The 47113-nt window shown below is 44.2% G+C and carries 40 protein-coding genes; 8 read left to right on the forward strand and 32 right to left on the reverse strand.

Annotated features, from left to right (window positions below; all coding sequences use genetic code 11):
• Nucleotides 1–77: 77 nt before the first annotated feature.
• Nucleotides 78–1142, reverse strand: coding sequence for a DNA polymerase IV (gene dinB, locus SSIN_RS09725; RefSeq protein ID WP_037618503.1), 1065 nt, complete (start codon nucleotides 1140–1142; stop codon nucleotides 78–80).
• A gap of 18 nt (nucleotides 1143–1160) precedes the next feature.
• A complete protein-coding gene (locus SSIN_RS09730; RefSeq protein WP_037618505.1) occupies nucleotides 1161–1820 on the reverse strand; it encodes a hypothetical protein in 660 nt (219 codons plus the stop codon).
• Between the two features lie 227 nt (nucleotides 1821–2047).
• On the opposite strand from SSIN_RS09730, the gene pflB reads away from it, so the two are divergent.
• The 5 genes from pflB to SSIN_RS09755 all read left to right on the forward strand — a co-directional run bounded on the left by pflB (nucleotide 2048) and on the right by SSIN_RS09755 (nucleotide 8460).
• A complete protein-coding gene (pflB, locus tag SSIN_RS09735; RefSeq protein WP_037618507.1) occupies nucleotides 2048–4363 on the forward strand; it encodes a formate C-acetyltransferase in 2316 nt (771 codons plus the stop codon).
• Nucleotides 4364–4500: 137 nt separating this feature from the next.
• A complete protein-coding gene (locus SSIN_RS09740; protein WP_156956328.1) occupies nucleotides 4501–5259 on the forward strand; it encodes a threonine/serine exporter family protein in 759 nt (252 codons plus the stop codon).
• A 4-nt stretch (nucleotides 5260–5263) separates the two neighbouring features.
• The gene (locus SSIN_RS09745) at nucleotides 5264–5719 is read left to right on the forward strand and encodes a threonine/serine exporter family protein (RefSeq protein WP_037618510.1); all 456 of its coding nucleotides are present in this window, start codon (nucleotides 5264–5266) and stop codon (nucleotides 5717–5719) included.
• 282 nt (nucleotides 5720–6001) lie between these two features.
• On the forward strand, nucleotides 6002–7180 hold the full coding sequence (locus SSIN_RS09750; RefSeq protein ID WP_037618512.1) for a hydroxymethylglutaryl-CoA synthase: 1179 nt from the start codon (nucleotides 6002–6004) through the stop codon (nucleotides 7178–7180).
• Complete coding sequence (locus SSIN_RS09755) at nucleotides 7177–8460, forward strand: hydroxymethylglutaryl-CoA reductase, degradative (protein WP_037618514.1); 1284 nt, start codon at nucleotides 7177–7179, stop codon at nucleotides 8458–8460. The genes SSIN_RS09750 and SSIN_RS09755 overlap by 4 nt, the downstream gene beginning before the upstream one ends.
• Nucleotides 8461–8517: 57 nt before the next feature.
• Here the strand turns inward: SSIN_RS09755 and fni are convergent, their stop codons facing one another.
• The 7 genes from fni to gla all read right to left on the reverse strand — a co-directional run bounded on the left by fni (nucleotide 8518) and on the right by gla (nucleotide 15209).
• Entirely contained in the window at nucleotides 8518–9537 is a 1020-nt protein-coding gene (fni, locus tag SSIN_RS09760) for a type 2 isopentenyl-diphosphate Delta-isomerase (RefSeq protein WP_037618516.1), read from the reverse strand.
• Nucleotides 9521–10540, reverse strand: a complete 1020-nt coding sequence (locus tag SSIN_RS09765; RefSeq protein ID WP_037618518.1) for a phosphomevalonate kinase — start codon at nucleotides 10538–10540, stop codon at nucleotides 9521–9523. Before SSIN_RS09765 ends, fni begins: the two co-directional genes overlap by 17 nt.
• Nucleotides 10530–11477, reverse strand: coding sequence for a diphosphomevalonate decarboxylase (gene mvaD / locus SSIN_RS09770; RefSeq protein WP_037618521.1), 948 nt, complete (start codon nucleotides 11475–11477; stop codon nucleotides 10530–10532). The genes SSIN_RS09765 and mvaD overlap by 11 nt, the downstream gene beginning before the upstream one ends.
• Nucleotides 11459–12337, reverse strand: coding sequence for a mevalonate kinase (gene mvk, locus SSIN_RS09775; protein ID WP_037618523.1), 879 nt, complete (start codon nucleotides 12335–12337; stop codon nucleotides 11459–11461). The genes mvaD and mvk overlap by 19 nt, the downstream gene beginning before the upstream one ends.
• A gap of 122 nt (nucleotides 12338–12459) precedes the next feature.
• Entirely contained in the window at nucleotides 12460–13395 is a 936-nt protein-coding gene (locus tag SSIN_RS09780; RefSeq protein WP_037618526.1) for a serine hydrolase domain-containing protein, read from the reverse strand.
• Entirely contained in the window at nucleotides 13392–14126 is a 735-nt protein-coding gene (locus SSIN_RS09785) for a CppA N-terminal domain-containing protein (RefSeq protein WP_037618529.1), read from the reverse strand. The genes SSIN_RS09780 and SSIN_RS09785 overlap by 4 nt, the downstream gene beginning before the upstream one ends.
• 213 nt (nucleotides 14127–14339) lie before the next feature.
• Nucleotides 14340–15209 (reverse strand): aquaglyceroporin Gla, encoded by an 870-nt coding sequence (gene gla / locus SSIN_RS09790; protein WP_037618531.1) that lies wholly within the window; start codon nucleotides 15207–15209, stop codon nucleotides 14340–14342.
• A gap of 103 nt (nucleotides 15210–15312) precedes the next feature.
• On the opposite strand from gla, the gene SSIN_RS09795 reads away from it, so the two are divergent.
• Complete coding sequence (locus SSIN_RS09795) at nucleotides 15313–17598, forward strand: Xaa-Pro dipeptidyl-peptidase (protein WP_037618533.1); 2286 nt, start codon at nucleotides 15313–15315, stop codon at nucleotides 17596–17598.
• 34 nt (nucleotides 17599–17632) lie between these two features.
• Nucleotides 17633–17932, forward strand: coding sequence for a YbaB/EbfC family nucleoid-associated protein (locus tag SSIN_RS09800; protein ID WP_037618536.1), 300 nt, complete (start codon nucleotides 17633–17635; stop codon nucleotides 17930–17932).
• 138 nt (nucleotides 17933–18070) lie between these two features.
• Here SSIN_RS09800 and SSIN_RS09805 read toward each other — a convergent pair whose 3' ends face one another.
• The 4 genes from SSIN_RS09805 to SSIN_RS09820 all read right to left on the reverse strand — a co-directional run bounded on the left by SSIN_RS09805 (nucleotide 18071) and on the right by SSIN_RS09820 (nucleotide 22529).
• Entirely contained in the window at nucleotides 18071–19825 is a 1755-nt protein-coding gene (locus tag SSIN_RS09805) for a glycerophosphoryl diester phosphodiesterase membrane domain-containing protein (protein WP_037618540.1), read from the reverse strand.
• A 206-nt stretch (nucleotides 19826–20031) separates the two neighbouring features.
• The gene (locus SSIN_RS09810; RefSeq protein ID WP_037618543.1) at nucleotides 20032–20526 is read right to left on the reverse strand and encodes a DUF536 domain-containing protein; all 495 of its coding nucleotides are present in this window, start codon (nucleotides 20524–20526) and stop codon (nucleotides 20032–20034) included.
• Nucleotides 20527–20639: 113 nt separating this feature from the next.
• The gene (locus SSIN_RS09815; RefSeq protein ID WP_037618545.1) at nucleotides 20640–21368 is read right to left on the reverse strand and encodes a pseudouridine synthase; all 729 of its coding nucleotides are present in this window, start codon (nucleotides 21366–21368) and stop codon (nucleotides 20640–20642) included.
• Between the two features lie 9 nt (nucleotides 21369–21377).
• Nucleotides 21378–22529: an MFS transporter gene (locus SSIN_RS09820; RefSeq protein WP_037618548.1), complete on the reverse strand. Its 1152-nt coding sequence runs from the start codon at nucleotides 22527–22529 to the stop codon at nucleotides 21378–21380.
• Nucleotides 22530–22725: 196 nt separating this feature from the next.
• Here SSIN_RS09820 and def point away from each other — a divergent pair, with 196 nt between their 5' ends.
• Nucleotides 22726–23358 carry a peptide deformylase gene (gene def / locus SSIN_RS09825; RefSeq protein ID WP_037618550.1) on the forward strand — a complete coding sequence of 211 codons (633 nt, stop codon included), beginning with the start codon at nucleotides 22726–22728 and terminating at the stop codon, nucleotides 23356–23358.
• Nucleotides 23359–23426: 68 nt separating this feature from the next.
• Here the strand turns inward: def and SSIN_RS09830 are convergent, their stop codons facing one another.
• From SSIN_RS09830 to SSIN_RS09915, 19 genes are all read right to left on the reverse strand, one after another.
• Nucleotides 23427–23657, reverse strand: a complete 231-nt coding sequence (locus SSIN_RS09830) for a GlsB/YeaQ/YmgE family stress response membrane protein (RefSeq protein WP_037618552.1) — start codon at nucleotides 23655–23657, stop codon at nucleotides 23427–23429.
• Nucleotides 23658–23750: 93 nt separating this feature from the next.
• The gene (locus SSIN_RS09835; RefSeq protein ID WP_037618554.1) at nucleotides 23751–24992 is read right to left on the reverse strand and encodes an aminopeptidase; all 1242 of its coding nucleotides are present in this window, start codon (nucleotides 24990–24992) and stop codon (nucleotides 23751–23753) included.
• 21 nt (nucleotides 24993–25013) lie between these two features.
• Complete coding sequence (locus tag SSIN_RS10765; protein WP_037618556.1) at nucleotides 25014–25166, reverse strand: hypothetical protein; 153 nt, start codon at nucleotides 25164–25166, stop codon at nucleotides 25014–25016.
• Nucleotides 25167–25185: 19 nt separating this feature from the next.
• Complete coding sequence (locus SSIN_RS09845) at nucleotides 25186–29574, reverse strand: PolC-type DNA polymerase III (protein ID WP_037618557.1); 4389 nt, start codon at nucleotides 29572–29574, stop codon at nucleotides 25186–25188.
• 117 nt (nucleotides 29575–29691) lie between these two features.
• Nucleotides 29692–30072: a PH domain-containing protein gene (locus SSIN_RS09850; RefSeq protein WP_037618588.1), complete on the reverse strand. Its 381-nt coding sequence runs from the start codon at nucleotides 30070–30072 to the stop codon at nucleotides 29692–29694.
• Between the two features lie 90 nt (nucleotides 30073–30162).
• Nucleotides 30163–32013 (reverse strand): proline--tRNA ligase, encoded by a 1851-nt coding sequence (locus SSIN_RS09855; protein ID WP_037618559.1) that lies wholly within the window; start codon nucleotides 32011–32013, stop codon nucleotides 30163–30165.
• 45 nt (nucleotides 32014–32058) lie between these two features.
• On the reverse strand, nucleotides 32059–33315 hold the full coding sequence (gene rseP, locus SSIN_RS09860) for an RIP metalloprotease RseP (protein ID WP_037618561.1): 1257 nt from the start codon (nucleotides 33313–33315) through the stop codon (nucleotides 32059–32061).
• A gap of 349 nt (nucleotides 33316–33664) precedes the next feature.
• Nucleotides 33665–34468: a phosphatidate cytidylyltransferase gene (locus tag SSIN_RS09865; protein WP_037618563.1), complete on the reverse strand. Its 804-nt coding sequence runs from the start codon at nucleotides 34466–34468 to the stop codon at nucleotides 33665–33667.
• A 14-nt stretch (nucleotides 34469–34482) separates the two neighbouring features.
• Nucleotides 34483–35232: an undecaprenyl pyrophosphate synthase gene (locus SSIN_RS09870; RefSeq protein ID WP_037618565.1), complete on the reverse strand. Its 750-nt coding sequence runs from the start codon at nucleotides 35230–35232 to the stop codon at nucleotides 34483–34485.
• Between the two features lie 219 nt (nucleotides 35233–35451).
• Nucleotides 35452–35787 carry a preprotein translocase subunit YajC gene (gene yajC, locus SSIN_RS09875; protein ID WP_037618567.1) on the reverse strand — a complete coding sequence of 112 codons (336 nt, stop codon included), beginning with the start codon at nucleotides 35785–35787 and terminating at the stop codon, nucleotides 35452–35454.
• A gap of 119 nt (nucleotides 35788–35906) precedes the next feature.
• Entirely contained in the window at nucleotides 35907–37883 is a 1977-nt protein-coding gene (tkt, locus tag SSIN_RS09880; RefSeq protein ID WP_037618569.1) for a transketolase, read from the reverse strand.
• Between the two features lie 131 nt (nucleotides 37884–38014).
• Nucleotides 38015–38140 carry a hypothetical protein gene (locus tag SSIN_RS11050; protein ID WP_280513280.1) on the reverse strand — a complete coding sequence of 42 codons (126 nt, stop codon included), beginning with the start codon at nucleotides 38138–38140 and terminating at the stop codon, nucleotides 38015–38017.
• 278 nt (nucleotides 38141–38418) lie between these two features.
• Nucleotides 38419–38664, reverse strand: a complete 246-nt coding sequence (locus SSIN_RS09885; protein WP_037618571.1) for a hypothetical protein — start codon at nucleotides 38662–38664, stop codon at nucleotides 38419–38421.
• A 141-nt stretch (nucleotides 38665–38805) separates the two neighbouring features.
• Complete coding sequence (locus tag SSIN_RS09890) at nucleotides 38806–40935, reverse strand: AAA family ATPase (protein ID WP_037618574.1); 2130 nt, start codon at nucleotides 40933–40935, stop codon at nucleotides 38806–38808.
• A gap of 527 nt (nucleotides 40936–41462) precedes the next feature.
• Nucleotides 41463–43274, reverse strand: a complete 1812-nt coding sequence (gene glmS, locus SSIN_RS09895; protein WP_037618577.1) for a glutamine--fructose-6-phosphate transaminase (isomerizing) — start codon at nucleotides 43272–43274, stop codon at nucleotides 41463–41465.
• A 322-nt stretch (nucleotides 43275–43596) separates the two neighbouring features.
• Complete coding sequence (locus SSIN_RS09900; protein ID WP_037618580.1) at nucleotides 43597–44286, reverse strand: VIT1/CCC1 transporter family protein; 690 nt, start codon at nucleotides 44284–44286, stop codon at nucleotides 43597–43599.
• Nucleotides 44287–44455: 169 nt separating this feature from the next.
• Nucleotides 44456–45079, reverse strand: coding sequence for a TetR/AcrR family transcriptional regulator (locus tag SSIN_RS09905; protein ID WP_002929075.1), 624 nt, complete (start codon nucleotides 45077–45079; stop codon nucleotides 44456–44458).
• A 44-nt stretch (nucleotides 45080–45123) separates the two neighbouring features.
• The gene (locus SSIN_RS09910; RefSeq protein ID WP_037618584.1) at nucleotides 45124–46206 is read right to left on the reverse strand and encodes an ABC transporter permease; all 1083 of its coding nucleotides are present in this window, start codon (nucleotides 46204–46206) and stop codon (nucleotides 45124–45126) included.
• 1 nt (nucleotide 46207) lies between these two features.
• Nucleotides 46208–46924 (reverse strand): ABC transporter ATP-binding protein, encoded by a 717-nt coding sequence (locus SSIN_RS09915; RefSeq protein WP_037618586.1) that lies wholly within the window; start codon nucleotides 46922–46924, stop codon nucleotides 46208–46210.
• Nucleotides 46925–47113: the final 189 nt, after the last annotated feature.

Genomic DNA, 47113 nt, shown 5'->3' on the forward strand with positions numbered 1-47113 from the left:
CTCAACCACTGCGTCTTGCTCGTCAATCCAAAGACAATTGAGAGGCTAGGACTTTTGTCCCAGACTCTTTTACATTTTTATCCAAAGCCTATCACTGTCAGCCCTAGCAGACGGACCCCTCGTGGTTGTTCCTCCAAACTATCATAAATTTCATGGGCGACCCGCTCAATCAATTCCGCTTCTCTAGTCTGTTGATCCAAGGTCCGCCTTTTGGTTAGAGTTGAAAAATCAGCGTAGCGGATTTTGAGGACAACCGTCTTACCGGCTTTCTGGTGCTTATCTAAGCTGAGAGCTACCTTAGCCGCCAGGCGAGTCAGCTCTTTTTTAATATCCTCTTCGCTATAGAGCAGCTTGGCATAGGTTCGTTCCTTGCCAATGGACTTGCGAATACGATTGGTTTTGACAGGAGAATTGCTAATCCCCCGTGCCTTTCGATAAAGGTCAAAGCCAAAACGCCCGAATTTATCAATCAAGGTCATTTCCGGTATCTTGAGTAGATCCGCTCCAGTATAGACGCCCATCTCATGCAGTTTCTCGACACTCTTCTTGCCAACTCCGTGAAACTTGGCAATGTCCATGGGGGCTAAAAACGCCTCTGCCTCCTCGGGCAGGATGACGGTCAGACCATGCGGTTTTTGGTAATCACTGGCAATTTTGGCCAGAAATTTATTGTAAGAAACGCCTGCTGAAGCGGTTAGCTGCAGTTCATTCCAGATATCATGCTGGATCAGCCTAGCAATCTTGACCGCAGATTTGATACCCAGCTTATTTTCCGTCACATCTAGATAAGCCTCATCAATGGACATCGGTTCGACTAGGTCAGTATAGCGCTTAAAAATTTCGCGAATCTGTAAACCAACAGCCTGGTATTTTTCATAATTCCCCGAGATGAAAATCCCCTGCGGACACCGCTCATAAGCTTCCTTGGAGCTCATAGCCGAATGAACCCCAAACTTTCTGGCTTCATAATTACAGGTCGAAACTACGCCACGCCCACCTGTCTGACGAGGATCGCTACCTATAATCACTGGCTTACCCTTAAGCTTGGGATTATCCCGCTCTTCCACCGAAGCAAAAAAAGCATCCATATCAATATGGATGATCTTTCTCGATGTGTCATTGATAAGCGGAAAAATTAACATACCGTCTCCTAGAATCTTTTAAAGCATAAATAAGCAAGTCACAATGACGAGAGTCTTCTTGTAATCTTTATTCACTAGGAGATAAACACTGCCGAATAGAAAACCAGCCAAACAAGTTAATACTCCTGTTAAGACACTTCCCTTTGACAAGATATGCATCAAGCCCCATGTCAAACCTAAGAGAATACCGCCATAGGGAATTTTATCATTTTTAAACCAAGTCTCAAAAGCTTTTTGTCCGAAAACCAATACCAGAGAAATCAAGAAACTTTCAGCAGCATAGTAGATATATTGAAATAGAAATTTCAACCAACCCAAATGCTGAAATTCAAGCAAAATTTTGAAGCCCTTCCAATCCCAGTATTGGACAAGTGTAATAAGGATAAAACTCAAGACAACCGCCAACCATTGCCAAACAGATACAGTTTTTTTCTCCGTTTTCAAAAGGTCAAAGCCAGTTTGTTTTTTAGCTAGAGCAATAATAGCGAATCCTAAACCTAACCAGCCCAGACTAGTTACTATCCAGTGAGCAATCATCTGAAACTTTGTAGCGTGATAAATTGAAATCCCCAAAAATCCTTCCACTGTCACCAGTAATAATTCAAATAAAAAGGCAGCAATAGTATACAAGGCTAACCACAGAAAATCAAAACCCATAATATTTTTACTTTTTTCCATGATAAGCCCTCCCTTAACTTTGTAAACTATCTAAGTTTATTAGACTCTTTTTCTGTTTTCATTTAATTTTTCAAAATTATAACACAGTTTCCCTCTGTTTGTCAAACTGTATTATAAAAGAATGTCCGATTTCTCTATGAAAATCGTTTGTGAAACCGATTACCTTGTGATATACTTTAAATATAAATGTAACAGATGCTTGTTACTAGAATTAAGAGGAAAATCAAATGGTTGTTAAAACAGTTGTTGAAGCTCAAGATATTTTCGACAAAGCTTGGGAAGGCTTCAAGGGTGTAGACTGGAAAGAAAAAGCAAGTATTTCTCGCTTCGTTCAAGCTAACTATACGCCTTATGATGGTGACGAAAGCTTCCTAGCAGGACCTACTGAGCGTTCTCTTCATATCAAGAAAATTGTTGAAGAAACTAAGGCTCATTACGAAGAAACTCGTTTCCCTATGGACACTCGTCCAACATCAATCGCTGATATCCCTGCTGGTTTCATCGACAAAGACAACGAGCTGATCTACGGTATCCAAAACGACGAACTCTTCAAGTTGAACTTCATGCCAAAAGGTGGTATCCGTATGGCTGAAACAACTTTGAAGGAAAATGGCTATGAACCTGATCCAGCTGTTCACGAAATCTTCACAAAATACGTGACAACTGTTAACGATGGTATCTTCCGCGCTTACACTTCAAACATCCGTCGCGCTCGTCACGCCCACACTGTAACTGGTCTGCCAGATGCTTACTCACGTGGACGTATCATCGGTGTTTATGCTCGTCTTGCTCTTTATGGTGCAGACTACTTGATGCAAGAAAAAGTAAACGACTGGAATGCAATCAAAGAAATCGACGAAGAAACCATCCGTCTCCGTGAAGAAGTAAACCTTCAATACCAAGCTTTGCAACAAGTTGTTCGCTTGGGTGACCTTTACGGAGTTGACGTTCGTAAACCAGCTATGAACGTGAAAGAAGCGATTCAATGGGTGAACATCGCCTTCATGTCAGTCTGCCGTGTTATCAACGGCGCTGCTACATCGCTTGGACGTGTTCCAATCGTATTGGATATCTTTGCAGAACGTGACCTTGCTCGCGGTACATTTACTGAGTCAGAAATCCAAGAATTCGTTGACGATTTCGTTATGAAACTTCGTACAGTGAAATTCGCTCGTACAAAAGCTTATGACCAATTGTACTCTGGTGACCCAACCTTCATCACAACTTCTATGGCAGGTATGGGTAACGACGGTCGTCACCGTGTTACTAAGATGGACTACCGTTTCTTGAACACACTTGACAACATCGGTAACTCACCAGAACCAAACTTGACAGTTCTTTGGACCGACAAATTGCCATACTCATTCCGTCGCTACTGTATGCACATGAGCCACAAACACTCTTCTATCCAATATGAAGGTGTAACAACTATGGCAAAAGACGGATACGGTGAAATGAGCTGTATCTCATGCTGTGTGTCACCACTCGACCCAGAAAACGAAGATCAACGCCACAACATCCAGTACTTCGGTGCTCGTGTAAACGTATTGAAAGCCCTTCTTACTGGTTTGAACGGTGGTTACGATGATGTTCATAAAGACTACAAGGTATTTGATATCGACCCAATCCGTGACGAAGTTCTTGAATTTGAATCAGTTAAAGCAAACTTTGAAAAATCTCTTGACTGGTTGACTGACACTTACGTAGATGCTTTGAACATCATCCACTACATGACTGACAAGTACAACTACGAAGCTGTTCAAATGGCCTTCTTGCCAACTAAACAACGTGCTAACATGGGATTCGGTATCTGTGGTTTTGCCAACACTGTTGATACATTGTCAGCTATCAAGTACGCTACAGTTAAGCCAATCCGTGACGAAAATGGCTACATCTACGATTACGAAACAATCGGTGAATACCCACGTTGGGGTGAAGATGATCCTCGCTCAAACGAACTGGCTGAATGGTTGGTTGAAGCTTACACCACTCGTCTACGTAGCCACAAACTTTACAAAGACGCTGAAGCGACAGTATCACTTCTGACTATCACATCTAACGTTGCTTACTCTAAACAAACTGGTAACTCACCAGTCCATAAAGGAGTGTACCTCAACGAAGACGGTAGCGTGAACTTGTCTAAATTGGAATTCTTCTCACCAGGTGCTAACCCATCTAACAAGGCAAAAGGTGGATGGTTGCAAAACTTGAACTCACTTGCTAGCTTGGACTTCAGTTACGCAGCTGACGGTATCTCATTGACAACTCAAGTATCACCACGCGCTCTTGGTAAGACTCGTGACGAACAAGTTGATAACTTGGTAACAATCCTTGATGGTTACTTCGAAAACGGTGGACAACACGTTAACTTGAACGTTATGGACTTGAACGACGTTTACGAAAAGATCATGAGTGGTGAAGACGTTATTGTTCGTATCTCAGGTTACTGTGTAAATACTAAGTACCTCACTCCAGAACAAAAAACTGAATTGACACAACGTGTCTTCCACGAAGTTCTTTCAATGGATGATGCACTTAGCTAAGCCTCTTTCCTAATCTTAAAACCAGCTAAAAATCAGCTGGTTTTATTTTGATTTATTGCGATAGCTTTGGTCATTTGTGTTATAATAGAGTTATTGTGAAATGAGGAAAAGGGGATGAAATGGCTGAGAACATTTCTATGAAAGAAGAAAAAGATCTTAATCTGGCCGTGGATGTCATCATGTTAGCAGGTACACTTCTCTTGCAAAGTGGCTCTGAGATTTACCGAGTTGAGGACACGATGATCCGCATCGCCCATTCGCAGGGAATCATGGACTGCAATGCCTTAGCCATGCCTGTCGCTATTTTCTTTTCAATTGAAAACACCAATATTTCGAGAATGAAGCGGAATATCCATATGAACTACAATATCGAGAAGGTCTGTGATGTCAATCAGGTTTCTCGGCAACTGGTCAGTGGTGCAATCAGTCTAGAAGAGGCTTTTGAGCAGCTGAGGACACTCAAATCAAAGAAAGTTCCTTATAATAAAAAAGAGCTAATTACGGCTGCAACGCTTAGTGCTCCCTTCTTCTCCATCATGTTCGGCGGGAATTTCTACGATGCTATTGGGGCTGGAGTGGCAACATTATTTGGTTTTTCCTTCTCCCTTTATGTCGACAAATACATTCGGATTCCTTTTGTCTCGGCCTTTGCTGGAGCCTTCGTCTTCGGATTATTGGCCCAGGTCTGGGCCCGTTATTCAGGTTTCGACTCAACAGCAGATTTGATTATCGCAGGTGCCGTCATGCCCTTCGTCCCAGGAATTGCTCTGACCAACTCGGTACGAGACATTATGACCAACCACATCAACTCCGGAATGAGCAAGCTCTTTGAATCGCTTCTCATTACTCTTGCCCTTGGTGCGGGCACTTCTGTTGCCCTTGTTTTAATGAAATAAAATTATGACACTACTCACATTTATTCTGCAAGCAATCGCTAGTCTGCTTGCCATCATCCTTTTTTTAATCGTTCTAAATGTCCAACGCAGCATGCTCATCCCTGGGGGCATTTTGGGAATGAGTACTTGGCTCCTTTACCTCCTGCTCAAGGGACCGACCAATGTTATTGTGGCAACTTTTATCGCCGCGATCATCGGCTCCTGTTGCAGTCAGATTCTCAGTATCGTCCTCAAAACGCCGGCTGTTGTTTTCATTTTAGCCATTCTGGCTCCCCTGGTTCCCGGCTACATTTCCTATCGGACAACCGCCTTTTTTGTGACAGGTGATTACAGTCAGGCTATGGTCAATGCCACCTTAGTTGTAATTCTAGCTTTAGTTATCTCCATCGGGATGGCCAGCGGGACTGTAGTACTGAAGATTTACAACTATTTGAAGAAACGTCAAAAAAAGACTACTTAGATTACTAGTTCTAAGAAAGTCCACCAAACATAAGGCGATCTGCCCATCCTTGTAAAATGTATGCAGTCATCTTTGCTGAAACAGGCAAAGATGGCTTTTCTACAGCAGCTCATCAGACTGGATAGAAATCGAGCTTCCTCCAATTTTCCGCATTTTTGTACAAAATCCGTCTTAAGTCTGATTTGGACAGATTAAGCGTTTTTTATAAGAGTTTTACCTCTAAGTATGGTAAAATAGTGTTCAGATAATATTAGATATCAAAGGATTTAAAGAGGTCTTACTATGACAATCGGAATCGATAAAATCGGTTTTGCAACAAGCAATTATGTTTTAAAATTAGATGATTTGGCTGAAAAACGTGGCATCGACCCTGAAAAATTAAGTAAGGGCCTCCTACTCAAAGAATTGAGTATTGCACCCATTACAGAGGATATTATTACTTTGGGGGCTTCTGCTGCCGAATCTATTTTATCAGAGAAGGACAAGCAAGAAATCGACATGGTCATTGTCGCAACTGAATCTGGGACTGACCAAAGTAAAGCTGCGGCAGTTTTTATTCATGGCTTGCTCGGCATCCAGCCCTTTGCCCGCAGTTTTGAAATCAAAGAGGCTTGCTATGGAGCCACGGCAGCACTTGACTATGCCAAGCTGCATGTTAAACAGTATCCTCAAAGCAAGGTCTTAGTGATTGCTAGCGATATTGCTAAATACGGTGCCCATACTCCGGGAGAACCGACTCAAGGAGCTGGTTCTATTGCAATGCTCATTAGTCAAAATCCACGGATTTTATCTTTCAACGAAGATAATGTAGCACAAACACGTGATGTTATGGATTTTTGGCGTCCAAATTACTCGACTACGCCATTTGTTAACGGAATCTATTCTACTCAGCAGTATTTGGACAGCTTAAAGTCAACTTGGGCTGAATATCAGCAGCGCCATAAAGTCTCACTCAAAGATTTTGCGGCCTACTGTTTCCACTTGCCTTATCCAAAACTGGCCCTTAAGGGCATGAAAAAAATCATGGATAAAACCCTGCCAGAAGACCAGCAGCAAATTCTAAAGGATAATTTCGATAAATCTATTCTTTACAGCCAAAAAGTAGGAAACATCTATACTGGCTCGCTCTTTCTGGGCCTGCTGTCCCTTTTAGAAAACTCTGACAATCTAAAGGCTGGTGATAAGATTGTTCTCTTTAGTTATGGCAGCGGAGCAGTGGCTGAAATTTTCAGCGCCAATGTGGTGGACGGCTATGAACAGCAACTTTCAACAACACGCCTCCAAGAATTAGATCAACGCCTGCCTGTATCCATCCCTGACTATGAGCAAATGTTTTTTGAAGAAGCCCAGCTAGATGAAAACGGGAATGCTTACTTCAGCGGTTATGAAAATCAGGTCTATGCTCTGACTGAAATTGCTGAGCATCAGCGAAAATATATTAAAGTTGAGAAACCGCTATGAAGCTAAATTGGACTGGATTTTCAAAAAAAACACCCGCTGAACGGCTAGAGTTCCTAAAAGAGAAGGAGCTGATTGATTACGAGCATTGGCAGCAACTGGCAGAGCAGCAGACCCTCTCTCTGGAAACAGCAGATCAGATGAGCGAAAATGTCTTAGGCACTCTGGCTCTCCCTTATTCCATCGCACCTGATTTTCTGGTAGATGGTAAACTTTATCAGGTTCCTTTTGTAACAGAAGAACCTTCTGTTGTTGCCGCTGCCAGCTTTGCGGCCAAGATTATCAAACGTAGCGGGGGCTTTACAACCACTGTCCACAACCGTCAGATGATCGGTCAAATTGCCCTCTACGATGTACCAGATGTCAGCTCAGCTCTTCATCAAATCCAAGAAAAGAAAGCTAATTTGCTGGAACTGGCCAACCAAGCCTACCCTTCCATTGTCAAACGGGGCGGCGGTGCTTGTGACCTGCGGACAGAACTTCTGAAAGGAGAGACCGATTTTCTGGTCGTTTATCTTCTTGTCGATACTCAGGAAGCCATGGGAGCCAATATCCTTAACACTATGCTGGAAGCTCTCAAGGAGCAACTCGAGTTATGGACTGGCGGGGAGAGTCTGATGGCCATCCTATCCAATTATGCTACAGAAGCTCTGGTGACAGCTAGCTGTGAGATTGATTTCCGTCTCCTCAGCCGTGACAAGACCGAAGCGGAAAAGATTGCTCGAAAAATGGTTCTAGCCAGCCAATTTGCTAAGGCTGATCCTTATCGCGCCAGCACCCATAATAAGGGGATTTTTAACGGCATTGACGCCGTTGTTTTGGCAAGCGGCAATGATTGGCGCGCCATTGAAGCTGGGGCTCATGCCTACGCTGCTCGTTCAGGCTCTTACCAAGGCCTGACCAGCTGGATAGCTAACTGGACAAATCGCAAACTGCAAGGTCAACTAACCCTGCCTATGCCTATCGCAACCAAGGGGGGCTCTATTGGTCTCAATCCGACGGTTGCAGCCAGTTTTGACCTTCTAAATCAGCCTACAGCCAAAGAGTTGGCTAGCCTAATCGTTTCTGTCGGCCTGGCGCAAAATTTTGCGGCCCTCAAAGCCCTCGTCAGCACAGGCATTCAGGCTGGGCATATGAAACTGCAAGCCAAATCCTTGGCTCTTCTGGCAGGTGCGCAAGAACAGGAAGTTCCACTCTTAGTTAACCGACTAACAGCTGAAAAGAGCTTTAACTTATCTCTTGCCCAAGAGATTTTGAAAGATCTACGAAAAAAGAATCAATAAACATAAAAATCACATGCGGTCTGTTTTTTAACAGACTTTCTGCATGTGATTTTTTGCTTAGTTGTCCCTTATCTGACTGAGTTGATCTCGGCCTTCTTTCAGACGACCGTAAAGCAAGTAAGGGACTTGTTTTAGTTCTTCTAGATTTCGACAGGAAAGGGCGCACATGAGCAGACGCAGATCAGTCTTCCAACCGTTAAGGATGGCAACAACTTCATCTACTGAATGATGTTCGACCAATTCCAGCATTGTCCGAGATAGACCGACTGCTTTGGCGCCTAGAACCAAGGCCTTGATAATATCTAATGGGTGGCGGACTCCTCCACTGACTAAAAGTTCGGTCTCTTCCCGCAAATCCTGTAGATTGAGCAGAGCCTGCAGGGTGGTCTGACCCCAGTCATTGAGATAATCTCGCTGCCCGCTTCTGCGATTTTCGATGTAGGCAAAGCTAGTTCCTCCGCGACCAGAAATATCAAAGGTCTTGACTCCCATAGCCCGAGCCGCCTCTAGACTCCTACGATCCAAGCCAAAACCAACCTCTTTTACAACAATTGGCAGAGATAGCCTGTCCGCATAATCTTTGAGATGGTGTTTCCAAGCTCGGAACTCCCGCTCACCTTCTGGCATCAGAAGTTCTTGCATAAGGTTGACATGAAGCTGCAGGAAGATAGGCTGTAAGTCGGACACTGCCTGCTGGCCAGCTTCATAGGGCTTGTCCAATCCAATATTAGTAGCTAGTAATAGAGCAGGCCGCTCCTTAGCTACTCTATAAGAATCATCCGCTGGATTTTTAAGAGCAGCACTGTAGGAGCCCGTCACGAAAAGAATGCCACAGGTCTCTGCTATCTGAGCCAATTTCTCATTGATTACTTTGCCTTTTGGACTGCCACCGGTCATTGCATTAATATAAAAAGGGAACTCCCAGTCGCGACCAGCAAAATGAGTTGACAAATCAATTTCGTCTAAATCATATTCTGGGAGCGAGCGATGAATCAACTCCATCTCATCAAAGCTATTGTAGCCCGGAGTCTGCTCCAAAGCGTATTTTATATGGTCATCTTTACGACTCTGACTCATACTCGCCCATCCTTTCTTGGTGTAATAATTCAATCCCTGCTAACTGCCAGCGCTGCAGCAGGATCTGCTTATCTTCGACATTAAAAACCAGCGCAATTCCACAATCTCCACCCCCGGCACCGCTGCTTTTTGCTACACAGTCTAGCCCCTCGGCTGCCGCTTTCAATTGGCTTAATTTCGCTGTATAAATAGCTGGACTGAGTCCTGCTAAAAGACTGCTGACTTCTTCGAGACTGGCCTTTACAGCCGTCTTATCCCCACCTGTCAGAGCCGCAGCCAGAAGATTCACCTGTCGCTGAGTCTGTGATAAAAAGTGATCGTCAATAGCTGACTTAACCTGCTCAACCAAGTCTTTGGAAATAGCTGGCTCCTTAGTCCAACCAACTAAAAAATCACAGGCTAAAGCAGGCTGAATACGACGAATCTGGTAGCCCCAATCTTGGGCAAAAATGGTCATCATATCGGTTGCTGCCAGCTGTTTTCGAATGTGCGCTCGGTCAAAAGAGCGATAATAGACCAAGTCTTCATAGACAATGCAAGCCAAATCACCCATAGAGCCGTTGTCTCCCCGTCGCAGCAGGACAAAAGCGGCCAGCTTAAAAAGCAGCTCCGCATCTACATTCAACTGATAAAATGCAGCCATTGCTTTCAGTGTCAAAATCACAACACTACCACTGGAGCCAATCCCAAACTTTCTCCCTTCCCTTTCCATTTTTCCACTGATAGTCAGAGAAAAGGGCTGGGAAGTGATCCTCTGTGCTAAGAGCCAATCGTTCATGACCGCAATTGTCTCCTGAATCAGGGAATAGTCCGCATCAGGCTCCAAAGAAGCCTGATGATTAAACATATCCGAAGCCAAACGATAGGTAACGGCGGGCTGAATTCTCCCCGTCATAAAAATAGGAATATTTTTAATCAGGGCTGCTTGACCGGGGCTAAGCACAGCATACTCACCCGCCAGATAAAGTTTTCCACAGGTTTTTACAATTCGTTCAGACTTCATCGGGTAAATCCTTTGTTTTAGAAACAATCAGTCGGTATCTTTCTTCAAATATCGGAACCAGGTGATCCAGATCTTCTTCTAAACAAAGAACCTTGACATTCGGCCCAGCATCCATGGTGAAATAACAGCGCTCTCCTTTTTGACGCAACTCCTTGATAAAGTCCATTGCAGCATAGGATTGGTCAGTTAAATAGCTAAAGGGCGGCTGTGCTGTCTGGGTAGTCGAGTGCATGAGCAGGGCATTGCTTTCTGCCAGCTGACCGACCCTATCAAAATCGTTGTCCTTGAGGTAGGTCAGCATATGCCTATAATCCTGCGCAGACTGCTCAACCCATTCCTTAAAATTGCTGGACGTTGCTTGGCAGATCCTCATGCCTTCCCGACTGGAGATGGGTTTCCTTTCATCATAAAGGACCAGCATAATCATAGCCAGTTTTAGATCCGTTTGGACGGGGTAAATAGCACCACTATCCTTATCCCAGGCTGATAAAGGGCCAAAAAAGGAGCGAGCTGAGGAGCCGGAAGCAAATTTAGCCAGTTGAGCCAGCTCTTCTGTTTCATGGCCCGTTTCAAAATAAGCATTACAGGCTTTAACTAGAGCAGACAAGCCACTGGAACTAGAAGAAAGCCCTGCTGCTGTTGGCATATTGTTGCGGGTGTCAATACGGACAAAATCAGCTGAATCCTGTCTGAAGCGATCAATAATGCGCGACATCTTCTCATGCTCGGCTTCATTCTGCAGCTGTTCATTAATATAAAATTCATCTCTCGTCGCGCCAGCTGGCAGGGGACTCAATCTAGTCTCGGTATACATGTTTTCTAAGGTTAGGGAGATACTGCTGGTTGATGGAATCATCTCTTTAGCATTTTCTTTTCCCCAATACTTAATAATGGCAATATTGGCATAGGATTTGACGCTTACAGGCTTTCTATCCATGTGTTTACCGCACCTTTCTCTCTCAGTAGGACGGCTAATTTTTCCGCCTCACCTTTTTCTTTTACAAGGGCAATGATACAGCCACCTAAACCGCCCCCACTCATTTTGGCGCCTAAGGCACCATTTTCGACAGCCAGGCTAACCAGAGCATCTGCTTTGGGACAGGAAACACCCAGCTGAGTCAATTTCTCGTGCGCTTTGGTCATAGTTAGTCCCATGGTTAGCAGATCTTTTGCAGCGATGGCCTTTTCTACAATTTTAGTCAAATTACCCAGCTCCTGTAGTAGAGGCAAGGCTTTTTGTCCTTGATTCTCCACAACTTTGATAGCCTCGCGGGTATGCCCGTAAATACCGGTATCAGCAATCAGTAGATAAGCATTCAGATTCAGTTCAATCTCGCTGAAGCCCAGATTGCGGATGAATTTGATGGCTACATCGCTAAGACAAGTTTTAGCATCTAGACCACTAGGATTCATATGAGCAATCATCTCTGCCCGATTGACTAAGATTTCTAGAGTCTGATCATCCAACTCCTCTTCAAAATAATCAAAGACAGCTCGAATAGCCGCAATACTGACCGCCGCAGACGAGCCCATCCCTCTTTTCTCAGGAACCATGGATTCCACCTGACAGCGAATTCTAGCTTCCTGTTTCCCCAAATGTTCCAGACTCGCAAAAACAGCCATGGACAGGGTATCGTCCTTGTAGAGAGTCCAGGTGGATTCAGATGAAAATACTCGGCAAGTGACCTCAATATTATTCAGTGGCAGGGAGATAGCTGGATAGCCATACACGACCGAGTGTTCCCCCATTAAAATTATCTTACTATGTGCCGTCCCGACACCTATTTCTTTTGTCATTTTTCTTCTCGATAAATCTTTCTCTCCTTTTTATTTTAATATACTTTTACAAAAAAAGCGATTGTTATCTTTGTTTTTCCACGACAAAAAAACTCCAGCATTTCCAGTCTGGAGTTCCTATTTTATAATTCTTTTTTGATCAGGTCCATTAGCTGGTTGCGATCCAAAATCCACTGAGCTCGCTCATCTTTTTCATAAGTTCTGTTAGATAGAAAAATAACAGCCTTTTGCTCAATTCGGTTATACATAATAAAAGTACCCGTATAGCCCGTATGATCCAACCAATTTCCATCTATATTCCATCCCAAACTGCGAGCCTTCCCTGCTTCTCTGGAAAAATTCTGGGTTAATTCAGAAGCGAACTCATCCTGTAGATAATGCTCCAAGAAACGTTTCAAATCCTTTACAGTAGAAAACAGTCCTGCACTGCCAGCATGAATTCCCAGCACACGCGCCTTAGGATCGTGCACCAAGCCCCCCTCTACACCTCGCACCGTCGGTACTGCTTCTTTTACAGGACCAAAACCAGTTTCTGAAAGCTGCCAAGGATCAAAAATTTCCTGCTGAAAGAGAACATCTAAAGACTTGTCAAACATCTCTTCCAACATAAAACCTAATAGCAGAAAATTGACATCTGTATAGCGAAATGACCTATCTTCAAGGACAGTTAGGCGGTTAAGTGCTGCCTTCAGCTCTTGAGCATTCAACTCATTACGATGGGGAATATAAGGATCCAGCCCAGAGGTATGGGTCAACAGCTGCCGCACCGTGACCTGATTATCATGAAAAGCAGGATAATAATGCCTCAAAGGCCGATCCAGCTCTAGAGAACTGCTATGAAACAAAAAAGCAGCTACAGTCCCAACGCCAACCACCTTGCTGACGCTGGCCAAATCATAAACCAGCCCTGGCCGTGTTCCCTCCTTGCGACTGGGATCCGCCAGTCCAAAGTAAAAGTCCAGCCATTGTCCATCCTGATACAAAGCCAAACTGGCGCCAGGATAAATTCCCGCCCTCAGCTGTTCATCAATTTTTCCAAGAATCATTTCGATACTCATGCTTCAAACCACAGTTCAATCTTATTCGGGTCTTGACTGAGTAAAAATTTATCAGACTTAGGTATGAAGATTTCCTGATTTTGAAAAACTTCTTTCAAAAGATTGGTATCCAAGGTGACTAGTTTACATTTCAGCATAGCCAAATCCCAAGTTTTTTCATTACTCACTGACAAGTCTGGCCCAAATGCCTCCTTAAAAACCAGAAAATCACAAGCATTCTCAATCTTTTGATAAAAGGCTTCCGCTTTTTCAACATCAGAAACATGAAGTTCCAGTACCTCAACATCAAACTGGCTGAGCCCAATAAAATCCTCCTGCTTTTTAAATAATGGCACCTCTGCCACTTCTTTAAGAGAAGAAACCTCTGTCTCAGCATGTAGCAAAATCCGATCGCCTTCTGGAGACAAAGCTTCAAAAGCGTAACCGACTTTGCCTCGGTAAAGTTTGAGACATTCCGGTTTTTGAGCTAATAGAGCCTCTATTTCTTTAGGCTCTTGCACTTTAATTATGAGCCTTGATAATTTTTTAGGCCCTTTTACACGACGCGAGCGCATGCTTGGAGATTCTTCTAAAATCAATTTTTCTGTTTTAGTCTGATCTCCCAAAGATAACAGAGCAGCTTCTTCCAACAAGGATTTCATCCCTAGAGTTTTTACATAAAAATCTTGATTAAGATTGCGATTATTTACTTTTATTACCGGAATAATCCTTGTAATATGATTTGTACTCATAACTTCCTCCAAACCATTTTATTGTAATAGATTTTGATTTTTTTTACAAGAAATTATGCGCAAATCAACAATTTTTTAAACATTTTATCTGACCATATTAAAAAACTGAACGAGACGAAAACAGTCCAGTATTCTCCGACCCTTCAGACGATTAATAAGTGGACAGCTGCCAAATAAAAAAGACCGAGATTTCTCTCAGCCTTTGAATGTTTATTATCCATAAATAGCTTTAAACAGAGCAACTGCTGCAATCCCTGCAAGAATCGGAGCTGCAACGGGTACCCAAGCATACCACCATTTTGAATCACCCTTGTGTTCACCAAGGACTGATTTTGGCAAAATAGCGTGCAAGATACGTGGTCCGAGGTCACGGGCAGGGTTGAGACCTGGGCCAGTAGGACCACCAAGTGAAGTTACCAATGCCATAACTAGGAAGCCAAGCGCCAAGTGAGCGACAGAAAGACCAGCTGCTGTGTGAGGCGCAATTTGTGCTTTAAGAGCCAATTGAGAAAAATCAGCTTTTTGACCTGTTTGTTCAGCTAATTGCTTCATGTATTGAAGAGCTTCTGCTCCGAAGTAGTGTTTTGTCAAGCCCATTGCTGCGAAGAAAAGAACAAAGGAACCAACAAACTCATTGACAAACCCATTGATTGTTGCTGCTTTACGAGATTCAGGCGTTCCGTGATCCAGACTTGAAATTGTTGAGAAAGTACCTAAAATATTATTAGGTTTTTCTGTTTTTAAGTAGTAAGGATGATGTGTTGCCACAACCAAAGCCTGTCCAAAGATCGCACCCAAAACTTGCGCAACGATATATGGAGCCACTTGTCCCCATGGGAAGTATCCGCTAATTGCAAGGCCTAAAGTGAAAGCAGGATTGATGTGGTTACCTGAGACATTCCCAAACATCAGAGCTGGAATCATAACCCCCATACCATAACCAACGGCGATGACCAACCAACCACTTTGATGACCTTTGGTGCCCTTTAATTCAACATTGGCTACAGCACCATTCCCCAAAATGATGAGGATAGCTGTTCCTAGAAATTCTGTGGCATATTTAATAGCCCAATTGAAATCCATTTAATTTCTCCTTAAAAAATTTTTTAGACAATCTATATTTTATCAAGTATAATGGATAATGTAAAGGTCATTTTAAATAAAAACAAGAAAAAGAGGAAAAATGATGCATTTTAATCAGTATAGTTACAGTAAGACAGCGCCTGAGCAAATGAAAGAGGAGTTGTCCCAGCTGGGCTTTTCTTTTGATCCGCAACAGCCGAATAAGAAAAATTTTGAACATTTTCTGCGTCGCTGTTTCTTTCTCTATCAGAATACCGATTACCTGCTCCAAGCCTGGGCTGCAGATAGCGAAACAGACCTGCTGAGCTTCTTCCAGTCTGATCAAGAACTGACGGCTGAGGTCTTCTACATGACTGCCTTTCAACTCCTAGACCTTGTGCCTTTTATGGATTTCACCGATCTTGAGAAATTCCGGACGGAAAGCAACTTCCCTATCGTTTACGGCGATCTATTGGAAAACCTCTACCAGCTGCTCAACACTCGAACCAAAAACGGCAATCTGCTGGTTGATAAGCTAGTCAGCGAGGGTTTGATCCCCGAGGACAATACCCACCACTACTTCAACGGCAAGAGTCTGGCAACTTTTACCAGCCATGATGCCATCCGCGAGGTGGTCTATGTAGAAAGCCGAGTTGATACCGATGGAGACGGCCTGCCAGATTTGGTCAAGGTCAGCATTATCCGCCCCCGCTATCAAGGGCAAGTCCCAGCTGTCATGACAGCTTCTCCTTATCATCAAGGGACCAATGACCCGGCCAGCGACAAGGCTCTCCACAATATGAATGTAGACTTAGCAAAAAAAGAGCCCCATCAAATCACAGTACAAGAGCCTGAGCTCAAATTGCTCCAGCTGGATTCGCCGGATTCTGCCCAAGAAGTCTCTGAAGCCGAGGAAAAACTAGATCATATCGGCACCTACACGCTCAATGACTACTTGCTGCCTCGCGGCTTTGCCAATCTCTACGTGTCTGGAGTGGGAACCAAGGACTCTGAAGGTTTGATGACCAGCGGCGACTATCAGCAGATCGAGGCCTATAAGAATGTTATTGATTGGCTTAATGGCCGCTGCCGAGCCTTTACTGACCACACGCGCCAGCGGGAAATCAAGGCCACTTGGTCCAACGGCAAAGTCGCAACGACCGGCATTTCCTATCTGGGCACCATGTCCAATGGATTGGCTACAGCTGGTGTAGATGGACTGGAGGTCATCATTGCCGAAGCTGGTATTTCTTCTTGGTACAACTACTACCGCGAAAACGGCCTAGTCACCAGTCCCGGTGGCTACCCAGGAGAGGATTTTGAATCTCTGACCGAACTGACCTACTCCCGCAACCTGAGGGCTGGTGACTACCTACGCCACAACGACGCTTATCAGCAAAGTCTAGAGCAACAGCACAAGGACCTAGACCGACAAACTGGAGATTACAATCAATTTTGGCATGACCGCAACTACCTGATCCATGCAGATAAAGTCAAGGCCGAAGTCGTCTTCACCCACGGCTCTCAGGACTGGAATGTTAAGCCCCTCCATGTCTATAATATGTTCCGAGCTCTGCCATCTCACATCAGAAAACATCTCTTCTTCCACAACGGTGCCCATGTTTACATGAATAACTGGCAGTCCATTGACTTCCGCGAAGCCATGAATGCTCTTTTATCTAAAAAATTACTTGGGCATGCTTCAGACTTTGAACTACCACCAGTCATCTGGCAGGACAATAGCCAAGCTCAAAACTGGCTAACCTTGGAGGACTTCGGTGGACAAAAGAACTACTCTCATTTCCACCTAGGTAAAGGCTCTCAAGAGATTCAAAACCAATATCCAGAAGAAGACTATAATCGTTTTGCTAAAAACTACCAAACCTTTAAAAATGAGCTTTTTGAAAGCAAGGTCAATCAGATTACTCTAGACTGGACCTTGGAAAAGGACCTCTTCCTCAACGGAGCAAGCCAACTCAATCTTCGCCTCAAATCCAGCACCGATAAGGGACTGATTTCTGCTCAATTACTGGACTTCGGACCAGCTAAACGCCTTACTCCGATTCCCACACCGATTGAGCCTAGAGTCATGGACAACGGCCGCTACTATATGCTGGACAATCTGGTTGAACTCCCCCATACTGAAACGCCTCACCGTGTCATTACCAAAGGCTTTCTCAACCTGCAAAATCGGACAAACCTACTGACTGTCGAAGAGATCATCCCTGACCAATGGATGGAATGTTCCTTCGAGCTACAGCCAACCATCTACAAGATGAAAAAAGGCGACCAGCTCCGCCTCGTCCTCTACACCACTGACTTCGAGCATACCGTTCGCGATAAAACCGACTATCAGCTGACCGTTGATTTAGATAAGTCTAGCTTAGAATTGCCAAATATGGTAGAATAATAGTTGAATTTAAATACTGAGGAGAATTTCTATTATGATGAATATGCAATCCATGATGAAGCAAGCTCAAAAGCTTCAGAAGCAAATGGAAAAAGGCCAAGAAGAGCTGGCTGCGACAGAATTTACTGGCAAATCTGCCCAAGATTTAGTTGCAGCGACTTTAACTGGCGATAAAAAAGTTGTAAAATTGGAATTTCAAGAAGCAGTTGTCGATCCAGAGGATTTGGAAACTTTATCAGATATGACCATTCAGGCCATCAACAGCGCTCTTGAGCAGATTGATGAAGCAACCAAAAAGAAATTGGGAGCATTTGCAGGAAAATTACCATTCTAACTTTGGCTAATAAACTTATTCACCAGCTATAAAGAAAACTCTAGGCAGAAATTTTACACTGCTTAGAGTTTTTTTGTGACTTCATTTGTCTTTATTGTATCAGCTATATTCTAGCATGATTGCTAAAATCAGCATTTTTTATGTAAAATTAAATAAATCTACTGCTTTATTCATGAGGAGGATGGCATACTCTGGATTATCTCTCAGTCTTTTGATTGAATTTTGAACCAGTTCTAAATCATCTGTGATAATCCCATCAACTCCTAGCCGGAAGGACTTGGCCACTGCATCCTCGCTATTAATCGTCCAATCATACAAGAGTTTGTCCGAAGTCCAAAGTTTAAAAACGAAGTTTTCATCTAAGGTTGAATACTCCATGGTGTAGCCTGAGGCCTTTGTCCTTGGGAAAATCGTATTATAAGGTAGGATGAAAAAGGTTGGGATTGACGCATCATATTTACGCACCTTATCAATCACGCGATAGTCTAAGGACTGGAGCTGATGCCCGTAAATTTTAATCTTGGCTCCATAACGAGTCATGAAGCGCTCCATCATATCCTCAGAATCTAAATGACTGGTCTTAATTTCAATCAAAAGCCTTTGTCCTAATTGATTGGCTCGCTCCAAATAGCTATCAAAACTGGAAATTTTTGCTGAATAGCCATTTTCAAAAATGTCTAAAGAAGTAAGCTCATCCAAAGTCAGCTCTTGTGGCTTGGCATTGACACCAGCCAGCTGGCGCAAATTGGCATCGTGCATCATGACAAATTGACCATCCTTGGTTTCTTGCACATCCATTTCAATATAATCTGGTTTGAGAAGGGCAGTTTTTTCTAGTGATTCAACCGTATTCTGGACGCCATTGGCTTGGGAAACTCCTCGATGAGAAATCGTAAGCGGGATGTTTTCCAGCGGGAAATTTAAATAGACAAAGCTTTCAATCGCAAATACAGCACTGGTGGACAACAGTACAAACCAACGCATTAGGGGCAACCCTTTTCTATGTTGGTATTCCGCGAAAGAACTATCTGTCAAAAAGGCAATAAATTTAAGCAGGAAATAGGCCAACATGAAGTAATAAGCCAGCTTAATCAAAACATAATTGACCATGGCACTGGCAAAAGAGATGGCATTCGACTGGCTATCGGCATATTGCTGAATCACTAAAATTGGGACAGTGATGAGAAGAAATAGTAAAAAACTTTTAATGAGCAGCCAAAAGAGACTCCAAGAATAATAAAGGACTCGTTTTTGGGTTTTCTGCAAACTGTAGCGAATGGCCTCTCGTAAAGGGACATGCTCAAAAAATAACTGAGGCAGAGCAAACATGAGCCGAACGGCTGCCAAATATATGAGAATACCAAGAACTGAAATCAAACCCTTCATCCAAACTGTATTCTGCAAATAGGTGACAATAAACTCCGGAATTAGAATTTTATTAAGATAATAAATCTTTAGGATATGGCGCAAAAAGGGAAAGAGAAATCCTGCATAAAGCGCTATAAACAGAATCTTACTGGGACGAGCATATTTAATCAAACTCCAACTATCTTTGAAAGTTTGCTTGATAAATTGAAAAATGCTTCGCTCCTGCTTGTCTAAAAGATTGCGCACCCCCATAAAAATAAGGCCAATTTGGTAATAAGCTACTAAAAGATTGGCCACAAATAGACCCACAAATCCTAAAGAAACCAGCCAATCAGAAGTTAAAACTCCCAGAGCATTATTATAAGAAAAAAAGAGGTAACCTGTCTGCTTGAGTAAGGTCTCAGCTGAAAATGAATTAAAAGGGATCCATGCGTATTCCATCAGCATAAAATCCAAAAAGAAGAGCACCAATAATTTATCAAGGTTCCGATAAAGTCTTAAAATTCCTAATCTTTGTGATTTCATTTCTTTTCCTTTATTATTTTTTAGAAGTGTAGATAGTCTGGACCAGCCAACATCATACTTGGTCTGGAGGGCTGCCTGGCTGAGTTAAGGAAAAATCTGGCGGTCACAAAATGGCTCCAGCAAATCAATACTTGCTGTTTTTCCCTCTTGATTCTGATCCTTTTTTCACAAATAAATCTCAGCCTGTTCAACTGAGATTTTCTTTATTATCTTCCAAATAAACGGGCGAAGAAACCTTTGCTCTCTTGCTCCTGCACCTTCTCCTTGGCTTCATCCAGCTCCAAGAGGAGGGTTTCACGCTCACTCATAGCCTTGGCCGTCAGCTGCTGCTGCTGGTCCAGCTGTTTGTCTTTTTCTGCAATCTGCACATCCTTGATACGGAGCTGCTCGTCTTTTTTAGCCAGCTGGCTATCTTTGGCCTTGAGTTGTTCATAAAGACGCAAAATCTCAGCATTTTTCTCATCCACTAAAATTTCCATCAGCTCGCGCTGCTTGACTTCTTCACTGACCGGCTCGTCTTCAAAAATCGTCTTTTTGTAAATTTCTTCTAACTTAATCAGGCCACTGCGAGTCACAACTGTGACTCCTTTTTCATTTTTTTCTGTATCCTCCGGCGGCAAGGCCTTGACACGGTTATTGATTGCCTGACGGCTGATTCCTAAGATCTCGGCCAGCTCGCTGACTGTCTTTTCAATTGCCATAATTTCCTCTGAAACTTTTTCTAGATATAGTTACCTAAATCTTATCATATCAAGGCTTAACTGTCAAATAGAGTAAAAGTGAAGCGATCAATCTGCTCCACTTTCCCAATTTCCTATAGTTCAACTTGAAAGATTTCCAAGCTCTGTAATTCTTCTTTGGTCAAGCGCCGCCATTGACCTAGCTCTAGACTTTCATTTAGCTGCAAAGGCCCCATGGATAAGCGCTGGAGGTCGGTGACTTCCTTCCCACAAGCTAAAACCATGCGCTTCACCTGGTGAAACTTACCTTCTGAAAGGGTAATCTGCACCCGACTGGTCTCAGTTGTTTCATCCGCTTCTAAGATTTTTAGCTGGGCTGGCTGACAGGTAAAGTCTTTGAGTTCGATGCCGCTCTCAAAACGCTCAATATCCGCCTGATCCATCAGACCAGCAACCTGAGCCTGATAAAGCTTAGGCACATGACGCTTGGGTGACAGCATAGCGTGCGATAATGGGCCGTTATTGGTTAGAAGCAGGAGTCCATGCGTGTCTATATCCAGTCGCCCAACAGGGAAGACTTCCTTTTGACGGGCAGTATCATCAAGCAAATCCAGAACCGTTCGATGCTGGTCATCCGTCGTGGCTGAAATGACTCCTTTGGGCTTGTTTAAAAGGTAATAAACAAATTTTTCATATTTTAATTCCTGACCATCCACCATAATCTGGTCAGACTGTTCATCAATCTGAGTCTTGGCTGATGTTACTACTGCGCCATTGACCCAAACTTGACGCTTTTTCAACAGTTGTTTGACTTGACTGCGCGAGCCAAGGCCGCTTTCGACTAAAAATTTATCCAGACGCATCTTTTCCTCCTAAACGGCCGTTTTCTTGACGATACTAAAGGCCAACACTGCTATCAAAACCATCAGCGCTCCCAAGATACCGAAGATAAAAGAGGCCTGACTTGAGAAATTGCCAATCAAACTCAACACGAAGGTTGTAGAAGTGGCTCCGCTACTGCAGCCCAGAATCGCAATCGAAGTTGCTTGATTGAGGGACTTGCTGGGAATCCTCTCAAAAAGAATATGGAAAATTGCTATCAGACTGATATTATAGGCAAAGCCGGCAGCAATGGTAGTCATGCTCAACAGAAACAGATTGGGTGCAAGACCAATCATGATAAGAGTCAGACCGAACACCGCTCCTGCAAGAGTCAGCAAATTTTCCTTAAAATGATGCAGCAGGGGTGAAAAAGATAGGCCTGCTACAATCCCGATTAACTGCATGGCTGAGAGAATCAGACCAGCTGTCTGAACACTTCCCATACCAGAATTTTCAACAATTCCAGGCACGCGCAGATTGATCACGACATTGCTCAAAACGATCACAGCCGCCACAAATGCCAGACCGATTGTCAAAAACCACTGTGAAGCTGTCAAACGTCTTCCTGCCTGATGAGTCTTGTGCTGCTTTTCCTCCTTGCCATAGGGGACAAAGAGCAAATAGAGTGCCAAAACAATCAGACCTGACGCATAGACCAAGAAAGCGACTTCCCAGCCAAAGCGAAGCAGCTGGCTGACCCCCAGTGTCAACAACGCTGTTCCAACAACTTCTGCCGAACCGCGCAAACCCAAAGTCTGAATCCGTTCCTTACCTCTATAACGCTCACTAATGATTGAAATCGCTTTGGCATTAAGCAGACCAACTCCCATACCAAAGATGAAACGCGAGGCAAAAATCACCCAATAATTCTGATTTAAGAGGGGAACAAAACCGCAGAGAGAAAAAATCAGGAGCCCCGTCACAATCATCTGTCGCTCGGATAAATATTTCTCAACTCGGCCGTTTAAGAGCAGCATCAGCATAATGCCGGCCGAAGGCAGAGAAACAAGCAATTCCACCCAGCTCTCTGGCAGGTCTTTATAGAAGGCAAACATAGCTGATTGAGCACTGGAAACCGAAAATGCTGTAGTCAAAACTAAAGAAAGTGAGAGGATACTCACTTTTTCCATAAACTTTTTCATTCTATTTTCCTTTAAAAATCACACTCCTTTTATCATACAGTTTTTTAGAAAAAGACGCAATCATCTTTTCTTAAAAAATCGGAAATCCGTCCACCTGTCTCTATTAACGCTACACTGACCACAATAAAAAGGTAGCACCTTCCTTTATTTCTTCTTCAATTTGTGTTATGATGAAGAGTAGAAAAAGGAGAGAATCATGTCTGTTATTGAAAAAACATCTGTTATTGATAAATTAACCAAAGCAGCTCATTTGATTGATATGAGCGATATTATCCGCGAAGGCAACCCGACCCTGCGTGCGGTGGCCGAGGAAGTCCGCTTCCCTCTGTCAGACCAGGAAATCATTCTGGGTGAGAAAATGATGCAATTTCTGAAACATTCTCAGGATCCAGTCATGGCTGAAAAGATGGGCTTGCGTGGCGGTGTTGGTCTAGCAGCTCCCCAGCTGGATATTTCCAAGCGGATTATCGCTGTTTTAGTCCCCAATCCAGAAGACGAGGAAGGCAATCCACCGAAAGAAGCTTATTCATTGGCTCAAGTCATGTACAATCCCAAAGTTGTTGCCCACTCTGTGCAAGACGCTGCTCTAGCTGATGGCGAAGGCTGCCTGTCCGTTGACCGAGAAGTGCCAGGCTATGTCGTGCGTCATGCACGGGTGACCGTGGATTACTTTGACAAGGACGGTCAAAAACACCGTATCAAACTCAAAGGCTACAACTCAATCGTGGTCCAACACGAAATTGACCACACCAACGGCATTATGTTCTACGACCGCATTAATGAAAAAGATCCATTTGCAGTGCAAGATGGCATGTTGGTGCTGGAATAAAGAACTCACATATATCAAACAAAAATACCTAGACGCCTTTACGTCTAGGTATTTTCTTTTCCTCTATTCTACGTGCCTCGATCCCAGAAAAGAGCCAAAAGGATCACAGCGCCCAGCACTGATGGAAAGATAGCTGTGTCCGCTAACATCGGTCCCCAGTGGCCAAAAAGCAATTGCCCAAGCCATGAACCAAACCAGCCCAAGAGGATTTTTCCGATACAGCCCATACGCTCCCCACGGCTAGTGATAGCCCCAGCGATGAGGCCGATAACAAAGCCAACAAACATACTACCAATCATATAGGATCCTTCTTTCTACGTTTCTAGCAATACTTCTCAAGAAGCAGGCGGGAGCTGGCAGATTAAAAGTGCCATCTAAAGCAGCTTGAAATCTTAGATTGCCCAGTCTCCATTGCGGAAGATTGGCACACGGCTGCCGTCTTCACGGATACCGTCAATATCCATCTGGTTAGAGCCAATCATAAAGTCCACATGGACATCCGAGCGGTTGAGACCTGCTGCTTCTAGCTCTTCTTCAGATAAATTCTCTCCGCCGACTACACTAGTCGCATAGGCTGCACCAATAGCCAAGTGGTTAGAAGCATTTTCATCAAAAAGAGTGTTAAAGAAAGTAATGCCTGACTGAGAAATCGGGCTTGGATCGGGTACAAGAGCTACTTCACCCAAGGCACGCGCACCAGCGTTTTCAAAGACAAGATCCTTCATAACTTGGTCGCCCTTTTCAGCAGTAATATCCACAATCTGGCCATCCTTGAAGGTCACCTTGATGCCCTCGATAATGTTGCCATTGTAGCTGAGAGGCTTGGTGCTGGTCACATAGCCATCAGCTCGACGGAAGTCTGGTGCTGAGAAGACCTCTTCTGTCGGCATGTTGGCGATGAAATACTCACCCTGAGCATTAAGACTGCCAGCAGACTCCCAGTGATGGTTCTTAGGCATGCCCAGTATCAAGTCTGTGCCTGGTGCTGTGTAGTGTAAGGCAGTGAATTGCTCCTCATTCAAGATCTTAGCTTTTGAACCAAGCTTTTCTTCATGGGCCTTCCAAGCTGCAACTGGATCATCCTCATAGACACGGCAGGTTTTAAAAATCTGATCCCAGAGCAAATCTACCGCTTCCTCATCGCTGGCTGCATTTGGGAAGACCTTCTTAGCCCACTCTGTACCGGCTGCAGCAGCGACTGTCCAGCTAACCTTATTGGATTGGGTTGCGATCCGCATCGGCTTCATGGCCAGTCCCATAGCTTTAGCAGAAGCCGATAATTTCTCAGCGTCCACGCCGTTCAAAGCCCCCGGATCAGATGAACGCACGCCCAAGCGGCTGGCTTTCTTTTCAAGGAGATAGTTCATCTCAGCCACCTTATAGTCAGGGACATTGTCCAGACGGTCCATCGGCGCATGGAGGAACTTCTCCCGCGTACTCAAATCATCTGCCCACTGGACAATGACTTCGTGAGCCCCCAAAGCATAGGCCTCCTTGACAATCAAGTGTGCCAGCTCACGCTGCTCCACATCAATATTGAGCGCCACTGTGTGACCCGGCTGCACATTGATACCATTGGCAACCAATAGTTTAGCATATTTTTCTAAGTTTTCTTTAAAATTTGGCAGAACCATTCTGCTTCTCCTTTTCTTTTGTTATTTCTCTTTAAACAAGGACAGCAAGCTAACCGCTGCCACCGTACCGCAAATCAAGGCGGTCAGTTTCAAAATCGTATCTGGATCTAGGTCCAGCTGGTAATCAAAAATCTTTTGCGCTGGCTTATCCTGAGCGGAAATGGTCAATTTCATAAAAACCTCTTTCTATATTTTAGAAAAACTCATCAAACAGACTCAACTGGTTATCCTCAGGCATATTACCTAGAATGCCCATGTCGTCCATTTTTTCGACTAGGGTACTAGAGAGGCCGCCGCGTTTGCGGAGCTCTGTCTTGGAGAGAAATTCGCCTTCTTCCCGCGCTCTAACCACTTGGCGGGCAACGTTGTCACCCAGACCGTCCATAGCAGAGAAAGGAGGGATAAGGGTATCTCCTTCGATGAGAAATTCGGTCGCATGGCTCTTATAAAGATCCAGCTTCCCGAACTTGAAGCCCCGCTCCAGCATTTCATTGACGATTTCCAGAGTCGTATAAAGGTCGATTTCCACATTGGAGGCCTCGTTATTCTTGCGCTTGTCAGCGATTTCACTCATCCGGCGCTTGACGGCATCAAGTCCGCCACTCATGGTCTTGATGTCAAAGGCCTTGGCTCGGATAGAGAAGTAAGCACAGTAGTAATAAAGCGGATGATGCACCTTGAAGTAGGCCACCCGCAGGGCCATCATAACGTAGGCTGCCGCATGGGCCTTGGGGAACATGTACTTGATCTTTCCGCAGGACTCAATGTACCACTCTGGCACATTGTTTTCCTTCATGGCTGCAATATAGCCGTTACGCTCTTCTTCAGAAATCTTTAGCCAGAGGCCCTTCCGCACGCGCTCCATGATCGTAAAGGCCATCTTAGGATCCAAGCCCTTGTGCATGAGGTAAACCATGATGTCGTCCCGACAGCCGATAACGGTGGACAGGTCGGCAATCCCTTGCTTGATCAAGTCTTGAGCATTACCTAGCCAAACGTCCGTACCATGAGAGAGACCAGATAGCTGTAAGAGCTCCGCAAAGGTCGTCGGATGGGTCTCATCAACCATTCCCCGTACAAAATTGGTCCCAAACTCCGGAATTCCTAGCATACCAGTCGGCGTGCCGATTTGCTCCTCAGTCACACCCAAAATGTCTGTTCCAGAAAAGAGGGCCATGACACCAGCATCATCCATAGGAATGTCATTTGGATCAATGCCAGATAAGTCCTGAAGCTTCCGAATCATGGTCGGATCATCGTGTCCCAGAACGTCTAGCTTGAGGACATTTTCATCGATATCATGGAAGTTAAAGTGGGTGGTCTGCCACTCGGCTGTCACATCGTCAGCTGGATATTGGACCGGTGTAAAGTCATAAACATCCATGTAGTTAGGGATAACAACGATTCCACCCGGGTGTTGTCCAGTCGTCCGCTTGACTCCAGCAGCTCCCTGCGCCAGACGCTCAACTTCTGCGTCCCGGTAGAACTTCCCGTAGTCGCGCTCGTAGCCCTTGACAAATCCATAAGCCGTCTTAGCCGCAACGGTACCAACTGTACCAGCCCGAAAGGCATACTCCGCACCAAAGATATCCCGCACGTCCAAGTGGGCGCTCGGCTGATCCTCTCCAGAGAAGTTCAAGTCAATATCGGGTACCTTGTCCCCGTCAAATCCAAGGAAGGTCTCAAATGGAATATCCTGACCGTTCTTGCTCAGCTTGTGACCGCACTTTGGACAATCCTTATCCGGCATATCAAAGCCAGAACCATAGGAGCCATCCGTGATGAACTCGCTGTATTGGCATTTGTCACAGACATAGTGGGGAGACAAAGGATTAACCTCGGTAATTCCAATCATGGTCGCGACAAAGCTGGATCCGACAGACCCCCGTGAGCCTACCAGATAGCCCCGTTCATTGGAGCGTTGGACCAGCATCTGCGATGCCAGATAAATCACGGCAAAACCATTCCCCAAGATGGAGGTCAGCTCTTTTTCGATCCGCAAGTCTACGATATCTGGTAGCGGATTGCCATAAATCTCAAAGGCTTTTTGATAGGTCAGCTCGGCAACTGTCTCCTCAGCCTTGTCAATGAAAGGCGTATAGAGGTCGCCCTTGACCACCTCTACCGGCTCAAAGGTCTCCGCCAGCTGATTTGGATTGGTGATGACCAACTTCTTAGCCAAGTCCTCCCCCAAGAAGGCAAATTCGTCCAGCATTTCATTGGTGGTTCGGAAGTGAGCCTTAGGAAGCGGAGCCGGCTGGGCATTTTCACCGTGACCAATGGTCCGGTTAATCATAGCTCCCTGACCTAGACTCCGGACGATAATCTCGCGATAGATTTCTTCTTCCGGCTCAATATAGTGGACGTTCCCCGTCGCAAGGACAGGCTTGCCCAAGCGATCTCCGACCTCAATCAGATTACGAATAATGGTCTGCAGTTCTTCCTGGTCCTTGATCTGCTCCTTGGCAATCAGCGGTTCATAGATAGCTGGCGGCATGACCTCGATAAAGTCATAATACTTGGCTACTTCGACAGCCGCATCCACCCCCTGAGAGACAACAGCATCATAGACTTCGCCTTCTGAGCAGGCTGAGCCCAGAATCAGGCCTTCACGATGGGCATCCAGCACGGTCCGTGGAATTCGCGGGACACCTTCAAAATACTTGGTATTGGACAGACTGACTAACTTGAAAATATTCTTTAGTCCCGTCTGATTTTTCACATAAATGGTCGCATGCTTGACCCGAGCCTTCTTGTAGGAATTCTCATCGACCAGATCCGTATTGAGATCCTTGAGATTGGTCACACCATGCTTTTCAGCCACATCCTTGATAAAGATAAAGAGGAGGCGGCCCGTCGCTTCCGCGTCATAGTTGGCCATGTGATGATGCTCCAGAGCAATCTGGAAACGCTTGGTCAAAGGCCCCAGACCATGACGCTTGTATTCTGGATAGAGGTTGCGGGCAAATTCCAGCGTGTCAATGACCGGCTGAGTAATTTTTTGCAGGCCATGACGCTCATAGTTGACACTCATAAAGCCCACGTCAAACGTGGCATTATGGGCAACGAGGACACTGTCCTTGCAAAATTCTTGAAATTCTTTCAGCACTTGCTCAAGTGGTTTGGCATTGCGGACATGCTCATCTGTTATCCCGGTCAAGTCTGTCGTAAAGGCCGACAGAGGATGACCGGGATTGATAAACTCATCAAACTCTGCGATGATATTGCCCTTGTGCATCTTGCTGGCCGCAACCTGAATCAAGTCATTATAGACCGCCGAAAGCCCTGTTGTTTCCACGTCAAAGACCACATAGGTCGCATCGCTCAGCGCCATGTCCACTTCATTGTAGACGATGGGCACTCGGTCTTCTACAATATTGGCCTCCATACCGTAAATCAGCTGAATACCAGCTTTCTTGGCAGCCTTGTAGCCATGGGGAAAGCTCTGCACATTGCCATGGTCAGTAATGGCGACAGCCTTGTGGCCCCACTTGGCTGCCGTTGCAATGATTTCCTCGACCTCAGGAAGGGCGTCCATAGTAGACATATTGGTATGGGCGTGAAACTCGACTCGTTTCTGCCCCTCAGGCATCAAGTCCTTGCGCTCATAGTGGGTAACGGCCTGCACATCCTGCACATTCATGGTCAGGTCGCGGGTGAAGTTGTTCATCTCCACATTTCCCCGCACGCGCAGCCAAGCACCTTTCTTAATCATGTCAAACTTCTTGGCTTCTTCTTCGTTTTTCATCCATTTCTGCAAAGAGAAGCTGGAAGTATAGTCTGTCATCTTGAAATTGAGCAAGACCCGGCCGGTCCGAGTGACCTTCTGCTCTAGATCAAAGACCATTCCCTCGAAGACCAGACGGTTTTCCTCAGTCTGAACTTCGATCATAGGGGTAATCTCTGCCTTATCTAGATTTGGCTTTGCTGCAGCCTTACGAGCTTGGAAGTCGTAGGTCGGCTTTTCCTCTGGCGGCGGTGCCATCTGCTGGAGAGATTCCATGGCTTTGAGCGCCTCTTCATTAGCCGCCTGAATAATCTTGTCATTCTCCGCTTGGAAATTCTCGGCTTGCTGCTGGGTCAGCTCATCGCTATGCTGGACCTGACAGGTCAGATGAGGAAAGCCGTACTTGACCAGCTGCTGGCTGAGGTTAGGCAGGTGGTTCTTGCGAAAATGTTCTGTATCAATGGTCGAAGCCCCCTCAATCAGCAGCTTGTGCCCATCCAAATGAACCTGTAAATCCTGATAAAGACTCTTAAAACTATGACTGGCACAAGGTCCCTCCTCAAAGGCCAGCTGGTAATAAGCCTGCAAGAGCTCATCCGATACCTGAGGAGCCTGACAGTGAATTTCAAAAACGGCTTGATTGCCCGTCTTAGAAAACTCTTGAGCTAGGCGCTTCTGCAATTCCCGAAAAATCTCAATGGGCAGAATATTCTCAAAAGAAAAATGAAACTCCCAGACCCGACTGACCTTGTGGACCAGAACCTTCTCAATTTCTGCATTCAAAAAGGCCTCTGAATTTCTCATTTCCAGTGGCATATCCAGCTGATTCATTAAAATTTCAAACTTGTTTGACATGACATTTCCTCGTACAGTAGTGACCCTATTTTACCATAAATCAGCACTTTTTTCGACAGAAAAAGAGTCAGACAAACTTGCCCGCTCTTTGTTCATATTACAAGAAAGCCAAGAGTTTTACCTCAGCACCGCTTCTGCCAGCGCTTTTTGGATAGCAATGACACTTTTATCACTCCGGAAGGTCAGAGTTTCAGCTGGCTCCTCAGCGCTAGAAACCCAGATTTTCAGCTCAGCGTCTAGATCAAAGTGACCAGCCGTTTCCACTGAAAAGCGAGAAATGGAGCGATAAGGATAAGACTTATAAGCTGTTTTCTTGCCTGTCACTCCCTGCTTATCCACCAAGATTAACCGCTTATCTGTAAAGACAATCAAGTCGCGAATGAGGCTAAAAGCTAGTTCCACATTCTCTGTTGATGTCAGAATATCCTCCAATTGTCTTTCCGTTTTTTCAATATCTTTCTGAGAGGCATTGCCTAATAAACCACTGAATAATCCCATCATTTAGTCCTCCAATCTATTTTTTCCTACTATAGCATTTTCAAGACCAATAAGCAAAAGAAAACTGCCAGACAAAACTGGCAGTTGATTTTATTTTGTCAAAATAGACAGAGTTTCCAGCAGGTTGTCCGCATGGACTTCAATGGTATCGCCCGTAGCCTTAATCTTGACTTCGACAATGCTTTCTGCAGCTTTCTTACCAACCGTCACGCGGATTGGTAGTCCAATCAAATCGCTGTCGCTGAACTTGACACCAGCGCGCTCATTGCGATCATCCACCAAGACTTCATAACCAGCATTTAGCAAGTTAGCCTCGATTTGATCAGTCAGAGCCAGAGCTTCCTCGTCCTTGACATTGACTGGAATCAGGTGCACATCAAATGGTGCCAGCTCTTTAGGGAAGTTGATGCCCCAAGCATAGCGGAATTCACCCTTAGGAGTTTTATTGACAAAGAGACGGGCATGCTGCTCCATAACAGCGGACAGGAGACGACTGACGCCGATACCGTAGCAACCCATAATCATCGGTACTGCTCGGCCATTTTCATCCAAGACATTGGCATTCATGCTATCAGAGTAGCGTGTTCCCAGCTTGAAGATATGCCCAATCTCAATCCCACGGGCAAACTTGAGGATACCTTGACCGTCCGGAGACACTTCACCTTCACGAACTTCGCGGATATCCTCATACTCAGGGCTAAAGTCACGGCCTGGATTAACACCAGTCAGGTGGTAGCCATCTTCATTAGCCCCTGCCACAGCATTAGAAAGGTCTTGGACTCTACGGTCTGCGATAATAGTCACATCTTCTGGCAGATTGACTGGGCCTAGTGAGCCAAAGCCTGCGCCCAAGAACTGACGAACTTCCTCTTCACTAGCGACTTCAAAGAAGTCCGCTCCCAGATGATTTTTCAGTTTAACTTCGTTGAGTTGGTCATTGCCGACAAGGAGGGCTACGACAGGCTTTTCATCAGCCATGTAAACCAAGGTCTTGATTGTTTCTTCTGTATCAATTTGTAGGAAAGCCGCCACCTCGTCAATAGTCTTGCAGTCAGGAGTTGCCACACGCGCCAACTCTGCTTCAGCTACTACCTTTTGGCTTGGTTTATAAGCATTCGTCGCCATTTCAAGGTTAGCTGCATAGCTAGACTCGCTAGAGTAAGCAATCGTGTCTTCACCAGAAACCATCCATTTAAGCAATTCTGCCTTGATTTCTTCTTGCACTTCTGCAGGAATCTCATCAAATGACGCAACTGACTTGTCCAAAACGACCCAACGGTCAAGGTCTGTACGAGCAGGCGTGATAGCCATAAATTCCTGACTATCCTTACCACCCATAGCGCCACCGTCACCAATAATGGCTTTGAAATCTAGCTCGCTGCGAGTGAAGATTTTCTCATAAGCAGATTTGTACTCATCATAAGTTACATCCAAACTATCATAGTTAGCGTGAAAGCTATAGCCGTCTTTCATGATAAATTCACGGGTACGAAGAAGGCCATTACGCGGACGCTTTTCATCGCGGTACTTAGGTTGGATTTGATAAAGGTTGAGTGGCAATTGCTTGTAAGACTTAACAGAATCACGGACAATGGAAGTGAAAGTCTCTTCGTGTGTCGGACCCAGGATGAAGTCTGATTTTTCGCGGTTTTTCAGCTTGTAGAGGTCTTCACCGTAGGTTTCATAACGACCTGACTCGCGCCAGAGGTCCGCACTAAGTAGGGCAGGCGCCAGCATTTCAACCGCACCAATCTTATCAAACTCTTCCCGCATGATTTTTTTAGCTTTTTCAATGACACGGTTAGCCAGTGGCAGATAAGAGTAAACTCCCGCAGAAACTTGGCGAACATAGCCAGCCCGCAACATAAGGGCATGGCTGATAACCTGAGCATCGCTTGGCATTTCGCGCAGCGTTGGGATTAGCATTTTACTTTGTTTCATAAAAACAAAACTCCTTCATAAAATATTTTTCAATCTTTTAAAATGTTAGAAGAACAATTTCATAATATCATTCCAAGTCACAGCAATCATGAGGACAACCATGACAGCTACCCCTGCAAGGGTAACATAGCTTTCTGTTTCCCGTTTCAAGGGTTTGCGACGGATAGCCTCAAGGATATTGAGGACAATTTTTCCACCGTCCAAGGCTGGAATCGGAATTAGATTAAAGATCCCGATATTAAGGGATAGCATGGCTAAGAGACTCAGAATAGCCGGCAAGCCCTGCTGAGCTGCCTGACTGCTGACATTATAAATAGCAACTGGGCCACCTAATTTATTTAAATTAAAATTAAAAATCAAATCTTTCAAAGCCGTCAAAATCCGACCTGTAGTCGTCCAAGTAGCGGTAAAGCCTCCGATCACCTTGTCCCAAAAACCAGTCTTGATAGCAGGCGAAACGCCCAATAGATAGCGATCACCCTCTTTTTTGGGTTCAATGTCCACTTTCTGGATTTTGCCACCACTCTTATAAGTGATGGTCAGTTTTGGTGCATCTGCCTTATCTTTCGTCGCTTCTGACACTGCATCGGTCAGGTCACCCCAGTTTGCAATCTCATAATTGTTGACTTTCAGAATCTGGTCATTGCTTTTCACCCCTGCCTTTGCAACGGCGCCACCTTCCAGCACCTGAAAATGATTGCTGTTTTCATCTTGGACACCGCCTTGGAGAAAGGCCAAGAACATGAAAACTAGAATACTCAAAATGAAATTGTTCATGGGGCCTGCAAAATTGGTGATGAGACGCCCCCAAATAGTCGCATTTTGATACTGGACATCCAGCGGAGCAATCCGAACTTCCGTTCCGTCTTCCTCAACAATGGTCGCATCGTGGTCAACAGAATAAGTCTTGGGCTCATCCAAGACCAGCCCTGTAATCTCCAGCTTTTCTTCAAAATCAAAGCCGGTCACATTCATGGGCAGAGCTGTCTGATCAATTTTCTTGCCGGACAGATTAATTCGCACGACCTTTCCGTCTGCGTTCAGGGTCAGACTAGCCGGCATACCCGTTTTGATTTCTGTCGAATCCTCGCCCCAGCCAGCCATGCGGACATAGCCACCTAACGGCAGAATCCGAATCGTGTAGGCTGTTCCGTCCTTGCCAATATGAGCAAAGATTTTCGGCCCCATCCCAATAGCAAACTCTCGAACTAGAATTCCTGATTTTTTGGCAAAGTAGAAATGTCCAAATTCATGGACAACCACAATAATGCCAAAAATAATGATAAAGGTTATAATCTGCATTCTGTAATTTATTTTATCCTTCCTATGTTTATCAGAGTTATTCCGTTTACTTTTAACCTATCATCGGAAAATGTGAAACGGATAGACCGTAAGCGGTAGTGGCGTAAAGCAACGTGCACTTAGAATCAACTGAACGATTATAACACAGCAGTTCAACACCGCTCCAAGAGCAAGCAACAGGCAGACACCATGAAAGCAAAGAAGGAGCAGAAAGCAGCTAAGCTTTTGAGCTGAGCCAAACTTCCTGCCCCCGCTTAGCCGAAAGCTCTCGCACCTTAAGATCTATCAGCCTTGCGTATTGGTGCTATTTGCACTAGCATCTGTTTCCCAAATTCTCTTGCTCGCTATTTTAGAACAAGCCAAAGAAGTGCATGATTGGAAAGACAAAGAGCAAACTGTCAAAGCGGTCCAAAACACCACCGTGCCCAGGAATAAACTTGCCTGAATCTTTCACGCCAAAATGACGCTTGATGGCACTTTCTACCAAATCCCCAAATTGACCAGCGATACTGAAAATAACGGTCAACAGCAGGATGGTCAAAAAGCTATGAGGGGTAGCAACCTGCGGGCGAACAATCATAAAAATCGCAGAAACCACCACTGCTGAAGCGATACCGCCCAAACTGCCTTCGACTGTTTTATTTGGCGACACCTTTGGCAGCAATTTCCGGCGACCGTAGCGGGTACCGACCAAATAAGCTCCACTGTCTGTCGCCCAAACGATAAAGAGGGCCAGTAAAACCTTATCCACATTCACCAAACGGGCATCGATCAAAGCATTAAAACCTAGCCCGACATAAAAGCTAGAAGCAATCGGATAAGCTGCATCTTCAAAGTTATAGGAAGAGCCCAAAACAGTCGCTCCCAGCAAGACAAAGACAATCAAGCCATAAGCTACGACATTACCATCCACGGGTAAAAATTTCAGGTAGTTCTCAAGTGGCAGGGTCAAAACAAAAGCTGCCAACATGGCCAGTCCCCCCTCCAGCGTCGCTGTCGGAAGCCCCTTCATCTGAAGCAGCTCATGCACTGCCAACATAGCCAAAAGTCCAACACCAATCTGGAAGGCAACTCCTCCCATCATCACCAGAGGAATAAAAATTGCTAAGGCAATTCCTCCAAAAATAAGACGTTTTTGTAAATCCTTACTCATCTTTTCTTACTCCCTTACACACCGCCAAATCGTCGATTGCGGCGATTATACTCTACAATCGCATCCTTCAGGGCATTTTCATCAAAATCCGGCCAAAGGATATCTGTAAAATAAAGCTCACTGTACGCTGTCTGCCAAGGAAGGAAATTACTGAGCCGCAGCTCACCACTCGTACGAATCACCAAGTCGGGATCCCGCAAACTTGCTGGCAGACTGCTGGTATAGAGATAATCTCCAATCATTTCCTCTGTAATATCCGCTGGTTGGACTTTAGCGTCTAAAACATCTTGGGCAAGCTTCTGGACCGCTTGATTGATTTCAGCTCGGCCACCGTAGTTTAAAGCGAAGTTTAGAATCAGCCCCGTATTCAAGCGAGTCAGCTCCTCAGCCTTCTCCAAGGCCTCAAAGGTAGATTTAGGAAGTCGCTTCGTGTCGCCAATCATTTGAATTTTCACATTGTTTCTGTGCAGTTCTGGCACATAGCGATCATAAAACTCAACCGGCAAATTCATAATGAAAGACACTTCTTTTTCTGGTCGCGTCCAGTTTTCCGTTGAAAAGGCATAGACAGTCAAAACCTGCACGCCCATCTCCTTGGCTGCAATCGTCACCGCTTGCAGGGCTTCCATGCCTGCCTTGTGTCCAAAAATACGTGGCTGCATGCGCTTTTTGGCCCAACGACCATTGCCGTCCATGATAATCCCTATATGCTTGGGAACAGTCAAATCTTCATCTGACTTTTCTTTTTTCTTAAAACTAAACATATTTTTTATCCTATTTAAAGTTTTATCATTTCATTATATCATAAATCCTCTAAATGTGGGCAGGAGAGCTGATTTTTCGTCTGTCAGATCTGATAATGAAAAGATAGCAGTGCCCACGAACAAGTTTCAATAGTATTTTGCAAGTATAATGTTGTGAAATATAAGCTTACAAATGCCTATAAAAGAAAAAACAGCCATATGGCTGTTCTATGATCAGTATTATTCTTCAATTGCAGAATCTTCTTCAGAAACAGCAACATCACCCTCTACTCCTGCGGCAGCTGGAATGCCTTCTGTCAGTGGCAGAACAGTCTTAATAGCTGTCAATTCAAATGTCAGGTAAACACCGTCTACATCCAAGACAACTGTCTTACGCTCTGAATCGACTTCGTCAATAGTCCCATAAAGACCACCAATTGTAATGACTTCATAGCCTTTTTGCAGTTTATTAAGGCTTTCCATACGTTTTTCAGCTTGCTTTTTCTGTGTCCGTACTTGGAAATACATCATTCCCACCATCACCACAACCATAACAATCAACATTGTTGGATTCATTTCTCTTCTCCTTTGGAATTCATATCGTAACTACTATAGCAGATTTTGGCCATTTTGGCAAGGTAGGAAAATGATTTCCAAAAAAATCAGGATGACTTGCACCCTGATTTTATGTCTTTTTATTTAAGATTTTTAACAACTTCTGCTACATGCTCAACCGTAAAGCCGTATTCTTCCAGAACCTTGCCTGCTGGAGCAGATGCACCGAACTGGTCAATTCCGATAACTGCACCGTCCAGACCAACATACTTGTACCAAGGCTGGCTAGCTGCCATCTCGATCGCTACGCGGCGACGAACTGCATTTGGCAAAATTTCTTCCTTGTAGGCTGCATCTTGAGCGTCAAACAACTCTGTTGACGGCACGCTGACCACACGGATTTTAGCGCCTTCTGCTGCAAGTGCTTTAGCAGCTGCGACAGCCAAATTAACCTCAGAACCAGAAGCCAACAAGATAGTATCGAAATCTGCTCCTGTTTCGTAGACCACATAAGCTCCTTTAGCTACCTTGTCAAAGTCTGTGCCTTCTTCAACTGTCAGATTCTGACGAGTCAAGACCAAAGCAGTCGGAGTGGACTGGCTCTTAAGGGCCAGATACCAAGCTGCCTGAGTTTCACGCGCATCTGCTGGGCGAAGGACAGTCAGGTTTGGAATAGCACGCAGACCAGCCAAATGCTCAATCGGCTCGTGAGTCGGTCCATCTTCACCAACTGCAATTGAGTCGTGAGTGAAGACATACGTCACTGGCAAACCTTGCAGGGCAGACAAACGGACAGCTGCCTTAACATAGTCTGAGAAGACGAAGAAGGTACCACCGTAAACGCGAAGACCACCATGAAGCGCCATACCGTTGAGAATTGTTCCCATAGCAAACTCGCGCACACCAAATTGGATGTTGCGGTTAAGACGGTGAGCGTCGTCCTGCAGGCCATCTTCCTCGATATAGGTCATATTGGAATGAGCCAGGTCAGCAGAACCGCCGAGGAAAGTTGGAAGGACCTTAGCTGCTGCATTGAGGGCATCCTGACTAGAATTACGGGTCGCTTGAGAGAAGCCATTTTCAAGCACTGGGAAATCTTCTGGTTTGATTTCTACTGGATCCTGACCAGCAATGATAGCTGCTACTTCTTCAGCTAATTCTGGATGGGCTTGCTTGTAGTCCTCTACTAGCTGCTTCCATGCATCATAAGCTGCTGCACCGCGCTCCGCTACATTTGTACGGTAGTCTGCATAGACTTCCTCAGGAATCTCAAATGGTGCATAGTCCCAACCCAAGGCTTGACGAGTAGCTGCCGCTTCTTCTGCTCCCAGAGGTGCACCGTGAACAGCATTCGTACCTTGCTTGTTTGGCGCGCCATGACCGATAATAGTCTTGACTTCAATCAAAGATGGTTTACCAGAAGCTTTAGCTGTATTGATAGCTGCATCAATCGCTGCAAGGTCTGTTCCGTCTTCCACCAAAGCAGTGTGCCAGCCGTAAGCGTCATAGCGAGCACGGACATTTTCTGTAAAGGAGTCCTTAGTCTCTCCATCCAAGTTGATATCATTTGAATCATAGAGAACAACCAGCTTATCCAGCTTTTGCAAACCAGCATAGGAAGCCGCTTCAGATGAAACCCCTTCCATCAAGTCGCCGTCGCCACAGATGACATAGGTATAATGGTCAAAAATCGGATAGCCATCACGGTTGTACTTAGCAGCTAAGAAACGCTCTGCCTGAGCAAATCCAGTAGCTGTGGAAATCCCTTGTCCCAACGGACCAGTCGTCGCATCGACACCAGCTGTGTGGCCAAACTCTGGGTGACCTGGTGTCTTAGAACCCCATTGGCGGAAGTTCTTGATTTCTTCTATGCTAACATCCTTAAAACCAGAAAGATGAAGTAATGCGTAGAGCAACATAGAGCCGTGTCCTGCAGACAGAACGAAGCGGTCGCGGTTAATCCAGTTTGGCTCTTCTGGATTGATACGCAGTTGCTTAGTAAACAAGTCATAAGCCATCGGCGCAGCACCCATGACTACACCAGGGTGACCTGACTTAGACTTTTCAATTGCGTCAATCCCTAAAAAGCGAATGGCATTAACTGATAATTGTGACATTGAGTTCTCCTTTCGAAAATAAGAGCGCTTACTCAGCAAGCGCAATCACCTTCTTTTTCTATTCTACACCTACTATTATAGTATAATTTTGTCTTTCTAGCAATAACGGAAGCGCTTTTCTCCCCAAACCATCAGTCTTCCAGCTTTTTGCCAGTCATGTCCTGATAATCCTTGACCGTGATGGCCCAGAAATCTTCAATTTTATCCGTCAGAGCAAAGAGATCGCTGCGTCCGACGACATAAAAATCTTTTCTCATTTTCTTACTCATTTTCAATCCGCAGGAAAACACAAAACTAATAACAATATTATACCTATTAGAATTGACCCTGATTCAGAGACAAGGTAAATAAAAGAGGCTGGGACAAAAAGATTTTGATTTCAGGAATTCTTTATTATAAATTTTTAAAATTGATATATTAGACAAAAAAAGCGAACAAGACCGAATTCTGAGTGTCAGATAACTCGTTTTGTTCGCTTTTTATATTTAAGGTTAGACTTTGTCCCAGACTCTCTTCTAGCATTCAAATATTCTGCCTAATTCTTTATTGTAATCCCATACTTTTCATGGTTTTCTTCATACCATTCAATTAAAGCAAGCGCTGTTTGATAAGTGATATTCTTAATCTTGCTAGTGCCTTTAGCTAAAGTCAAGATGCTCATTTTGCTGACATTTGCATCGGTAGCAACACGGTAACTGGTCAAAGTACCATTGATTAGCAACTGAACGACTGCTTCTACCTTTTTATAATCAGACATTGATGTAATATCCAATCTTTTCATCCTTAAATCCTTTCCTAAAATTAATCTCTTCTAAACTATTATACACCTTTTCTACTATATTTATATATATAAATGCTTATTTTGCATAAAAAAGTAGAAAAATCCAGCTGAAAATCAACTGGATTTTATTTCAGAAAATTTTTAAGCTTTTTCAGTACCATCTGTTGCTGATTTTTCACGAATAACCAGAACACCATCTTCCAAATCGGCAGTCAAGTGCTTAGCATCTAGATTATCCAAGTGGAAGTCGGTCACCTTGTCACGAATTTGCTGCTCGATGACACGACGGAGCGGACGAACACCCATGACTTGGTCATAACCAGCATCGCGCAGGAATTCCTTAGCTGCATCAGATACAGCCAAATCAATTTCTTTCTTGCTGAGAGTTTGATTGACTTCAATTAGCATGAGATTAACAATTTCCATCAAATCTTCTTTCTTGAGATGAGAGAACTCAATAACCGCATTGAAACGATTGAGGAACTCTGGACGGAAGTAAGGTTTGAGTCGATCCATCAAATCAGGCTTTTCTGCATCCTCTTCCAAGCCTGCTTCATAACCAAAGCCAGCATTGGAAGTCGCAATGATGACCGTGTTCTTGAAGTTGACTGTATTCCCTTGACCATCTGTCAAACGACCGTCATCCAGAACTTGAAGGAGGAGGGTAATCACCTGTGGATCCGCCTTTTCAATCTCATCCAAGAGGATGATAGAGTAAGGATTGCGGCGCACACGCTCGGTCAAGGTATTGCTGTTATCATCATAGCCGACATAGCCTGCAGTGGTACCAATCAGCTTGGAAACGGCAGTCCGGTCGGAGTATTCTGACATATCCAGACGGATAATGGCTTCCTTGGTACCGAACATATCCAGAGCCAGTTGCTTAGCCAGCTCAGTCTTGCCGACACCTGTTGGACCAACAAAGAGGAAGCTTCCGATTGGACGGTTGCCTTCATCAAAGCCCGCACGGTTTCGGCGGATAGCCCTAGCCACAGCTGCTACAGCCTTGTCTTGACCAATAACCTTGGCTTTGAGACGGTCATTCATGCCCTTGAGGCGCTCAATGTCGCTGGCACCCATCTGAGATACCGGCACTCCCGTCATCCGCTCAACAGACTCTGCTACATCGTTGACCGTAGCAGTCACCTTCATATCCTCGGTGTGGTTTTGAATTTTCTTTTCCAGCTCTTCAATGCGGGTCTTGGCATTCAGAGCCGCTTCATAATCTTCTTTCTCAACAGCCGCTTCCTGCTTGTCTTTTTGCTCTGCGATTTCCCGCTCAACCGTGTGCACATCGGTCACTGGATGCTGGGCTGCTAAGTGGGCAGCAGTCACATCGACCAGGTCAATCGCCTTGTCTGGCAGACTCCGTTGTGGAATATACTGAACAGAATAATCTACAGCCGCTTTCAGCACTTCATCCGGCAGGATGACATTGTGGTGCTTTTCGTATAAGTCCCGAATGCCTCGAAGGATCTGATAGGTATCTTCGGCAGACGGTGCATTGACCTTGACTTCATTGAACCGGCGAGCCAGAGCTGCATTTTTGAGAATGGTATTACGGTACTCGTCCTGAGTAGTAGCCCCGATGACAGTCAGTTCACCACGCGAAAGAGCTGGTTTGAGAATATCCGCCAGTCCCTTAGAGCCACTGTCTCCTCCAGTGCTGCCTGCACCCAGAATTTGATGGATTTCGTCAAAGAAGAGAATAATGTTGCCGGCTTCCTTGACTTCATTGACTAAGTTTTGGATATTTTCTTCAAAGCTACCACGATATTGAGTACCAGCTTCCAGACCAGAAATATCAACAGATATAATTTCCTTGTTCTTGATGGCCGCTGGCACATCACCATTGACGATAGCCTGAGCCAATCCTTCTACGACAGCTGTCTTACCAACTCCGGCATCTCCTACCAATACAGGATTATTCTTAGTCCGGCGGGAAAGGATTTCAGCAGTTTCTTGGATTTCCTTATTGCGTCCAATGACTGGATCTAACTTACCATCACGAGCTTCCTGAGTCAGATTGCGACCTAGCTTAGCCAGAATACCATCCTGCTTAGGTCCCTGAGCAGCAGTCTGGCTAGTCTGCTCACCTGCTCCTTGACTGGGGAGCTTGCCAGTAGCACGGTACTGAGCAAACTCTTCCGGCGTTACCTCTCGACCATTGATTAAATAACGACGATTTTCACTGTTGTAGCCACCCATGCGCCCCATGAGTTGATTGAAAAGGTCGTCCATATTGTTAAAATTGTTGTAGTTGTTGTTCATAGCATTGCCTCACTTTTTAATATTTTTCTTTACATAATTTTTATTTTTACTGAAATTTCAGATAAGAAATCTTTTCCTTATCTACTATAAATATTCATTTGGGAGATCTTCTCCTATCTATTACTTTACATAACTTATTCGATTTCCAAAAATCAAGACTGAGTCAGTCTCTACTTTTATGAGTGAATCAAATCTCTTTCAGACGAAGATAATTTTACATAATTTATAATCCTCCCAAAAAATAATTGCCTTCCGGCTATTTCCTCATCTTCTGAATAAATCCTGTGTAAACTTTTTTGTTTACAGTTGTAATTATACATTCTTTTTTACCCCTTGTCAATAGGTTTGAATAAAAAATTTACATAATTTTTAATAACTCAAAGAAAAAGATTCCACCAAACTAATTTAGAAACATTCCTTTACTTGATAATACTGATTAATAAAAACAAAGAATCCCCTAAACTAAAATTAGGGGCTCTTCAATATCTAAAGTTTTCAAGATTCTACTAGATAATCAGCTACTGCTCTTATTCTACAGTAACAGACTTAGCGAGATTGCGCGGTTTATCCACATCCAAACCACGGTGCAAGGTTGCAAAATAAGCAATCAATTGAGTTGGCACCACCATAGAGATTGGTGACAAGTAAGGGTGAACTTGACTCAAGACAATGTCATCTTCGTCCTTAGCCACATTTTCCTCAGCAATCGTCAAAACCTTAGCCCCACGCGCTACAACTTCAGAGACATTACCGCGAGTATGGCTAGACAGGACTTCATCTGAGAGTAGGGCCAGCACAGGAGTCCCCTCTTCAATCAGGGAAATAGTACCATGCTTAAGCTCGCCTGCCGCAAAGCCTTCACACTGGATATAGGAAATTTCCTTGAGCTTAAGGCTGGCTTCCATCGCCACATAATAGTCCTGACCACGGCCGATGTAAAAGGCACTGCGAGTATCTACTAACAAATCACGCACCTTGCTGTCAATCAGCTCTTTCTCAGAAAGAATGGCCTCAATAGACTGGGCTACGATAGACAGCTCATGAACCAAATCAAAATTCTTGGCTTTTTCGTTGCCGTTGGCATCACCGACTGCCTTGGCCAAGAAAGCTAGGGCAGCGATTTGCGCGGTGTAGGCTTTGGTTGAAGCTACGGCGATTTCTGGTCCAGCATGGAGAAGCAAGGTGTGCTTCGCTTCCCGAGACAGGGTTGAACCTGGCACATTGGTCACTGTCAGGCTAGGAATGCCCAATTCATTGGCCTTGACTAAGACTTGACGACTGTCAGCAGTCTCACCAGATTGACTGATGAAGATGAAGAGTGGCTTCTTGCTGAGGAGTGGCATAGCATAGCCCCATTCAGAAGAAATACCTAATTCTACTGGCGTATCCGTCAGCTCTTCCAGCATTCGTTTAGAAGCGTAACCAGCATGATAAGAAGTTCCAGCAGCAATGATATAAATGCGATCAGCTTCTTGGACTGTCTTGATGATAGCAGGATCAATCAGCATCTTATTATTTTCATCCGCATAGGTGCTAATCAGCTTACGCATCACAGTCGGCTGCTCATCAATTTCCTTCAACATGTAGTAAGGATAAGTGCCCTTGCCGATATCGGATAAGTCCAGCTCAGCTGTATAGCTGCCACGTTCAAGAATGTTCCCGTCGTAATCTTGCACTTCTACACTATTTGCAGTCACGATAACCAGCTCTTTATCATGGATTTCCATATATTCGCTGGTCTCGCGAATCATGGCCATGGCATCTGAGCAGACCATGTTGTAGCCTTCGCCCAAGCCAATCAAAAGCGGAGATTTGTTTTTGGCAACGTAGATCGTAGAAGGATCTTGGGCATCGACCAAGGCAAAAGCGTAGGAACCTTCGATAATGTGAAGGGCCTTGCGGAAAGCGTCAAGAACAGAGAATCCGTCTTCTTCCGCGAATTTCCCAATCAAATGGACTGTAATTTCTGTATCTGTCTGCCCTTTAAAATCATGGTCAGCAAGATAGTCATTTTTGATATCCAGATAATTTTCAATCACGCCGTTGTGAACCATCACAAAGCGGCCCGTCTGAGAGGTGTGGGGATGGGCATTATTCTCACTTGGTTTCCCGTGGGTTGCCCAGCGCGTGTGGCCGATACCAGTTGAGCCAGCTACATCGATGCCAATCTTCGCACGAAGATCAGCAATCCGACCAACGGACTTCACCAAGCTAGATTTTTTCCCTGTTGTAACAAAAATTCCAGCCGAGTCATAACCTCGGTACTCTAATTTTTCAAGCCCTTGCATCAAAATATCTGTTGCATTGCGGTTCCCCACAACTCCGACGATTCCACACATAGTTTTACTTCTAGCCTTTTGCTGACAAAAAGCTAGCTCCTCCTTGATTCAAAATTGGTATAGTCTTTTTTATCTTTTCATTCACAGACAGAAACAGTATACACACCTATTCAGATTTTGTCAACAAAAAATTGGTATAGTTTCTTTTGAAAATCCTGTGAACCTTAGCAGGACAAGGATTTTGAAACTACACCAATACTATCTTGACCTTACAAATTGACGACAGGTCGCTTTTGGTCTGACAACTGATTTCTAAAACACCGTTTTCCGTTTACAAATAAAAGGACACTAGGAAATACCGCTTCCCGACTTTCAAGAGCCCTTAAACTGCAAAGAACTGCCCTACCAGATAGGTCACGGCCATGGTCAAAAGACCAATGGCTAGATTGCGAATCATGGCATTTTTAATCGGAGCTTTACCTAGTTTAGCGCTGGTATAGCCCGTTCCCAAAAGAGCCAAAGCCACAATCAGGACCGTCGCCCAAATACGGATGTTAGCAGGAAGCAGGATAATCGTAACCATGGGAAAGAGCGCACCTACCGCAAAGGCTAAAAAGCTTGAGACGGCTGCATGCCAGGGATTGGTAAACTCCTCTACCTCGATGCCGTACTTTTCCTCCACCAAGGCCTTAAGCGGATCCTGCAAAAAGGCACGATTGGTCATGAGCTGAGCAGAAGTCTCGCACTCACCATTTTGGACATAGGCAGCATAGAGAGACTGCCTAGCGATCTCTGGATTTTTCTCTAAAAGCTCCCACTCTCTGGCTACTGCAGCTTCCTCAGTATCCTTTTGAGTAGAAACGGAGACATATTCTCCGCCTGCCATAGAAAATGCTCCAGCAAAGACGGCAGCTAAACCAGATAAAAAGATAATCCAGATATCCTGAGTGGCACTGGCCACCCCAATTACTACACCAGCTATAGAAATAATCCCGTCGTTGGCTCCCAGAACCCCTGCCCTCAAAATATTCAACCGGCCACTAAAGTTCTTGTCAATTTTATGTTCTTCCACTATTTAAATTTTCTCTTTCTTTTTATTTATAATGATTATAAATAAAGTCTAGAACTAATACAAGAGAAAATCGAAAAATGAGAAAAGTTCTACTATTTAAGAGAAAGAATAGATTAATAAAAATATTTCTCAAAGATAAATCTTAAACTTCATTAATATAATGCAAGTATCATCTCCACAAGCCACCTAAGATCTGTTTTTCTAACAAATCTAAGTCTTCTTCCCTTATTTCGCCATTGTCCCCAATGATATACAATTGAGCAAAGTAAGCTATTAAAGGACCTGTAAAGATCCGAATCATTTGTTCAATTGAGATTTCTGGATTGACACGTGCATCGATCCCTAATTGAGTACGAAGCTCTATAATTTTATCCTGAAGAAGATTCCAAATAAGTGTCTGTTCTTGCTTCAATTTATTATTTGATAACATCTCCTGCAAAATTATTTTCAACAAGGCTTGATTTGTTTTGAGGTAAGCCATTCGATCATGGACTAAATAGTGAATTTTCTCCTCGGTTGTCTGTAAAATCAACAGCTGGTCTAAAAAACTTCCAAACAGACTAGGAAGGACAGGATGCAAAATAGCTGTTAAAAGGTCTTCCTTAGTTTTAAAATACTTGAACAGAGTCGCCTGACTGAGTCCAGCATACTCCGCAATTTGCAGAGTGGAAGTTCCATTGTAGCCCTTTGTTGATATGAGATCAACTGCTGCTTGCATGATTTTCTTTTTTCCCTTGGGGTAGGCAGCTCCCTCTAAGTAATCCTCAAAAGAGTCAAAAATATTTTCAGTCATTTCGTTCCCTCACGTCTTCCTCTTTTGTTCTTATCTATCACTTATTATACTTTACGATAACGACGCAATCCAACGATATTGAGAATTGTTAAAATGATCAGGAAAATCATTAAAACACCAAGATTTAACAAAATATCACCAAGATTGTGTCCGTAAAGAATAATCTGACTTATTGCATCACCAGAATAGGTTAATGGCAAAAATTTTCCCACAGTTAGAGCCCATTCTCCCATGGATGACAATGGAATAATTCCTGAAAAAAAAAGTTGGGGCATAATGACGAGAGGAATAAATTGCATCATTTGGAATTCTGATTTTGCTAGGGTAGACAAGAGAATTCCAAAGGCAAGTGCAACAAGAGCCAGTACCACATTAACTATTATAACATTTAAAATACTTCCTACTACTTCTACATCTAGTAGCCAAATTGCTGCTAAGACTACAACTGCTGTTTGAAAAATCGCAATAATACCGTAAGACAACATATAGCCATAGACGATTTCAGATCGTTTCACTGGTGTTGCTAGCAAACGTTCTAGTGTTCCACTGGTGCGTTCTTTCAAAAGCGCCATACCTGAAATCAAAAAGACAAAGAAGAAAACTACAAAACCTATCAAAACAGGAATCATACTGGTAAAGAAGCTTGTATTCTCATCTCCATACTGGTAAGATTCCTTGAATTCTGGTGTTTTTGTGTCCGAGTCCAATTGTGGAAGAGCTTGTTTGACACGAGATAGTAACTGATCGGTGCCTTCACTGGCGACACTTGTTCGTAACACCTGTCGTATCATAGATGTTTTGGAGGCATCTGTGTTTGCGTAGTCTACCTGATACTCCCCGTCTTTATAAGAAATCACAGCATCGACTTTCTCATTCGCTAGTGCTTCTTTGGCTTGTTCTAAGCCTTGATAAGTCTCAACGTCCACATGATCGAGCTCATCCATTTTCGTTACCAAACTAGCTGGTAGATCTTGTGTCGCTAACTTGACATTCACGGTTGTACTAGCTGAAAACATGAGGTTCATCAACCACATGATAAAAACAGGTGCTATAAACATCAGAGCTAGAGTTCGTTTGTCACGAAGTAATTCTTTGATAACTTTTTTAGCAATAGCAATGGTTCTCATCTTACTCTCCTTCTGCTTTTAAAAACACTTCTTCAATACTTGAAACGTTATAACTTGCTTTGAGATTCTTTGGTGTATCAAAAGCAATGATTTCTCCTCCTAAGAGTAAGCCTACCTTATCCGTCAACTCCGCTTCACCCATGACGTGAGTTGTCACCAAGATTCCTACTCCTTTGTCTCTTAGAGTGATTAACTCTTTCCAAATTTTCTTACGCAGAGAAGGATCAATCCCAACTGTTGGCTCATCTAAAATCAAGAGCTGAGGATTCCCCAGAAGTGCGATGGCCAGAGATAAACGTCGTTTCATTCCTCCAGAATAACCGGATACAGTTTTATTCAAATGCTCTGTCAAATCCACAACTTGAGCCACGTGGGCAATTTCAACTGTCAGATCTCTTTTGGATAGCCCTTTTAGCTGACCGAAAAATTCCAAATTTTCTTGGCCTGACAAAGCCTCATATAAGGCATCTGACTGAGCCATATAACCAATATCTCCTAAAATATGACGATTAGGCATGGTATGATCCAGAACTAAAGCTTCGCCTCCATCAGCTTTTTCCATTCCCAACATAGTCTTAATCATGGTTGATTTACCAGCACCAGACGGACCAATTAAGCCTATAATTTCTCCTGTCTGCAATTCAAAACTGACATGATTCAAAACCATTTGACGACCAAAAGACTTATCCAAATTTTGTAAATGTAGCAATTTTTTCATATGCTTCCTCCTAGGTGAATACATACTCACTTTTTAAATCACAAGAGCTATTTTAGTGAGTGTTTACTCACTTGTCAAGCAAAAAGGTTGAAATTCTTTAAAAAAATAAAAACACCAGATGGTATTATGAACCGCACCCCAAAAGTTAGACAGAAAAAATCTAACATTTGGGGTGTTATTTTTATGAAA

The sequence above is a fragment of the Streptococcus sinensis genome, assembly GCF_000767835.1.
Classification (GTDB): domain Bacteria; phylum Bacillota; class Bacilli; order Lactobacillales; family Streptococcaceae; genus Streptococcus; species Streptococcus sinensis.

Bases quoted from the DNA above. Each gene is read 5' to 3' on its own strand.
- dinB (WP_037618503.1), bottom strand. From the start codon at position 1,142: ATGTTAATTTTTCCGCTTATCAATGACACATCGAGAAAGATCATCCAT.
- SSIN_RS09730 (WP_037618505.1), bottom strand. From the start codon at position 1,820: ATGGAAAAAAGTAAAAATATTATGGGTTTTGATTTTCTGTGGTTAGCC.
- pflB (WP_037618507.1), top strand. From the start codon at position 2,048: ATGGTTGTTAAAACAGTTGTTGAAGCTCAAGATATTTTCGACAAAGCT.
- SSIN_RS09740 (WP_156956328.1), top strand. From the start codon at position 4,501: ATGAAAGAAGAAAAAGATCTTAATCTGGCCGTGGATGTCATCATGTTA.
- SSIN_RS09745 (WP_037618510.1), top strand. From the start codon at position 5,264: ATGACACTACTCACATTTATTCTGCAAGCAATCGCTAGTCTGCTTGCC.
- SSIN_RS09750 (WP_037618512.1), top strand. From the start codon at position 6,002: ATGACAATCGGAATCGATAAAATCGGTTTTGCAACAAGCAATTATGTT.
- SSIN_RS09755 (WP_037618514.1), top strand. From the start codon at position 7,177: ATGAAGCTAAATTGGACTGGATTTTCAAAAAAAACACCCGCTGAACGG.
- fni (WP_037618516.1), bottom strand. From the start codon at position 9,537: ATGAGTCAGAGTCGTAAAGATGACCATATAAAATACGCTTTGGAGCAG.
- SSIN_RS09765 (WP_037618518.1), bottom strand. From the start codon at position 10,540: ATGAAGTCTGAACGAATTGTAAAAACCTGTGGAAAACTTTATCTGGCG.
- mvaD (WP_037618521.1), bottom strand. From the start codon at position 11,477: ATGGATAGAAAGCCTGTAAGCGTCAAATCCTATGCCAATATTGCCATT.
- mvk (WP_037618523.1), bottom strand. From the start codon at position 12,337: ATGACAAAAGAAATAGGTGTCGGGACGGCACATAGTAAGATAATTTTA.
- SSIN_RS09780 (WP_037618526.1), bottom strand. From the start codon at position 13,395: ATGAGTATCGAAATGATTCTTGGAAAAATTGATGAACAGCTGAGGGCG.
- SSIN_RS09785 (WP_037618529.1), bottom strand. From the start codon at position 14,126: ATGAGTACAAATCATATTACAAGGATTATTCCGGTAATAAAAGTAAAT.
- gla (WP_037618531.1), bottom strand. From the start codon at position 15,209: ATGGATTTCAATTGGGCTATTAAATATGCCACAGAATTTCTAGGAACA.
- SSIN_RS09795 (WP_037618533.1), top strand. From the start codon at position 15,313: ATGCATTTTAATCAGTATAGTTACAGTAAGACAGCGCCTGAGCAAATG.
- SSIN_RS09800 (WP_037618536.1), top strand. From the start codon at position 17,633: ATGATGAATATGCAATCCATGATGAAGCAAGCTCAAAAGCTTCAGAAG.
- SSIN_RS09805 (WP_037618540.1), bottom strand. From the start codon at position 19,825: ATGAAATCACAAAGATTAGGAATTTTAAGACTTTATCGGAACCTTGAT.
- SSIN_RS09810 (WP_037618543.1), bottom strand. From the start codon at position 20,526: ATGGCAATTGAAAAGACAGTCAGCGAGCTGGCCGAGATCTTAGGAATC.
- SSIN_RS09815 (WP_037618545.1), bottom strand. From the start codon at position 21,368: ATGCGTCTGGATAAATTTTTAGTCGAAAGCGGCCTTGGCTCGCGCAGT.
- SSIN_RS09820 (WP_037618548.1), bottom strand. From the start codon at position 22,529: ATGAAAAAGTTTATGGAAAAAGTGAGTATCCTCTCACTTTCTTTAGTT.
- def (WP_037618550.1), top strand. From the start codon at position 22,726: ATGTCTGTTATTGAAAAAACATCTGTTATTGATAAATTAACCAAAGCA.
- SSIN_RS09830 (WP_037618552.1), bottom strand. From the start codon at position 23,657: ATGATTGGTAGTATGTTTGTTGGCTTTGTTATCGGCCTCATCGCTGGG.
- SSIN_RS09835 (WP_037618554.1), bottom strand. From the start codon at position 24,992: ATGGTTCTGCCAAATTTTAAAGAAAACTTAGAAAAATATGCTAAACTA.
- SSIN_RS10765 (WP_037618556.1), bottom strand. From the start codon at position 25,166: ATGAAATTGACCATTTCCGCTCAGGATAAGCCAGCGCAAAAGATTTTT.
- SSIN_RS09845 (WP_037618557.1), bottom strand. From the start codon at position 29,574: ATGTCAAACAAGTTTGAAATTTTAATGAATCAGCTGGATATGCCACTG.
- SSIN_RS09850 (WP_037618588.1), bottom strand. From the start codon at position 30,072: ATGGGATTATTCAGTGGTTTATTAGGCAATGCCTCTCAGAAAGATATT.
- SSIN_RS09855 (WP_037618559.1), bottom strand. From the start codon at position 32,013: ATGAAACAAAGTAAAATGCTAATCCCAACGCTGCGCGAAATGCCAAGC.
- rseP (WP_037618561.1), bottom strand. From the start codon at position 33,315: ATGCAGATTATAACCTTTATCATTATTTTTGGCATTATTGTGGTTGTC.
- SSIN_RS09865 (WP_037618563.1), bottom strand. From the start codon at position 34,468: ATGAGTAAGGATTTACAAAAACGTCTTATTTTTGGAGGAATTGCCTTA.
- SSIN_RS09870 (WP_037618565.1), bottom strand. From the start codon at position 35,232: ATGTTTAGTTTTAAGAAAAAAGAAAAGTCAGATGAAGATTTGACTGTT.
- yajC (WP_037618567.1), bottom strand. From the start codon at position 35,787: ATGAATCCAACAATGTTGATTGTTATGGTTGTGGTGATGGTGGGAATG.
- tkt (WP_037618569.1), bottom strand. From the start codon at position 37,883: ATGTCACAATTATCAGTTAATGCCATTCGCTTTTTAGGGATTGACGCA.
- SSIN_RS11050 (WP_280513280.1), bottom strand. From the start codon at position 38,140: ATGAGAAAAGATTTTTATGTCGTCGGACGCAGCGATCTCTTTGCTCTG.
- SSIN_RS09885 (WP_037618571.1), bottom strand. From the start codon at position 38,664: ATGAAAAGATTGGATATTACATCAATGTCTGATTATAAAAAGGTAGAA.
- SSIN_RS09890 (WP_037618574.1), bottom strand. From the start codon at position 40,935: ATGAACAACAACTACAACAATTTTAACAATATGGACGACCTTTTCAAT.
- glmS (WP_037618577.1), bottom strand. From the start codon at position 43,274: ATGTGTGGAATCGTCGGAGTTGTGGGGAACCGCAATGCAACAGATATT.
- SSIN_RS09905 (WP_002929075.1), bottom strand. From the start codon at position 45,079: ATGACTGAAAATATTTTTGACTCTTTTGAGGATTACTTAGAGGGAGCT.
- SSIN_RS09910 (WP_037618584.1), bottom strand. From the start codon at position 46,206: ATGAGAACCATTGCTATTGCTAAAAAAGTTATCAAAGAATTACTTCGT.
- SSIN_RS09915 (WP_037618586.1), bottom strand. From the start codon at position 46,924: ATGAAAAAATTGCTACATTTACAAAATTTGGATAAGTCTTTTGGTCGT.